The organism is Leisingera sp. (assembly GCF_982940295.1).
Window position 1 is genome coordinate 1 of sequence record NZ_CEYXRG010000013.1, and the last position, 55,470, is coordinate 55,470.

Below are 55,470 nucleotides of genomic sequence, written 5' to 3' on the forward strand. Positions count from 1 at the left end.
CCCCCGTCCTCCCTCCGCCCATGGCCCCCTTGGGGTTTTCCGGCGGCGCCGCCTCCTTCAATACCCCGGCATCACCGCCGGAACAGACGACCCGCCCCCCCCCGGCCCCCAGCGCCCTCAGCGGCGGTAATCCTCGGGCCGGATGCCATAGCGGGCCAGCTTGTCATAAAACGTCTTGCGCGGCAGCTTCAGGGCTTCCGCAGCCGCAGCCGCGCGCCCGTTGGCCCGCCCCAGCGCCGCGATCAGCAGGGAGCGCTCCACCTGCGCCATCTGCTCCGCCAGCCCCAGCCCCGCCGCCGCGGCGGCCTCCTCCGGCATCCCCAGCACAAACCGCATCGCCGCCGACATCAGGGAGCGCGCATTGCCCGGCCAGTCCTGCGCCATCAGCGCCGCCAGATGCTCCTGGCCGATCTCCGGCGGCTCGATCCCCGCCTGCTCCGCCGCCTGCGCCACGTAATGGCGGAACAGCACCGGAATATCGCCGGGGCGTTCGGCCAGCGACGGGATCCGCACCCGCATCACATCCAGACGGTAGAACAGATCCGGGCTGAAACCGCCCGTTGCCACCTTGCCCGCCAGATCGGCGCTGGAGCCTGCGATGATCCGCACCCCGCTGCCCTGCTCCAACTGCGCCAGCAGCGCATATTGCGCCGCCTCCGGCAGCGCCTGCACCTCGTCCAGAAACAAGGATCCGCCCGCCGCCTCCTGGCACAGCTCCGCCACCGTCTCTGCCGCCAGCCCGGCGGCGGGGCGCTTCACAAACGGTCCCTGGCCCGCGGGCGACATCAGGTGAATGACCTCCGCCACTTTGGAGATACCGCTGCCCGGCGCGCCGGTGACCAGCACCTCTGCCCCGGTCGGCGCCACCGCCCGCACCCGCTGCCGCATCTCCCCGGCCTGTGGCGACGTGCCGAACAGCAGCCGCGAAGCCGGATCGCCGGTCTCCAGCTGCCGCTTCAGCCGCCGGTTCTCCAGCACCAGCGCCCGGGTCTTCAGCGCGCGCTCCAGCACCGGCAGGAAATCCGCCGCGGCACAGGGCTTCTCCAGGAAATCAAACGCGCCCTGCGACATCGCCTTCACCGCCATCGGAATGTCGCCCTCGCCGGTCAGCAGCACCACCGGCAGCTCCTCATCCATGCTGCGGGCATAGTCCAGCAGATGAAACCCGTCCCGCCCCGGCATCCGCAGGTCGGAGACGATAACCCCCTCGAATTCGCGGGTGATAAGGTCCTTGGCCGCCACAAAGGAGCCCGCGGTGACCGCCTCCAGATCGTTCAAGTCCAGCGTCTGCGCCAGCGCCTCCCGCACCGCGGCATCGTCATCCACCAAGAGCACCTTGCGGATCATGCGGCATCATCCCGCTGCCCGGCATCGCTCCACGGCTCCAGCTCGACGGTGAACACCGCGCCGCCGCCAGTATTGGTGCCGCGGATATTGCCGCCAAAGCTTTGCACCAGACCATAAGAGATCGACAGCCCCAGCCCCATCCCTTCGGAGCTGCCAACCACCTTGGTGGAATAGAACGGTTCGAACATCTTCTCCGGCTCCTTGATGCCGGGGCCGCTGTCCTGCACCCGCACCTGCAGCCGCGGGCCGTCGTCGACCGAAATCGAGATCACCTTCTCCACCTGCCCCTGCATCGCATCCGCCGCGTTGTTGATCAGGTTCACGAAAACCTGCGTCAGCCGCACCTCGCCGCCCCAGGCATAGACCGGCGCGGGGTAGTCGGCAGGCTGCCAGCGCAGATCCACCTGCTCCGCCTTCAGCCGCGGCGCCGTCAGCTCCGCCGCGGCGCTGATCACCTGCACCAGATCGACCTGCCCCATAGGCTCGCTTTCGTTGCGGGCAAAGGCGCGCAGGTTCTTGATGATTCGCGCCATCCGCACCGCCATGTCCGAAATCCGCCCCAGATTCTCCGCCGTGCGCTCTGCCTTGCCGCGCTCCAGAAAGGCGGCGCCGTTCTCTGAATACTGCTGGATCGCCATCAGGGGCTGGTTCAGCTCGTGGCTGATCCCCGCCGACATCTGCCCCAGCGCCGTGAGCTTGCCCGCCTGCACCAGCTCCTCCTGCGCGCGTTTCAGGGCCGCCTCGGCCTCCTCGCGCTCGCGCACCTCGCGGCGCAGCTGGTCATTGGCGAGGGACAAGGCCTTGGTCCGCTTTGCCACCCGGCTTTCCAGCACCGCGTTGGCTTCCGCCAGCGTGCGGCGGCGTTCCATCACGATGAACAGCATGGCACCAAAGGCCAGGCAAACCGCCGCCAGCGCCGCCGCCTGCAGCATGGCAATCCGCCGCGCCGGGGCCACGTCCACCAGAATTTCACCGGTCATGCCGATCACCGGCAGCGCAACCGAAAGGTGCAGAGCGCGGGCGGGCAGATACGGGCTGCCCTCCAGGCTCCAGACCTCGTGCCCCGCATGAAACTCGGTGGCCGTCACCCGGGGGGTATCCCCGTCCGCGCTGCGCCGCCAGAACAGCAGTTCCGAGCGGTTTGCAATGAACACCTCGCCGCTCTTATCAGTAAAGAACACCGCCGGCAGCGAGCCGCGCCATGTCTGCTCCACATCCGCCACATCGGCCACCACCACCAGTGCCCCGCGCACCCCGCCATCAACGGCAAAGGCAGGAGCGGCATAGAAATAGGCCCGCTGGCCGTCCGGCTGCAGAACCCCGTGGCCGGTGCCCAGGGCCCCCTGCATGGCGCGGGTAAAATAGTCCTGCTGCGCCACGCTGGCCCCCGTGACCCCTTCAGCCGCGGCCAGCACCTGCCCGTCCGGGGCGGCAAAGAACACATCCAGCGCCGCGGTCTTGTCCGCCACCGAGCGCAGCAGTTCCGCGGCCTCCAGCCGCTGGGCCCCGGTGGCAAGATCCGCCAGCACCGGGTGTCCGGCGGTCAGCACCGCCAGCTCCTGATAAACCTGCAATTGCGTGCTCACCCGGTCAGAGGCCAGGGCCAGGTCGGCGGCGCTGCGTTCGGCCAGGCTGTCCAGCGCCTGCCGGTAGCCGTACGACCAGACCGCCAGCGCCAGCGCCACGACAGCCAACAGGAACCCGGCAGGCAGGCTCCAGCGAAGAAAGTTCTGTGTTTTCATAGCGGCACGTTAGCAGCGCGCCCCTTGCATTGACCAGATGCAGCGGCAAAAACCGGTGTATGAAGACTTTACTCCAATCCCCGACCGACCCCGCCTTTGTGCAGGACCCCTATCCTTTCTACGCCGCCGCCCGGACGGAGGGCCAGCTGCACTTCTGGCAGGACTACGGCATGATGGCGGCCTTCGGCCATTCCGCCGTGCACATGCTGCTGCGCGACCGCCGCTTCGGCCGCGAAGTACCGGAAGAGCTGCGCCAGGAAGGCCCTGCCCATCTGGCCCCCTTCCTGGCGGTGGAGGCGCATTCGATGCTGGACGCCGAGCCGCCCCGCCACACCCGCCTGCGCCGGCTGGTGCTGCGCGCCTTCACCTCGCGCGAGATCGCGGCGCTGGAACCGGGCATCAAGGACCTGTGCCACCAGCTGATTGATACCTTCCCGGACCAGCCCTTCGACCTGCTGGACGCCTATTGCACCCAAGTGCCGGTGATCACCATCTGCCGCCTTTTGGGCGTGCCCGAGGAAATGGCGCCGCAACTGCTGGACTGGTCGCACAAGATGGTGGCGATGTATCAGGCCGCGCGCACGGAAGAGACCGAACACGCTGCGGCCCAGTCCTCGCAAGAGTTCACGGAGTTTCTGCGCGGCTACATTGATGAGCGCCGCAACGATCCCCGCGACGACCTGATCACCCGGCTGATCGCGGCGGAGGAGGAAGGCGACAAGCTCTCCACCGATGAGCTGATCGGCACCTGCATCCTGCTTCTGAACGCGGGGCACGAGGCCACCGTGCACTCGCTGGGCAACGGCGTGAAGACGATGCTGCAGCAGGGCTGGCAGCCGGAGTGGCTGGCGCCGGACGGCATCGAGGGGCTGGTGGAGGAAATCCTGCGCTTTGACCCGCCGCTGCACATGTTCACCCGATACGCCTATGAGGAGGCAGAGGTTTTCGGCCACACCTTCCAGCGCGGCGACCAGGTGGCGCTGCTCTTGGGCGCTGCCAACCGCGACCCGGCGGCGCTGGACGATCCGGAGCGTTTTGACCCACCCCGCCCGCCGAAGGTGAACAAGAGCTTTGGCGGCGGGCTGCACTTCTGCGTCGGCGCGCCGCTGGCGCGGCTGGAAATGCAGATCGCCCTGCCGATCCTGTTCGAGCACTGCCCGGACCTGAAGTTGGCGGCGGAACCGGAATATTCAAACACCTACCACTTCCACGGCCTGACCCGGCTGATGGTGACCCGCAGCTGAGGACCGGGGGCGCTCCCGCCCGCGCTGCAGGGATCACAGATCCCCTTGCCCGGTTGGGCCAAGCGCCGCTGACGCGGCGCGGCGCCCCCATTTCACCTTTGGCAAAATACTCCGGGGGTGAGGCGCATCCGCGCCGAGGGGGCAGCGCCCCCTTTCCGCCCACCTTGCCGGGATATCATTCCGGCGAGGCAGAGACCGCCGCCATGCAAGGACCGCTCAGCAGCCAGTCCCGGAAGGCGGCGACCTTGGGGTCGTTCCATTTGTGCCGCTCGCCGATCAGCGCGTAGGCACCGTCCGGGGTGCCGCAGGTCATCTCCGGGAACGGCAGCACCAGATCTCCTCTTGCCAGTTCCTCATGGCACAGGACCAGATCCGCCATCACCACGCCGGCCCCTATCACTGCGGCGCGGGTAGCCATGTCGAGGTTCGGAAACGCCTCGCCGCTGGCAGGGTCCACCTGCTCCACCCCGAAATGCTGCACCCAGGTCGCCCAGTCAAAGCGGCGCGGGCTTTCGTGCAGCAGCCGCTGGCCCGCCAGCGCTGCCGGGCCATCCGCCAGCGCCGGCAGCAGCGACGGGGCGCAGGCCGGTGATAGAACCATTTCGAACAGCGGCAGCACCTCGATGTCCGGCGGCCGCCCGACGCGGTTCTCGACGGAAATGCCAAGATCGTATTCCGCCCCCCTGAACCCCTTGCTGCTGTAGAAATCCGTGGTCAGCTGCAGCTTGATCTCCGGATGCGCGGCGCGGAACTGCTCCAGCTGCGGCAGCAGCCAGCGGATCGACAGAGTCGGCGGGCAGATCACCCGCAGCTCCGCCGCATCCGCCGCGACCTGCTCCACCTCGCGCTGCATCATCGCAAAGGCCTCTGTCAGCACCGGATAGAGCCGCCGCCCCGCCGCCGTCAGCTCCACCCCGCGGGCATTGCGGTGGAACAGCTGCACGCCGATGTGGTCCTCTAGGATCTTCACCTGGCGGCTGATCGCGCCCCGGGTCACGAACAGCTCGTCTGCGGCAGCGATGAAGCCCTCGTGGCGGGCGGCGGCCTCGAAGGCGCGCAGGGCATTGAGGGGCGGCAGGCGCATGCATTCACCATGGGTCAGTTTTCCTGACCCATGGTGGAGTTTAACTGGTTTGCGCGCAAGCCCCTGCGGCCCTAACTCTCGAAGGCCAGAACGGAGGATTAGCTATGACCGCATGTTGCGATAACGCAGGCGCCCGGTCCCACGGGTCTTTTACCCGCAGCGTACTTGGCTGGATTGCAGGTCTGACGGGTCTCAGAAAAGCTGAGCCTCATGCTGCGGTGTCCCAGGACGCGGTCCGGGTGCCTTGCCGCGAACTTGAGCGGCTGGCCGGGACATCGCCGCATCTGCTGGCCGACATCGGCGTTATGCCGGAGGCTGCCACTGGTGAGACATCGCCGTGGCGGCTTCAGGACGGGCGGCATCTGCTGCTGCGCCCGCCCCTGTGACCCCCGCGCCTGTAACCCCTCGCCTGTGACAACCGGAACAGTCGGCAGGACATCGGTCCTGCCTGCCGTTGCAGAACCGCAGCCGCCGGTCAGGCGCCCAGCGGCAGCATGGTGGTCGATTTGATCTCTTCCATCGACAGCAGCGCGGTCACGTTGTGCACCTTCACCTCGGAGATCAGCGCCTGATAGAATACGTCATAGGCGCGCGCGTTCTGCACCCGCACCTTCAGGATATAGTCGATGTCACCCGCCAGCCGGTGCGCCTCCTGCACCTCGGGGCGGTCGCGCAGGGCCTGCAGGAACTTGGCCTGCCATTCCGCCTCGTGCTCCGAGGTGCGGATGAGGACAAAGAAACACGCCTCAAACCCCAGCGCCTCAGGATCCAGGAGCACTGTCTGCTGGCCGATCACCCCGGCCTCGCGCAGCTTGCGGATCCGATTCCAAACCGGGGTCTTGGATGACCCCACCCGGCGGGCTATTTCGTCCAGCGACTGGCTGGCGTCCCGCTGCAGTTCAGCCAGAATTTTCCGGTCCGTGCCGTCGATCCGCACCGTCATCCCTGTTTTCTCCTATTGTGAGGACCAATCGGCCCGGCATCCCGCCTCAGCAAAACCAACGTTCTTATTTCAGCGCCCATATGGCGCAATACCGGGAATATTTCCTATATCTACCCTCAAGTCAAACACACCGCACAGAGGGTACAGGGATGTCCGCACACATGACACATGCTGCCAATGCCACCGCTCACGTCCGCGGCGGCATGTGTTGCCTGGTGCCGGGGCAGGTTGCCTTTGCAGGCTCCGGCCCCGGCGACCCGGACCTGCTGACCCTGAAAGCCCTGCGCGCGCTGCAAGAAGCCGACGTGATCCTCTATGACCGTCTCGTCAGCGCAGAGATCATGGCGCTGGCCGGTGCGCAAGCGGTTCTGGAAAACGTCGGCAAAGAGGGCTTTGGCCCGCAGGTCAGCCAGGAGGAGATCTGCGCGCGGCTGGTGGCCCATGCCAAGGCCGGCAAGAAGGTGCTGCGGCTGAAGGCCGGCGATCCCACCGTCTTTGCCCGCCTGGATGAAGAGCTGACCGCGCTGGAAGCCGCCGGCGTTGCCAGCCAGATCATCCCCGGCATCACCGCCGCGTCTGCCGCCGTGGCGGGCATCGGACAGAGCCTGACCCAGCGCGGCCGCAACTCTTCGGTGCGGTTCCTGACCGGGCACGACATGAAGGGTTTTGCCGATCACGACTGGGCCGCGCTGGCACGCCCGGGCGAGGTTGCCGCGGTTTACATGGGCAAGAAATCCGCCCGTTTCGTGCAGGGCCGCCTGATCATGCACGGAGCGGACCGCGCCATGCCGGTGACCATTGTCGAAAACGCCTCCCGCCCCGAACAGCGGGTGCTGGAAACCACGCTGGACCGCCTGCCTGCCGATCTCGACGCGGCCGGGTTCGACGGCCCCGCCCTCACCTTCCTGGGACTTGCGCCGCGCAAAGCGGCGGCCGCCCTGAACGACCTCAAGACGGAGCTTGCATAATGCCTCGCCCCTTTACACCCAAAGTCATCACCGCCAACGACCTCCTGGAAGGCGACGTGATCTATTTCACCGCCCAGGACACCTGGACCCGCGAGCTGTCGGAGGCCGAGCTGATCACCGATGAGGCCGAAGCCCAGCTGCGCCTGATCGAGGCGGAGAAGCAGAACATCAAGATCGTCGGCGCCTATCTGGCCGACGCCAAGGCAGGCCCGAACGGCCCCGAGCCGACCCACTTCCGCGAGGAATTCCGCCGCACCGGCCCCTCGAACTACTTCCATGGCAAGCAGGAGGCTGACGCCAATGTATAAGTACAATGAGTTCGACGAAGCCTTCCTGGCAGAACGCAACGCCCAGTTCCGCGCCCAGGTCGAGCGCCGCATCGACGGCTCCCTCACCGAGGACGAGTTCAAGCCGCTGCGCCTGATGAACGGCGTCTACCTGCAGCTGCACGCCTACATGCTGCGGGTCGCGGTGCCCTATGGCACCCTGAACCCCAACCAGATGCGCGCCTTGGCGCTGCTGGCGGAGAAGTGGGACAAGGGTTACGGCCATTTCACCACCCGCCAGAACATCCAGTACAACTGGCCCAAGCTGCGCGACATCCCGGACATGCTGGATGCGCTGGGTGAGGTCGGGCTGCACGCCATCCAGACCTCGGGCAACACCATCCGCAACACCACTGCCGACCATTTCGCCGGTGCCGCTGCGGATGAGCTGACCGACCCGCGCCCCTATGCCGAGCTGATCCGCCAGTGGTCCACCGACCACCCGGAATTCCAGTTCCTGGGCCGCAAGTTCAAGATCGCCATCACCGGCAGCAGCGCCGACCGCGCTGTGATCAAGGCGCATGACGTGGGCCTGCAGGTGGTGGAACAGGACGGCAAGACCGGCTTCAAGGTCATCGTCGGCGGCGGCCTGGGCCGTACCCCGATGATCGGCCAGGTGCTGCGCGAGTTCCTGCCGCAGGCGGATCTGCTGCCCTATCTGGAAGCGGTTCTGACCGTCTACAACGTGCTGGGCCGCCGCGACAACAAGTACAAGGCGCGCATCAAGATCACCGTTTCCGAGAACGGCATCGACACCTACCGCGCGATGACCGAGGAAGCTTTCCTTGCAATCCGCGGCCAGTACGACGGCACCGACCAGGAACTGCTGGAAGAGATCAAGACCCATTTCCAGGCGCCGGAGTTCCGCTCCGCCCCGGCCGATGTGTTCGATGCGGCCTATGCCAACGACCCGGTGTTCCGCGCCTGGGCCGACACCAACCTGCACGTGCACCGCGCCGAGGGCCACGCCATCGCCACCATCTCGATCAAGGCGCACGGGGCAACCCCGGGCGACGCGACCGCCGAACAGATGCGGGTGATGGCCGATCTGGCGGAGCAGTACGGCTACAACGAGCTGCGCATCAGCCACCAGCAGAACGTGATCCTGCCGCATGTCCACAAGAACGACCTGCCCGCGATCCACGCCAAGCTGAAAGAGCACGGCCTGGCGACCGCCAACGTCGGCCTGATCTCGGACATCATCGCCTGCCCGGGCATGGACTACTGCGCGCTGGCAACCGCCCGCTCGATCCCGGTCGCGCAGGAGATCGCAACCCGCTTTGACGAGCTGAAGATGGAGCACGACATCGGCCATCTGCAGATCAAGATCTCGGGCTGCATCAACGCCTGCGGCCACCACCACGTGGGCCACATCGGCATCCTGGGCCTCGACCGCGCAGGCGTCGAGAACTACCAGATCACCCTGGGCGGCGACGCCACCGAGACGGCTGCCATCGGCACCCGCACCGGCCCGGGCTTTGCCTATGACGAGATTGTTCCAGCCGTGGAGCGGATCGTCGAAGTCTACATGGCGCAGCGTGAAAGCGCAGAGGAAACCTTCCTCGAAACCTACCGCCGGATCGGTATGGAGCCGTTCAAGGCCGCGCTCTATCCCGAGGCTCAGAAAAAGGTCGCCTGATCTGATGTTCCATTCAGCCGGAAACAAGCCCGCCGGGGAGCCCATCGGCCCCCGGGACCGGGAGCTGGCCGCCAAGGCGGAAGCGCTCAATGCGCGCTACCGCCACCACTCGGCCACCTCGGTGATGGAGGGCGCTTTGCGGGATGCAGGGCATATCGCCCTGGTCTCCTCTTTCGGCGCGGAATCCGTGGTGCTTTTGCACATGGCCGCGATCATCGACCCGATGACGCCGGTTGTGTTTGTGGACACCGAACTGCTGTTCACCGAAACCCTGCTCTATCAGCAAGAGGTGAGCGAGCGGCTGGGCCTGCGCAATGTGCGCATCATCCGCGCCGACGACATCGCCGAGAAGGACCCCTACGGGGCCTTGCGGTTCAGCGACAAGGACGCCTGCTGCACCCTGCGCAAGACGATCCCGCTGCAAAAGGCGCTGGACGGCTACGAAGGCTGGATCACCGGCCGCAAGCGGTTCCAGTCGGGCTCCCGCGCTGCCCTGGACTTCTTTGAGGTCGAGGACGGGACCGGACGGCTCAAGATCAACCCGCTGGCCCATTGGGCGCCCGAGGACGTGCGCGCCTATATGGACGAAAACCGCCTGCCCCGCCATCCGCTGGTGGCCAAGGGCTATCCCTCGATCGGCTGCGCGCCCTGCACCAGCCCGGTCAAGGAAGGCGAAGACCCCCGTGCCGGGCGCTGGCGCGGCGAAAACAAAGAAGAATGCGGCATCCATGTGGTGGATGGCAAATTCGTGCGAACAGGAGCTTGAACGATGACTGTTATCGTGACGGACACGGGCTTTGCCCAGGATGACTGGACCGGCGGTTTTGACGGCGCCAACGTGCTGGAACTGGCCTCTGATGCCAGCCTGAATGACGTGCCGCTGGACGGCATCGAACTGGTGCGGGTTGAATTCCCCAGCTTTGCCGACGGCCGCGGCTTTACCCTCGCCCGCCAGCTGCGGCTGAAGGGCTATGAGGGCCGCCTGCGCGCCTTTGGCCATGTGCTGGCCGACCAGTACGCGATGGCCCGCCGCTCCGGCTTTGACGAGGTGGAGATCAGCGATGAGCTGGCCGCCCGCCAGCCCGAGGATCAATGGCTTGCCCGCGCCGACTGGAAGGCGCATAGCTACCAGGCCCGCCTGCGCGGCAGCACCGCTGCCCGCTGAGCCAGCCCTCTGCGAACCCGGGAAATGCCCCTGAAACCGGTTCCGTTGCGTCACGCGCGGGGCCGGTTTTCCAAAACCGGGGCTTTTCCTGACCTGTATCAAAGATTAATCAGAGGTGCCGGTTATTCCTCCGGCAGTGCAACCGATGAATGAGATGACAACCGTGACCGACACTGCAACCGACCCGAAACCGGCCAAAGCGGTGCCGGCCCTGCCCGACGCCCAGACCGTCACCGAGGTGAAACACTGGACCGACCGGCTGTTTTCCTTCCGCTGCACCCGGCCTGCGTCGCTGCGCTTCCGCTCCGGCGAGTTCGTGATGATCGGCCTGATGAATGATCCGGACCCCAAGACCGGCAAGCAGAAGCCGCTCTTGCGCGCCTATTCCATCGCCTCCCCCAGCTGGGACGAGGAAATGGAGTTCTACTCGATCAAGGTGCAGGACGGCCCGCTGACCTCCAAGCTGCAGCACATCAAGCCGGGCGACGAGATCATCCTGCGGCCCAAGCCCGTCGGCACCCTGGTGCATGACGCGCTGCTGCCGGGCAAGCGGATCTGGTTCTTTGCCACCGGCACCGGCTTTGCGCCCTTTGCCTCGCTGCTGCGCGAGCCGCAGACCTATGAGGACTACGACGAGGTCATCATCACCCACACCTGCCGCGAGGTCGGCGAGCTGGAGTACGGCAAGCGCCTGATCGACAGCCTGAAGGACGATGAGCTGCTGAACGAGGTGATCGGCGAAGGCTTCTGGAAGAAGATCAAATACTACCCGACCACCACCCGCGAGGAGAGCCCCAAGATGGGCCGCATCACCGACCTGATGCGTTCCGGCGAGGCGTTTGCGGAACTCGGCGTGCCGCCGCTGAACCCGGAAAGCGACCGCGCGATGATCTGCGGCAACCTGGCGTTCAACCTGGAGCTCAAGGACCTGTTTGAGAACACCTATGGTCTTGAGGAGGGCGCCAACTCCAAGCCCGCGCACTTCGTGGTGGAAAAGGCGTTCCTGGACTGATCCCGGGCCGGGCTGCCCCCGCGGGCTGCCCGATTTTTGACACTGTTTTGACGGGAGGCCGCCGCCTCCCGTTTATCATTTGTTGGGGATGATTCTGTATTCCTGAGCCAAGTATCCAGAATGGAGAAGCTCGAAATGCAGAATGAACTGGCCTCAGGGCAGGCGCCCGTCTTCACGTCCGTGCGCACAGAGGCAGGCAAGGCGCGCGTCAAGTCCGCGGTGGCAGGGTTTCAGGCCCGTCCGGACCAGGTGCAGCCCTCGATCCCCGAAAGAATCGCCAGCGTCAAGGAACGCTATGACCCGCGCGCCATCAGCCCGCAGGACATCGACCAGATGTTCGACGCGCTGGTGCAGGCCGGCCACCCGGTGACCGCGCAGATGCTGCTGCTGAACTCGATGGGCGAGAAATTCCGCAGCCGCCTGGCCGGCATCACCGGCAGCGCCTACGACGGCTCCAAACCGCTGGACCTGGTCGGCGTGGCACAGCTGCAGATCCAGCGGGCCCGCAAACAAGGCAGCAGCGCCGGCGGCTGGGAGACGTTTCTGGCCTTCCTGGCGCCTCAGGCCCCGACCCAGGCTCAGCCTCAAGCCCAGGCTCAGGCGGGCGGCCAGACCCCGCTGGACCAGATGGCCAGGATCGCGCAGCAGGCGCAGGCCCGGCCCCACTGATCCCCGCCGGCATCCGGCGGCCGGGAGGAGCCGGCCGCGCGGGGTCATGCAGGGGGGGGTGCAGCAGCGCTTAGTTGCTGCCGGCAGTGCCTTCGGTTTCCACGGCCGCGCCGCCTTCAACCGCTCCGGCCGCGCTGTTCAGCTCCTCGGTGGCGGCATCGGCCGCCGAGTCCTGTGCCGCATCTGCCGCGCCTGCGGCTGTATCGGCAGCGGCATCCGCGGCCTGACCCGCTTGATCCGCAGCCTCATCGGCCGCATCCGCGGCTTCACCCGCCAGGTCTGCGACGCCGCCAGCGGTCTCACCGGCGGACTCCTGTACCGCGTCGACAGCATCGCCTGCCGCCTCGGCCGCAGCGCCCGCCGCTTCGTTCAGCGTGTCCTGCACAGCCTCGACAGCCGACCCGGCAGCTTCGGCGCCGGATTCGATGGCCCCTTCCACCGCTTCTGCCGCGTCTTGCACAGCCTGCTCAGCCGGGGCAGCGCTCTCTTCAGCCGTTTCCGGTACCGTGCTGCTCTGCTCCTCTTCGGCCTGCGGAACGGTCTCCAGCGGCGCTGTCTCTTGCGGCTCTGGGCCTGTCAGCATCATGTAGCCGGCCACCGCGGCAACACCGAGGGCAATCACGATCAACAACTGTTTCATAATGGACTCCTTCCATGACCCGGCCCCGCTGGCCGGTCTCTCGCCATCTGCTCTGCCAAATGGGGCGGCACCTGGCCCCGCTCAAGGGGAAAGTTCCCTGCAGCCCGCGCACGGGCGGCCGCGCGCCGCTGCGCCGGTCCAACCGGCGGAACCCCGCCGCAATTGAGCCTTTTCAGGACGTTGCGCGGCGCAGCTTCCGGCCGGCCGCAGCCGGTGAAGACGCCTGTTTTACGGGCCATTTGCAATATGCGGCCTTGAAAAGCGGCTTTCCTGCCGCCATACCGCGCATAAGCCTTGAATCACATGCGCGGGGGCAGTAGCGTTCCCGCACTTTTTGCAATGACAGAAGGATCGCAGTCATAGCCCGCAGACCTCATAACGCGCCGCCTCAACGTGATACCGGCCCGCGCGTCAACGAAAAAATCCGCGCCCCCGAAATCCGCCTGATCGGCGCCGATGGCGAAAACGTCGGTGTTGTGCATCCGGCCAAGGCCATGGACATGGCCGCCGAAGCCGGACTTGATCTGGTTGAAATCTCGCCCAACGCCAACCCGCCCGTGTGCAAGATCATGGACTTTGGCAAGTTCAAGTACGAACAGCAAAAGCGCGAGAGCGAAGCCCGCAAGAAGCAGAAGATCATCGAGGTCAAAGAGGTCAAGTTCCGTCCCAACACGGACACTCATGACTATGACGTGAAGATGCGCAACGTCGTCAAGTTCCTGGAGAACGGCGACAAGGTGAAGGTCACCCTGCGCTTCCGCGGCCGCGAAATGGCGCACCAGAACCTTGGCCGCGAACTGCTGGAGCGGGTCGCCGAGGACACCAAGGAAATCGGCAAGGTCGAGAACATGCCGAAGATGGAAGGCCGCCAGATGATCATGATGATCGGTCCGCTGGCCAAGAAATAAGCCGCGCGCCGCAGGTGCATGGCACAGCCCCGCAGGTTCCGCCTGCGGGGCTTTTTGTTTGCTACGGTTAGCGGTGCCTTAATGCCTGCCCGGTTATACCTGTGCCATCCTCAGTGAAAGCAGACGCATGACCAGTTTGACCGATGTTCAGAACACCGCCTTCATGGCCATCGGCCCCAGCCGCATCGCCGCCCTGTCGCTGCTGGCACTGGCGCAGGCGCCGGCCGGGGCGGACAGCAGCGGCGCGGAGGATGTCCTGGCCTTGTCGGTGCAGCGCATCCGCGCGGCGCACGATATGCTGGGCAGCGGGCTGCAAGGGCTGCTGGACGCCTGCGGCTACACACTGCCTGCTGAGCTTGAGGCCAGGCGCGGGACCTGCCTTGAGCTGCTGACGCCGCTCCACCGCGCAGCTGTCCAGGCGGATGGCGGCGCAGCGCTGGATCATGTGCGCGCGGTGCCGGAACTGGGCGCCCTCTGCCTCTACCGGCTGGAACCTGCGGTGTCGGCCTTCCTCAAAGACCTGGTGCATTGCCTGAGCGAGGCGCAGCAGCTCCGCGAGGCGGAGCGTGATGAGCAGATGCGCGCGACCATCGCCACCGCCGAAGGGGTCGGGAAGAACATCAAGTTCATTTCCTTCAACGCCTCGATCGAGGCCGCGCGGATCGGCGATATGGGCAAGGGCTTTGCCGTCATTGCCACCGAGATCCGGGAGCTTTCCGGCAAGACGCAGAGCCTGCTGGAAGAAATGTCGGGCTATCTGAAGCACTGACACGGGAACAGGCACCGGAGACCGGTGCCTGCGCATTTACCTGGCCATGACCGATCAGCCCGCCGCGGCCACCGCCCGCTTGGCCATCACTCCAACCAGATGGGCGCGGTATTCCTTGGTGCCATGCAAGTCCCCGATCATGCCGCCGGCATCCACGCTCAGCCCGTCCAGCGCGTCCGGTGCGAAATCGGCATCCAGCGCCGCCTCGGCCTCGTTCCAGCGGAACACGCCCTCTTCTGACGCGCCGGTGACCGCAACCCGCACGCCCGCGGCGTATTTGGCAACAAACACGCCCACCAGCGCAAAGCGCGAGGCGGGTTGCAGGAATTTCTGGTAATTGGCCTTTTCCGGCACCGGGAACCGCACCGCGGTGATGATCTCGCCCTCCTCCAGCGCCGTCTCGAACAGGCCGCGGAAATAGTCGTCAGAGGTGATCTCGCGGGTGTTGGTCACGATGGTGGCGCCGCTGCCCAGCGCCGCCGCCGGATAGCAGGCGGCCGGGTCGTTGTTGGCCAGCGAGCCGCCGATGGTGCCGCGGTTGCGGACCGCCGGGTCGCCGATGTGGCTCGCCAGATCCGCCAGCGCCGGATAGCTGCCCGCCGCGGCCTCTGCCACTTCGCCATGGGTGACGGCGCCGCCGATGGTCAGCATACCGCCGTTGTCGCTCAGCTCCTTCAGCTGCGGAATGCCGCTGAGGCTCACCAGTTTCGACGGCATCGCCAGCCGCTGCTTCAGCGTCGGGATCAGCGTCTGCCCGCCGCCGAGCGCCTGCGCGTCCTCATCCGCCAGCGCGGCCACGGCCTCAGCGACGGTCGAGGGTTTCTCGAATTCGAATTCATACATCGCGTATCCTTTCCGAAAACCGGCTGACCGGCTTTCATCTTTCCGAAAATACTCCGGGGGTATGGGGGCAGAGCCCCCATGAACCCTTACCCATTCATCGCCGCCCAAACACGCGCGGGCGATAGCGGCATGTCGATATGGGTGACGTTCTTGCCGCCCGACTGCAGCGCGTCGATCACCGCGTTGACCACCGCCGGCGGCGAGCCGATCGCCCCGGCCTCGCCGCAGCCCTTTACGCCCAGAGGATTGTGGGTGCAGGGGGTCTGGCAGGAGTGGTCCACCTGATAGAACGGCACGTCGTCGGCCCGTGGCATTGCGTAGTCCATGTAGGAGGCCGACAGCAGCTGGCCGTCCTCGTCATAGGCCGCATTCTCCAGCAGCGCCTGCCCGATGCCCTGCCCCAGCCCGCCATGGACCTGGCCGTCAACAATCATCGGGTTGATGATATTGCCGAAGTCATCGGCGGCTGCGAAGCGTTCGATGGTGACCTTGCCGGTGTCGGGATCAACCTCCACCTCGCAGGCATAGGCGCCGGCCGGATAGGTGAAGTTGGCCGGGTCATAGAACGCGGTTTCCTCCAGCCCCGGCTCCAGCTCCTCCAGCGGGTAGTTGTGGGGGACATAGGCCGTCAGGCAGACATCGCCCCAGGCCACCGATTTGTCGGTGCCCGCGACGGTGAACTGGCCGTCCTTCAGCTCGATATCGGCGTCGGAGGCCTCCATCAGGTGGGCGGCGATCTTCTTGGCCTTGTTGATGATCTTCTCGGTCGCGCGCACCATGGCAGAGCCGCAGACCGCGATGGAGCGCGATCCGTAAGTGCCCATGCCGAACGGCACCCGCCCGGTGTCGCCATGCACGATGTCGACCATGCTCTCATCAATGCCGATCATGTCGGCGACGACCTGCGGGAAGGTGGTCTCATGCCCCTGCCCGTGCGCATGCGCACCAACCATCACACTGATAGAGCCGGTGGCATTGACCCGCACCGTGGCGGCGTCATACAGCCCCGCACGGGCGCCCAGCATGCCGACGATGTTGGAGGGCGCGATGCCGCAGGCCTCGATATAGCAGTTGACGCCAAAGCCGCGCAGCTTGCCGTTCTTCTCGCTTTCCGCACGCCGGGCGGCGAAGCCTGCCACGTCGGCGACCTCCTCCAGCTTGTCCATTGTCGCCACGTAGTCGCCGGTGTCATAGGTGAGCGCCACCGGGGTTTCATAGGGAAACTCGGTGATGAAGTTCTGGCGGCGGAGCGCAATCGGGTCGGCGCCCAGCTCGCGCGCGGCCTTGTCGATGACGCGCTCCAGCTGATAGGTCGCCTCCGGCCGGCCGGCGCCGCGGTAGGCATCGACCGGCACCGTGTTGGTGAACACGGTCTTGACGTTCACTTGCACGATCGGCGTCTTGTAGTTCCCGGCCATCAGGGTGCCATGCAGGTAGCTGGGCACCGAGGTCGAAAACGTCGACAGATACGCGCCCATATTGGCCATCGTATTGGTGCGCAGCGCGGTGAAGTTGTTGTCCGCATCCAGCGCCAGTTCGATCTTAGTTACATGGTCGCGGCCATGGGCATCGGAGATGAACGCCTCCGCCCGGGTGGAGGTCCATTTGACCGCCCGCCCGCAGGCCTTGGCGGCGAAGGTGCAGAAGGCTTCCTCGGCATAATGGAAGATCTTGGAGCCGAAGCCGCCGCCCACGTCCGGCGCGATCACCCGCACCTTGTGCTCCGGCAGGCCCAGCACGAAGGCACACATCAGGAGGCGGATCACATGCGGGTTCTGGCTGGTGGTGTGGAGCGTGTATTCGTCTGTCGCGCGACTGTAGTCGCCGATTGCCACGCGCGGCTCCATCGGGTTGGCGACCAGGCGGTTGTTGACCAGCTCCAGCGTGGTCACATGGGCGGCGCTGTCAAAGGCCGCCTGCACCGCGTCGTCGTCATCGTTCCCGAACACCCAGTCATAACAGAGGTTTGAGGTCAGATCCTCATGCACCTTGGTGGCATCCTCGGCCAGCGCAGCGGCCATGTTGACCACGGCGGGCTTGTCGCTCAGATCCAGCTCGATGGCCTCGGCCGCATCGCGGGCCTGCTCTAGCGTGTCGGCGACCACGGCGGCGACGATCTCGCCCACGTGGCGGATGGTGCCGTGCGCAATGATCGGGTGGCGCGGCTCCTGCTGCGGGTTGCCGTGGCGGTCGGTGACGCCCCAGCCGCAGGGGATGCCGCCCACTTCGGCGAAATCGGCGCCGGTGAAGATTTTCACCACACCGGGCATCTCAGCCGCTGCTGATGTGTCGATGGAATTGATGGTGGCATGGGCCACATCCGCGCGCAGGAAATGCACGTAGGCCTGGCCGTTCACGTTGATGTCGTCGGTGTAATTCCCGGCTCCTGTCAGGAACCGCACGTCCTCGCGCCGCTTGGGGCTGGCGCCGATGCCGTTATCCTTGGGCATGTCTGGTCTTTCCTCCCTGGAGGGTGCTGCCTGTCCGGCGCACCTCTTGGTAACTCACTCCTTGTTCAGCTCAGGCCGGGTGCCGGCCTGGGGTCTTCCTGTCACTCCGCCGCGATGGAGGACACGTCCTGCCCCGAGGCCGCCATGATCGCCTTGACGATGTTGTGGTAGCCGGTGCAGCGGCACAGGTTGCCCTCGAGATAGTCGCGGATTTCCTGTTCGCTGGGCTTGGGGTTGTCCTTCAGCAGCGCTGCCGCCGACATCACCATGCCCGGCGTGCAGAAACCGCATTGCAGACCGTGATGGTCCTGGAACGCCTGCTGGATCGTGTTCAGCGAGCCGTCGGCGTTGGCCTGCCCTTCGATGGTGGCAACCTCTGCGCCTTCGGCCTCAAGCGCCAGCATGGTGCAGGCTTTCACCGCCTTGCCGTCCACATGCACAACGCAGGCTCCGCACTGGCTGGTGTCGCAGCCCACATGGGTGCCGGTCAGCCCGAGCTCTTCCCGAAGGAATGAGGACAGCAGCGTGCGCCCTTCAACCTCGCCGCTGGCAGCCTTGCCATTCACGGTCATGGAGACCTTGGCCATAGTACCCTCCCTTTAGCTTGTTTTTGTCTGGCTGGGGGGAGTTAAGCACGGGCCGCGCCATCCGCGAAGTGTTTTAACAGGGGGGCAGAGGGTAAATTTCGCGTCAGAAGCGCTTACCCAAGGTTGTGACCCTGCGTCACAAATCCCGCGCTGCGCTGCGGCGTCAGCCTTCTGCGTCGCGGCGCGGCATCGGGCGGGTGGGGATTTCCTTTAGCAGCCCGCCAACACCCATCGCGGCGATATCGGCAGAGGTGACAGGAATGCCGCAGATCACCCGCTCCAGCACCCAGTCGGCGCCGTTGAGTGCGGGAGAGCGGGCGCAGCCCGGCAGGCCGATCACCGGTTTTTCGTGAAATTCGCCCAGGAACAGCAGGTTGCCGGGGTCGACCGGCATCCCGAAACGGGTGACGGTGCCGCCTGCATTGCGCAGGCCCTGCGGTGCCACGTCGTGCGGATCGGAGGTGGCGGAGCCTGTCAGCACCAGCACCAGCTGTCCCGGTGCGGCGGCGATGGCCTCTGCCAGCGCGTCCTCGCGGTGCGGCACCACCACCCGCGGCGACAGGCTGATGCCCATCCGGTGCAGCCGGCCCGCCATCGCGGCGCGGCCCTTGTCCGGCGGTGTCTCCTCGCTCACCCGGGTTTCGATCAGCGTGGCGGAGGACAGCACCGGCGGCAGCACCCGGATCGCGTCCCCTGCCCCTTCGCTGGCGCGGCGGATGGCGTCGGCGGGCACGCCATAGGAGATGATCTTGATGGTTGCCAGCATCCCGTCCGCATCGGCGCGGTGATAGTCCGGCACGGTGGCGACCGTTATCATCGGATCCACCGCGTTGACCGCCTCCAGCTTGTCCCGGTCCAGCCGCACCAGCCCGGCGCCGGTGGCATAGAGGTTCACCCTCCCCGTGCCGACCCCCGAGATGCGGATACCCTGTGCGGACGGGTCCGGCACCAGCGCCTGGGCGAGCGCTTCGGCGGCGGCGTCCTCATGCATGTCGGCGGGGTCGAGCCGGGCAACTGTCAGGGTCTCATGGCCTGCGGCGGCGAGGTCAGCGAGGTCGTCTGGGGTCAGCACCGTGCCCTTGGCGACCTTGCGAGTGGCGCCTTGCAGCGAGTGCGCGAGGATGGCGCCTTCGGCGTCTTTCAGGGGGACCGGACCGAACCTCATGGCTGCTTGCCGCGCAGGACGGCGGTCATTTCCGCGAGGATCGAGACGGCGATTTCCGCTGGACCGGCGGCGCCGATGTCGAGGCCGATGGGACCGTGGATGCGGCTGATCTGGTCTTCGGTGAAGCCGGCTTCCTGCATCCGGGCGACGCGTGCGGCGTGGGTTTTCTTGGAGCCCAGCGCGCCGATGTAAAACACGTCTGCCGCCAGCCCCGCGTGCAAGGCCGGGTCGTCCAGTTTGGGGTCGTGGGTCAGCAGCACCAGCGCGGTGCGGGTATCGAGGCCGAGCTTTTGCACCGCCTCGTCCGGCCAGTCGTCCATCAGCGTCTCGCCGGGGAAGCGTTCAGCCGAGGCGAAGGCTGCGCGCGGGTCGATGATCACCGGGTCATAGCCCGCGATCCGCGCCATCGGAACCAGGGCCTGCGCGATGTGGACAGCGCCGACGCAGACCAGCCGCAGCGGCGGGTTGTGAACGGCCACGAAGGTCTCGCTATCGTCCTCCAAGCCAGAGCGGTCCATGCGCATCCGGTCGGGGTATGCGCCGCGCAGAAGTTGCCGCGCGCCGGTGGTGAGGTTTACTTCATAGGCAACAGGCCTGCGGGCGGCGCGGGCCTGAACCAGCTCCTCAAGCATCTCCGCGGGCAGCGCGGAGCCGACCGGCTCCACCAGCACCTTGATGGTGCCGCCGCAGGCGAGGCCGACGGCAAAGGCATCCTCGTCGCTGACGCCGAATTCCAAGAGCCGGTGCTTGCCGTCCGCCAGCGCCTCCTGCGCCTCGACCACCACGGCGCCCTCGACGCAGCCGCCGGAGACGGACCCTTCGATCCTGCCATCGCCGGAGACCACCAGCTGCGAGCCGGTGCGGCGCGGGGCGGAGCCCCAGGTCTGCACCACGGTGGCCAATGCGGCGCCTGCGCCTGCCTTGTGCCAATCCAGCGCGGTTTCCGGCGCGTTCTCAAATTGGGCGGTGTGCTGCATCTTGCGTCTCTCCCCGGACCGCCAGGGCGGCGGCTGCCTTTAAACCTCGGCGCTGGCAGGGGAAGTTTCAAGCGCGAAGCGCCCGCAAAAGACGGGCGAAAGACCGGAAAGCGCCCGCCATCCCCGGCGGGCGCTCCCCTGTTGCCCTGCGCGCGGGTTATTCCGCGGGCTGCGCGGCCGCTTTCTGCGGCACCAGCCGTTCCGGCAGGGCAAAGGCCAATGCGATGAACCCTAGGCCCAGGATGATGCCCAGCAGATCACCGGGCAGCGCCATCAGGCCTTCGTATTTGGCACCCGGAACAAAGCCCAGGGTCACCTTGCCGCCCGCGAAGCTGTCCAGCAGGCCGCTGGCCTTCCACGCCGGGTAAGTGACCATATAGGCCGCCGCGCCCAGCAGGCCGCCCGCGATGAAGAACAGCGCGTCCTTGCGGCCCGAGGCGGCAGCGACCACGCCGGTGCCGGGGCAGTAGCCCGCCAGCGCCCAGCCTGCCCCCAGCATCAGCCCGCCGATGAAGACACCGGCATAGGCGGCCTTGACCGACATGTGGCCGACATCGACCAGCCCTGCCATCTGGCCGCCGAACATCAGGACCGAGCCGGTGCCGATTGCCAGCAGGATGGTTTTTGCCAGGTTCAGATTGGTGAGGTTCAGCATCTTGCCGATGTAGTTGGGGTTGGAGGCCCCGATCCGGTCCAGCACCGCGCCAAAGGCCGCGCCGATCACGATTGCCAGGATAATGGTGGTCATGACTCAGGCCTCCTTCTTGAACAGCATCAGCGAGACGGGGATCGCGGCGGCAAAGGCGCCGGCGGCAAAGATGTAGCCCGACAGTGCGGTCTGCATCATGCCGGACATCATGTGGCCGGAGGTGCAGCCGCCCGCCAGCCGGGCGCCGTAGAGAACGATGAAGCCGCCGAGGAAGGCCGCGGCATAGCGTTTCGCGGTGCTGTCCCCGAAGTTGGCGCGCCACAAGGCGTGCACGCTGCGCTCTGCCCCCGTGATGCCGCCGCGCAGCTTGGCCGACAGCAGCCCGCCCAGCGCCATCGCCAGCACGAAGACAAAGCTGTAGTTGAGCGGATTGGCGACGGATTTCGCGTATTTGCCATCCGATTTCGCCAGATAGGCGTTGGTGGAGGTGTACCCCTCGGCGGTTTCCGTCACCAGCTGCGGGTTCACGGCGTCGGCGATGATGCCGTCGAGGATAACAAACTGGGTCGACACCCCGATGGGTTTGACCAGCAGCACCGCCAGGAAGAACACCAGCCCCAGCAAGAGCCCCCCGGCTTTCCAGTTGAGTGGCATGTTAGCTCCTTTCGCACGTTACATTCTATTTTCAGAATATATTGGAGCGATAAGGTGCGGATTGATTCAGATCAAGTCATATTCTTATTTTGGAATTTATTTACGCCGGGTCACAGCAGCGCCATCAAACGGGCCTTTTCGCCGGCATCCGCAGGGCTGGAGATCACCTGGGCCAGTTCCTCCAGCGAGGCGATGGAGTGGCCGGCGCGGAAGCTGTCGGTATAAGGCAGCATGGCACGGATGCCTTGCGCCTTGGGGGCAAAGCCGTCCCAGCGCAGCAGCGGGTTCAGCCAGATCAGGCGGCGCGAGGACAGCTGCAGCCGTTGCATCTCGCGCGCCAGCGCCTCCGGCTCGCCACGGTCCAGCCCGTCGGAGATCAAGAGCACCACCGCCCCCTGCCCCATCACCCGCCGCGACCAGTCGCGGTTGAAGGCGTGCAGGCAGTCGCCGATCCGGGTGCCGCCCTCCCAGTCCTGCGCCTCAGCCCCCGCCGCGGCCAGCGCCGCGTCGACATCGCGCTGGTGCAGGTGGCGAGTGATATTGGTGAGCCTTGTGCCGAAGGTGAAGCCATGCACCCTGGCCCAGCCTGCGCCCTTGGCGTTGGCGGCGGCATGCAGGAAATGCAGGATGATGCGGCTGTACTGGCTCATCGAGCCGGAGATGTCGCAGAGCACCACCAGGTTGGGCCAGCGGATCCGGCGTTTGGCGCGGGCGATGGTTTGCAAGTCGCCGCCCTGGCGCGCGGCCTTGCGCAGGGTGCGGCGCCAGTCTGCCCGGCGCCCCTTGGGAGAGGCCATCAGGCGGCGCGACTGGATCGGCGTCACCGGCAGTTGAAGCTGCGCCAGGATGCGCTTGGCGGCGGCAATCTCGGCGGTGCTCATCTGTTCGAAATCGAGGGTTTTCAGGCGCTCCTCTGCCGTAGCAGTACGGGAGGCGTCAATGTCGATTTCGGTGCCTTCCGGCTCCTCCGCCGGGGTGCCGGGCGGCTCCAGCATCCCGTCCAGCAGCGCCTCGGCGGCGCGTTTTTCGGCTGGTTTCGCCGCGCGTTCCTCCTGCACGCCGCGGATCGCGGGCAGCATCGCGGCCATCATCTGCTCAAGGTATCTGGGGTCGCGCCAGAACAGGCGGAAGACCTGGGCGAAGACCAGCCGCTGCTCCGGCTTGGTGACGAAACAGGCATGCAGCGCCCAGTAGAAATCCTCGCGGCTGGTGAAGCCTGCGGCGGCCACTGCCTGCACCGCGTCCAGCACCCGGCCCGGCCCGATCGGCAGCCCCGCCTTGCGCAGGGCGCGGGCGAAATGGGTGATATTGCGGACCAGCTTGGGGTTGTCCGGTAAGGGGAGCGGCGGATAGTCGGGCACTACCGTGTTTCATGGGGGCTCTGCCCCCATACCCCCGGAGTATTTCGGGAAAGATGAAACATCAGGCCGCGTCCAGGCCGGCCCTTGCCTGATCCAGGATGCGCTTGGCCTCGGAGCCCTGCAGGCGGGCGATGTCGTCCTGGTATTTGAGGATGGCGCCCAGGGTGTCGGCGATGACCTCGGGGCTGAGGGCGATCACGTCGAGCGCCAGCAGGCAATTGGCCCAGTCGATGGTTTCGGCCACTCCCGGTTTCTTGAACAGATCCTCAGTGCGCAGGGCCTGCACAAAGGCGACGATTTCGCGGCTGAGCTGCTGGCTGGCCTCCGGGGCGCGGGCGTTCAGGATTTCCACCTCGCGGCTGAAATCCGGGTAGTCGACCCAGTGATAGAGGCAGCGGCGTTTCAGCGCGTCGTGCACCTCGCGCGTGCGGTTGGAGGTGAGCACCACGATGGGCGGCTCCGGGGCGTGGATGGTGCCGAGTTCCGGGATCGTCACCTGGAAGTCGGAGAGCGCTTCCAGCAGGAAGGCCTCAAACGGTTCGTCGGTGCGGTCGAGCTCGTCGATCAGCAGCACCGGCGCGCCGCGTTCATCAGGGCGCATCGCCTGCAAGAGCGGGCGTTCGATCAGGTAATCAGCGGAGAAGAGTTCGTTTTGCAGCGCCGCGCGGTCGGCGGCGCCCGCAGCTTCTGCCGTGCGGATGGCGACCATCTGGGCGGCGAAGTTCCACTCATAGACGGCGCTGGCGGCATCAAGGCCTTCGTAGCATTGCAGCCGGATCAGGCGGCGGCCGAGGCCTGCGGCCAGCGCCTTGGCGATCTCGGTCTTGCCGGTACCGGCCTCGCCCTCCAGGAACAGCGGGCGGCCCAGCTTCAGCGACAGGAACACCACCGTGGCCAGCGCCCGGCCGCAGACATAGCCCTGGCCTGAGAGTATCTGCTGAACCTGATCGATTGACTGCGCCTGCTGCATGCTCACCCCCTTTGCCCCGCCCGGTTTGACCAGCCCAACAGGCCACGCGGGGCGGCTCCGGTCAAGCCGCGCGGCCCGCAGACGCTGCGGCGGCGCCGTCTCTGGCGGGCTGAGAGTTGTAAATCCCGGCGGGGCGGGTAAAACTTCGCCTGAGAGATGCGCTGACCCGGGCGCGGGTTACGAGGACCAAGAAGCACGCCATGCCCAACGCCCCGCACACGCTGTCCTGCCAGCCTGCCCGAACTGCTGCCGCCGCCCGGGAGGCCTGAGGCTGATGCGGGTTCTGGCCATCCTCTGCGTGCGCAACGAGGCCGCCTTTCTGCTGGAATGGCTGGCCCATCACCGGGCCGCCGGGTTCACCGACTTTCTGGTCTTCTCCAACAACTGCCAGGACGGGACGGCCAAGATGCTGGACCGGCTGCAGGAGCTGGGGCAGCTCACCCACGTGCGCAACGAGGGCCCGTATGACAAGGGCGGCATCCAGTTCACTGCGCTGAAGCTGGCGGACCGGCATCCGCTGGTAAAGCAGGCCGATTGGGTCCTGGTTCTGGATATAGACGAGTTTGTCTGCATCAAGACCGGCGGAGGCACGGTGGCGGACCTGCTGGCGGCGCTGCCGGAGGCGGATGCGGTGACGCTGACGTGGCGGCTGTTCGGCAATGCCGGCATCGTGCGCTATGAGGATCTGCCGGTGACCGGGCAATTCACCCGCTGCGCGCCGGAGGTGATCCACTGGCCCTGGCGGGCGGTGATGTTCAAGACGCTGTACCGCAATGACGGCACCTACCGCAAATGCGGCGTCCACCGGCCGCGCGATGTCAAGGACACGGCGCGGCTGGAGGGCTACCGCTGGTTCGATTGCGAGGGGCGCGAGCTGGGCGAGGCGTTCAAGACCAAGCGGCTGTTTTCCGATTACGGCCAGCCCAACGGGCGGCTGGCGCAGCTGAATCATTATCCGCTGGGCGCGATGGAAAGCTATGTGCTGAAGGCCGACCGCGGCCGGGTCAACCGGCAGGCGGAGCTGGGCATGGATTACTGGGTCGAGCGCAATTATTGCACGGACACCGACACCTCCATCGCCCGTTGCGGCGCGGCGCGGGCGGAGCTGCAGTCCAGCCTGCTGAGCGACCCGGAGCTGGCGCGGCTGCATGCCAAAGCGGTGGAATGGCGTCATGCCCGGTTTGCAGCCCTGATGCAGCAGGAACCCAGCCGCGCGCTGTTTGCCCGGCTTCTGATGACGCCGCCCTCGCGCGCGGTGAGCCCGGCAGCGGCGCGGCTGCTGCGGGAGTTTGCCCTTCAGGGTCCGTCCGCGGGGCTGCCGCCCCAGGACGGCAGCTGAGCCGCCGGCAGCGTTGGTGAAGGCCGCCGAAAGGACGCCGCAACGCCTTAATGAGGCAGGAGTTTTTCCAATTTTAGCCTTATTTCCCTCCTAACTGTTACTGCGAACATCAGGCCCGGACTGTTTCTGGAAGGGCACAGAGGATAGCAGGCATGCAGGACGGACTTGAAAATCTGGATGAAGACCTTTCCGGGCTGAAGCCGGCCCAGTGGAAGGCCCGGATGGCGGAGCTGGCCGAAGAGCATGGCATGTATCAGCCGCTCGGCGACCGGCATTTCGCCACCTTCATCGATCAGGGCAACACGCTGCTGGTGACCTTCGAGACCATGCAGGGCATCCACAACCTGTCCGATCAGGCACAGCCGCTGGGTTTTGACCTGGTGAAGAATCTGGGCTGGTCGCATATGTGCGTGGTCTCCGACGGCGACACCTGGTTCCGCGACGACCTCATCTACGGGTTTTTCGATCAGCTGATCGATGACGGGTTTTTCGACGAGTTCGACAATGTGATCTTTTACGGCGCGGGCCCCTGCGGTTATGCGGCAGCGGCCTATTCGGTGGCTTCCCCCGGGGCTGTGGTGGTGGCGGTGCAGCCGCAGGCGACGCTGGATCCGCGGATGACCGAATGGGACGACCGGTTTGCCGAAATGCGGCGCCTGTCCTTTACCGACCGCTACGGCTATGCGCCGGATATGTTGGATGCGGCGGATCAGGCCTATGTGATCTATGATCCGCAGGAGCGGCTGGACGCCATGCACGCGGCACTGTTTGCCCGCAAGAACGTGACGCGGCTGCGCGCATCCCACATGGGCGATGCAGTGCAGACCCGGCTGATCGAGATGGAGATGCTCTATCACATCCTGTCGCTGGCCGGCAGCCGCAAGCTGACCGGGGCGGCTTTTTACAAACTGTTCCGCAGCCGCCGCAACAACTCCTTTTACCTGCGCAACCTGCTGGGACGGCTGGAGCGGGAGAACCGCCCGTGCCTGATGGCGCTGATGTGCCGCAACGTGACTGAGCGGATGCGCGCGCCGCGGTTCCGCCGCCGCCTGCAGGAGCTGGAAAAGCGCGCGGAGGCCGGCGGCTTCACCATTCCCCCAAAGCGCTGAAGCGGACCCGGCAGGCGCGCATTCAGCCGCTTTGTTTCCGTGCGGTCATGTGCTAACGCGGGCGCATGACCGACACGCTGACCATCCCCCGCCCCGACGACTGGCACCTGCATCTGCGCGACGGCGCAATGCTGCAGGCCGTGCTGCCCGAAACCGCCCGCCATTTCGGCCGCGCCATCATCATGCCGAACCTGGTGCCGCCGGTGGTGACCGGGGATCAGGCCGCAGCCTACCGCGGCCGCATCCTGGCGGCGCTGCCCGAAGGCATGGCGTTTGAGCCGCTGATGACGCTGTATCTGACCGAGGACACCGATCCTGAAGATGTGGCCGCAGCCCATGCCAGCGGGCTGGTCAAGGCGGTAAAGCTGTACCCGGCGGGGGCGACCACCAATTCGGCGTCCGGCGTGCGCGACTTCGACAAGGTGCGCCCGGTGCTGGAGAAAATGGCTGAGATCGGCCTGCCGCTGTGCACTCACGGCGAAGTGACCGACCACGACATCGACATCTTCGACCGCGAGGCGGTGTTCATCGACCGGGTGCTGGATCCGATCCGCCGGTCCACCCCCGGCCTGCGGGTGGTGATGGAGCATATCACCACCAGGAACGCCGCCGACTATGTGGCCAGCCAGGACAAGGATCTGGGCGCGACCATCACCACGCACCACCTGATCATCAACCGCAACCACATTCTGGTGGGCGGCATCAAGCCGCATTACTACTGCCTGCCGGTGGCCAAGCGCGAAGAGCACCGCCTGGCGCTGCGCGCCGCTGCCACCTCGGGCGACAAGCGCTATTTCCTGGGCACCGACTCGGCGCCGCACACCGACCCGAACAAGGAAAGCGCCTGCGGCTGTGCGGGCTGTTTCACCGCCACCAACACCATGTCCCTGCTGGCGCATGTGTTCGAGGAAGAAGGCGCGCTGGACAAGCTGGCGGGCTTTGCCTCGGAACACGGCCCCGCGTTTTACGGCCTGCCGGTGAGCGATCAGACGCTGACCCTGACCAAGTCGGACACCGCCGTGGCGTTTCCGGAGAAGATCGAAAGCGGCGACGGGCCTGTCACCGTGTTCGATCCGGGCTTTGACGTGTACTGGCGTGCCGAATAGCAACACTTGTTAACCAACAGTAAACTTTCTATCCCCTTCGCCTTGCCGGGAATCAGCAGTCCCCTTCAAGTTTCGGGCTATTGATTTCCGCCAGCGGCGGCCGCTGGCTTATACCGGTAAGGGGCAATGTTATGACAACTTTTACGTTCAGTGGCGCGCGGGTCGATTTTGTGGACGGCGAACCGTCGTCGGTCAGCAACATCGAAGTGCAGGTGACGGTTCCGGATGCCAGCTCGACCTTCACCTATTCCATTATCGGTCGTGACGACGACGGCGTTGCCTATATCGACATGAATGACGATGTCCTTCAGGCGATTGCCGGCGGCGTCAACCTGGACAACCTTGGTTTCGACGCCCTGTCCGACGAGACCCTGATGACGCGGGTTACCTGGTCCGGCGGCACAAGTGTGGTCCTGGGTGTCAGCCTGGAAACCGGCGAGAACACCGACACAGAATTTTATCTTGTGATTGACGGGGCCGCGCTGCCGCAAGTGAGCTCACCGGCGGATTGGAATGCCTTCGACGACACCATCTCCGGCATCGCCGACCCCACCGGGGCACTGGCGCCGGGCCAAGTCATCGCGTGGTCGTCGCTGGCCTTCACCGGGTCCACCGAAGACGACGAATTCTACGGCACACCGGGCCGTGACGCCTATAACGGCGGTGCCGGCGACGACTATTTCGTCAGCTCCGACGGGCGCGACACTTACAACGGCGGCAGCGGCGGCTTTGACCAGGTCGCGTTCACCTGGGACCCCAGCGGTGTTATTGCGCATCTGGGCAAGGGCACCGCGACGGACGGCTGGGGCAGGACCGACACGCTGAAAAGCATCGAGATGCTGCGCGGCTCGGCCCATGACGACAAGCTGACCGGCAACGGAAAAGCCAACTACTTCCGCGGGCTGGAAGGCAACGACACCATCAAGGGCGGCAAGGGCAAGGACGAGGTCCGCTATGACCGCGACGAACGCTATGGCGGCGAGGAAGGCGTTACCGTGAACCTGAGCAAAGGCTTTGCCATCGACGGTTTCGGTGACCGCGACACGCTGAGAAGCATCGAACGCGCGCGCGGTTCCGACAGCGGGGATAAGCTCACAGGCAATGGCGGCGGCAACCGCCTGATGGGCGAAGGCGGCAATGACACCCTGTCCGGCAAAGGCGGCGACGACCTTATCCTGGGCGGCGCCGGCCGTGACAAGATCAACGGCGACAGCGGCAACGACGAACTGTTTGGAGATGGCGGCGCCGACCGGTTCATTTTCAAGGGTGCCTTCGGCGACGATACCGTGTCCGATTTCCAGACAAAGGGCCGCAAGGAAAAGATTGATCTGGACGGTGTCAGCAGCATCAAGTCCTTCCGCGATCTGAAGAACAACCACCTGTCCGAAAACGGCGATGGCGATGCTGTGATCAGCGACAACAACGGCAACACGATCACGCTGGACGGGATCGGCATAGCTGACCTGTCGGGCAACGATTTCATTTTCTGACCCCTGCTGCGTGCGGCTCCCGCGATCTTGGGGGCCGCCCCTTTCCGGGGCTTCAAACCGGTGGCGTTCCGGTTTATGGACAGCAAAACCGCTGCCGCAAAGGATGCCTGCCGCCATGATCCCCTCTGCCTTCCCGTCGAAAGAAGAAATCGCCCGCCTGTCGGCCCGGATGCTGCTGGAAATCGGCGCGGTGAACTTTAATACCGAGACCCCCTATACCCTGGCCTCCGGCCTGCCCTCGCCCAGCTATATCGACTGCCGCAAGCTGATCTCCTTTCCGCGCATCCGCTCCACCCTGATGGACTTCATGGCGGTGACCGTGATGCGCAATGCGGGCTTTGAGGCGTTTGACAACATCGCCGGCGGTGAAACCGCGGGCATCCCCTTTGCCGCGCTGGTGGCAGAGCGGCTGGCGCTGCCGATGACCTATGTGCGCAAGAAACCCAAAGGATACGGCAAGAACGCCCGCATCGAGGGCGCGATGAGCGAAGGCGAGCGGGTGCTGCTGGTGGAGGACCTGACCACCGATGGCGGCTCCAAACTGTCGTTTGTGGATGCGATCCGCGAGACCGGCGCCACCTGCGGCCACACCGCGGTGATCTTCTATTACGACATCTTCCCGGAAACCACCAAGACGCTGGGCGATCACGGCGTGGAGCTGCACTACCTGTGCACCTGGTGGGACGTGCTGGCCGAAGCCCGCGCGCAGGGCGCCTTCAGCTCTGAAACGCTGGATGAGGTGGAGAATTTCCTGAAGGATCCGCGCGCCTGGCAGGAAGCGCACAAGGCAGATTGAGGCAACGGCGGGCAAATTGCCCACCAGCCCGCCGCCGGACCCGCTGCGTGCGAAGATCCGCTTAACGCAAGGTTAAGCGTTACACGACGGGCTGTGGAAAAGCCCGCTTCGAATCGTTTCCCGCAGGGGTTGATGAGCAGATATAGGGGTCTATCCAAGCCCCGCCGCATCATGTAGCATGCTTAGGACAGGCTTGCTGGCCCAATGCGGCAAACAGCCCACAGCCCCGGTGCGGATATCCACAGGGAATCCCCAAAGATTCCCAGATAGGCGAATGGCCCCGCGCACCGTATAAGGCGGCCCGAGAGACGAGAGCAGTGATGAACGAGATTACCCCTTTCGACGGCGACATGCCCCCGCCTGCCCCGATGCCCGAACCCGCCGCGGCACCGGACACGGCGATGCCGGACAATGAGCTGCCCCATTCGGTGGAGGCGGAACAGCAGCTTTTGGGTGCGATCCTGACCAACAACGAGGTCTACGACAAGATCGCGCTGATCATCGACTCGTCGCATTTCTATGACCCGGTCCATGCCCGCATCTACGAGGTGGCGGCGGCGCGGATCTCCAAGAACGCGCTGGCCTCGCCGGTGACGCTGAAGGCGTTCCTGGAGGACCACGAGGGGCTGAAGGAACTGGGCGGGCCGGCCTATCTGGCCAAGCTCGCGGGCGCGTCGATCTCTGCCTTTGCGGTGCGGGATTACGCGCAGATGATCTACGACCTGGCGATCCGGCGCGAGCTGATCGCCCTGGGCCAATCGATTGCAGAAAAGGCACGCCGCGTTGACGTGGCATCAGAACCTAAAGAGCAGATCGTTGAGGCAGAGCAGTCGCTTTACCAGCTGGCGGAGCAAGGCCAGACGGAAAGCGGTTTCAAGTCATTCCTGAAGGCCGTCACAGAAGCGGTCAATGTGACCAACGAGGCGTATCAGCGGGGTGGCGGCATGGCCGGCATCTCGACGGGCCTGATGGACCTCGACAAGCAACTTGGCGGCCTGCATCCCTCGGACCTCCTCATCCTTGCGGGCCGCCCCTCTATGGGTAAGACGTCCCTGGCGACCAACATCGCCTTCAACGTCGCCAAGGCATACAAACGCGGGGTGAAACCCGACGGATCGGAAGGCGCGCTGGATGGCGGCGTGGTCGGGTTCTTCTCGCTTGAGATGAGCGCCGAGCAGCTGGCCGGGCGTATTCTGGCGGAAGCGTCGGAAATCTCCTCGCACAAGATCCGTCAGGGCGACATGACCGAGTCCGAGTTCCGCCGCTTTGTGCAGGCGGCAAAGGACCTGGAAAGCTGCCCGCTGTTCATTGACGACACGCCCGCGATCCCGATCTCGCAGCTGGCCGCACGGGCGCGCCGCCTGAAGCGGACGCACGGGCTGGACCTTCTGGTGATCGACTATCTGCAGCTGTGCCGCGGCATGTCGGACAACCGGGTCAACGAGATCGCCGAAATCTCCATGGGGATGAAGGCGATTGCCAAGGAATTGAACATCCCGGTGATCGCGTTGTCGCAGCTGTCGCGTCAGGTGGAAAACCGCGAGGACAAGCGTCCGCAGCTGTCGGACCTGCGGGAATCGGGCTCCATCGAACAGGACGCCGACGTGGTAATGTTCGTGTTCCGCGAGGAATACTACAAGGAACGGGAAAAGCCCGGCGACCACGAGCTTGAGAAGATGGAAGAGTGGAAGCAGGCGATGGAACGGCTGCACGCCAAGGCCGAGGTGATCGTCGGCAAGCAGCGTCACGGCCCCATCGGCACGGTGGAGCTGTCCTTTGAGGCGCAGTTCACCCGCTTTGGCAACCTCGCCAAACCCTGGCAGCAGGGCCAGGAGGAATACTGAGCCCGGCCCGCCCGCGGCGCAGTCAGATTTTACCGTGCGGATGGTTCGGGGCCAAAACCCTGCATTCACATCCGCACCAGCCCGGTCCAGCCCCCCCGCAGGACCGGGCTTATTATTCCGGCAACGGCAAACCTCCGCCAGCATTCCGGTTTTTCCCCCTTGACCTGCGCCCTCCCCGTGTCAAGAACACCGCATGAGCACGGCAAGATTGACAATCAACCTGGATGCGCTGGTCACAAACTGGCGGAATCTGGATGCGCTGACTGGCTGCGAGACTGCCGCGGTGGTCAAGGCGAACGGGTATGGCCTGGATGCAGGCCGCGTGGGCAAGGCGCTGGCCAGGGCCGGCGCGCGCAATTTCTTTGTGGCGGCGGCCGAGGAAGGCGGCGCGCTGCGCCGCGCGCTGGGGCCTGGCCCCGGTATCTCGGTGTTTTCCGGCCATATGGAGGGCGACGCCAAGCTGCTGAAGGACTTCCAGCTGACGCCGATGCTGAACTCGCTGGACCAGATGCTGCGCCATTTCGAGACCCTGCCCGGCCACCCGTTCGGGGTGCAGCTCGACAGCGGCATGAACCGGCTGGGGATGGAGCACGGCGAATGGGCCGCGGTGGCTGAGATCGCCCTGGGCCAGAATCCGGTGCTGCTGATGTCGCACTTGGCCTGCGCCGATGAGCCGAGCCACGAAATGAACGCCCGCCAGCTGCAGACCTTCCGCGAAATGACGGACGGTCTGGATATTCCCCGCTCGCTGGCGGCGACCGGCGGGATGCTGCTGGGTTCCGAATACCATTTCGACCTCTGCCGCCCCGGCATCGGCCTCTATGGCGGGATGCCGTTCAAGGATGCGGTGCCGGTGGTGCATCTGGATCTGCCGGTCATTCAGGTGCGCGACCTGGAGCCGGGTGAGACCGCCGGTTACGGCAATGCCTGGGTGGCCGAACGCCCCAGCCGCATCGCCACCGTGGCCGCAGGCTACGCCGATGGCCTGCACCGGGCGATGGGCAATGGCGGCATCCAGGTCTTTGCCGGCGACACCCCCTGCCCCGTGGTGGGCCGGGTCTCAATGGATCTGATCACCGTCGATGTGACCGGTCTGGCAGAGGTGCCGGATACCCTGGCCATTCTAAACGAGCGTCAGACCGTCGACATGCTGGCCGGCGCGGCCGGCACCATCGGCTATGAGATCCTGACCTCCACCGGACACCGCTACGCACGGACCTATCAGGAATGAACCCCATCAGTCTCCTGGCCCGGCTGGGCCGCACCGCGCTGGCCGGAATGGCCGCAGTCGGCCGCGCGGCGCTGTTTGCGCTGGGTGCCTTCAGCCATATGCTGCGCCCGCCCTACTACCCGCGTGAACTGCTGCAGGCGCTGTTGAACATCGGCTGGCTGTCGCTGCCCGTCGTCGGCCTCACTGCGATTTTCACCGGCGGCGCGCTGGCGCTGCAGATCTATGCCGGCGGCGCCCGTTTCAACGCCGAGGCCGTGGTGCCGCAAATCGTCGCCATCGGCATGGTGCGCGAGCTGGGGCCGGTGCTGGTCGGGCTGATGATCGCGGCGCGCGTGACGTCTTCCATCGCCGCCGAGATCGCCACCATGAAGGTGACCGAGCAGATCGACGCGCTGGTCACGCTGTCGACCCATCCGATGAAATACCTGGTGGCGCCCCGCGTGCTTGCGGCGCTGATCACCGTGCCGGTGCTGGTCGGTGTCGGCGACATTATCGGCATTATGGGCGGCTATACGGTGGCGGTTCAGAACCTCGGCTTCAACGCCGCAGCCTACCTCAAGAACACGGTCGACTTCCTGGAGCCGCTCGACATCATCTCCTCGCTGGTCAAGGGCGCGGCCTTTGGCACCATCGCGGCGATGATGGGCTGTTACTACGGCATGCAGTCGGGCCGCGGCGCCCAGGGCGTGGGCCGCGCCACCAAAGGCTCCGTCGAGGCCGCCGCGGTGCTGATCCTGGCCGCCAACTTTGTCCTCACAGGGGTGTTCTTCTCGCTATGATCCGCATGGAAAACGTCCACAAAGCCTTTGGCGACAACCAGGTGCTGAACGGCATGACCCTGGAGATCCCCAAAGGCACGTCGATGGTGATCATCGGCGGTTCCGGCACCGGCAAATCGGTGGCTCTGAAAAGCATCCTGGGCCTGATCCAGCCCGACTCCGGCGAAATCTATGTCGATGGCAAGCCCGCAGGCTCCGGTGACCGCGACAAGTTCCTGGCACGGTTCGGGATGCTGTTTCAGGGCGGCGCACTGTTTGACTCGCTCCCGGTCTGGCAGAACGTCGCCTTCCGCCTCTTGCGCGGCGCGCTGAAGCGCCCCACGGAGGAAGCCCGCGCCATTGCCATCGAAAAACTGCGCCGCGTCGGGCTCAAGGCCAAAGTGGCGGACCTCTTCCCGTCTGAGCTGTCCGGCGGGATGCAGAAACGCGTCGGCCTCGCCCGTGCGATTGCGGCGGAACCGGAGATCATCTTTTTCGATGAGCCGACCACCGGCCTGGACCCGATCATGTCCGGTGTGATCAACGACCTGATCCGAGAGATCGTGGTGGAGATGGGCGCAACCGCAATGACCATCACCCACGACATGACCTCGGTCCGCGCGATTGCCGACAATGTGGCGATGCTGCACGGCGGGGTGATCCAGTGGACCGGGCCGGTCAGCGAGATGGACCACTCGGGCGATCCTTACATGGAGCAGTTCATCCACGGCCGTGCGGAGGGGCCGATCGAGGCAGTGCGCTAAGGCGCGCTTTCATCTTTCCCCAAATACTCCCGCCGGAGGCAGCCGGCACAAGGCCTGCGCCCGGCTCTGCCTGAGCCGGGCGCAGGCCGGGCCGCACGCGCCGCGGCTGATTGGTCCGCCAGCGATTTCCCCCTTTCAAATCGCGCACTGAACCCGCAAGTCTTGGCGGACCTGCTAAAGAGCCGCCATGACCCTCCGCCTCCTCACCCTGTCGCTGCTGATCCTATACCCCGTCGCCTGGTTTGCCCCCTTGATGCGGGCGGGGCTGCTGCCGATTTTCGGCCTCAGCGAGATTTCGGTGGTCACAGGACTGCAGTCCCTGTGGGGCAGCGACGCGGTGCTGGCGCTGATCGTCACCTTCTTTGCGATCTTCGCGCCCTATCTCAAAACCATCGGCCTGGCACTGGTGCAGTGGAACCTGCTGGATGCGCGGCTGCTGCCGGTGCTGCATGTGCTGGGCAAGCTGGCGATGGCCGATGTGTTCCTGATCGCGCTCTATATCACGCTGGCCAAAGGCATCGGTCTCGCCACCATCGAAACCGCCTGGGGGCTCTATCTCTTTACCGGCTCCATCCTGGCCTCGCTGGTGCTGGGCATGGCAAATACGCCTCAGGCATTGAAGAAATAAATCAGCGGATAGTTGCCTAAATTTTGATTCTTGTGCAACATTTTGCCGACGAACCGCGTTGTTGTGTTCCGTGGGTGCCGCCGTGGACGGCCTGACAAGGCCACCCCCCCCTGCCACCGGCCCCCGGGTGGTTTCGGTATTATGGAGGGGTTTTCATGTCCGCCGTTCACACTGTCCTGTTCAAATCCCAGGCGCTGTTCCTGCGCCTCACGTTTGCGCTGATCTGCATTGCCGCCCTCGGCGCGGTCATAGCGACAGCGCTGTCCGCTGCCGGTGTCTGGCCTTGGCTGTCGCTGCAGGCGGGGCTGGACGGGACCTATTACCCGCAGGCGGGCATGGTTGCGCAGATCACGCTGACTGCGCTGATCCTGATGCTGGCGTTTTTTCTGCCCGCCAACGGCCGCATGCTGGCGCTGGAGAACTCGCACCGCAAATTCACCGTGCAGATGGAGGATGTGGCCCGCGCCTATCACACCGCCCATGCCGGCGACCGCGAGGGGCTGTTCAACGCCCGGTCCGAATTCGACGCGGTGAAGGAACGGCTGGCCTTCATGCGCAATCACCCGGACCTGGGCGAGCTGGAGCCGGAAGTGCTGGAGCTGGCGGCGCAGATGAGCCAGGTGAGCCAGGACCTCGCCAGCACCTATTCGGACGCCAACGTCGAGCGCGCCCGCACCTTCCTGAAGCAGCGCCAGGAGGAACTGGATGGCTTTCAGGCCCGGCTGGAGGACGCCAAGATGGTGATGCACGAGCTGCGCCAATGGACCCGGGACGTGGAAATCGAGGAATCACTGGCGAAGTCGCACCTCGGCCGCCTGCGCGAGGAGCTGTTCGAGCTGCTGCCGGAACTGTCGGCCCAGCTGCAAGGCCCGCCGGACGGCACCGATCCCGAAACCAGCAGCGTGGTGGCGATGAAACCGCCGCGGCGGGCAGACTAACTGGGATCGGGGGCGCTGCCCCCGGCCCTCCCGGGCCTCCCCCGGGAAACTTGAGGCCAGATGAATGAAGGATCCGGTCTTCATCTGGCCGCAAATATCCCGGAGCGCGAGGCAGCGCCTCGCATCCTGCGCCGCAGCGCCCGCAGCCCTCTTGAACAAAAGGGAAACATCTGCCACTGATCCGGCATGGCAAAAACATCTTTCTCCTGCTCGGCCTGCGGGGCCAGCTTCTCTAAATGGTCGGGCCGCTGCGAAGGCTGCGGCGAGTGGAACACCATCAGCGAGGATCAGGGGCTGTCGTCCGGCCCCGCCAAGAAGTCCTTGGGCGTCAAGCGCGGGCGCACCATCCAGCTGACGGATCTGTCGGCGCGGGAAACGCCGCCGCCGCGCACCTGTTGCGGCGTCGGAGAACTGGACCGGGTGCTGGGCGGCGGGCTGGTGCCGGCCTCGGCCATTCTTGTGGGCGGCGATCCGGGGATCGGCAAATCCACCCTCTTGCTGCAGGCGGCGGCGCGCTTTGCCCATGCGGGGCTCAAGACGGTTTACGTCAGCGGCGAGGAAGCCTCGGCCCAGGTCCGGATGCGGGCGCAGCGGCTGGGGCTGGCGGATGCGCCGGTGCAGCTGGCGGCCGAGACAAACCTGCGCGATATCCTCACTACGCTGGAGGCGGAGAAACCGCAGCTGGCGATCATCGACTCGATCCAGACCATGTGGGCAGATCATGTAGACAGCGCGCCGGGGTCCGTCAGCCAGGTGCGGGCGGCGGCGCATGAGCTGACCACCTTTGCCAAGCGGCATGGGATTTCCGTCATCATGGTCGGCCATGTCACCAAGGAGGGCCAGATCGCAGGACCCCGGGTGGTCGAGCATATGGTCGATACCGTCCTCTATTTCGAAGGCGAGCGCGGCCATCAGTTCCGCATTCTGCGCGCGGTCAAGAACCGCTTTGGCCCGGCGGATGAGATCGGCGTTTTTGAGATGACCGGCGGCGGCCTCAGCGAGGTTGTGAACCCCTCTGCCCTGTTCCTGTCCGAACGCGGCGAGCCGTCGCCCGGCTCGGTGGTGTTTGCGGGCATCGAAGGCACCCGGCCCGTCCTGGTCGAAATGCAGGCGCTGATCGCCCCTTCGCCGCATTCGCAGCCGCGCCGGGCTGTGGTCGGCTGGGACAGCTCGCGGCTGGCGATGATCCTGGCGGTGCTGGAGGCGCGCTGCGGCATTCCGTTTGCCGGGCTGGATGTCTATCTGAACGTCGCGGGCGGCATGAAGATTTCCGAACCGGCCGCCGACCTGGCAGTGGCGGCGGCGCTGCTGAGTGCGCGGGAAGACGTCGCTTTGCCCGCCGATACCGCGGTTTTCGGAGAAATTTCGCTATCTGGCGCCCTGCGCCCGGCGCCGCAGACCGAAAACCGGTTGAAAGAGGCGCAAAAACTTGGTTTCACGGCGGCGATTGCCCCTGGCGGCAGCAAAACCGTGTCCGTGAACGGCCTGAACTTGCGAAAGTCCAGCGACCTGGCCGGTTTTGTTGGCGAATTCTTCGGGGCCGGCTAAAGTCGCAAAAAATTTGATATCGCAGGCAAACGGGCGAGGGACATGGAAGGTTTCACAATCATCGACGGGGTCGTGGCCCTGGTCATCGTCGTATCAGCGCTGCTGGCCTATTCGCGCGGGTTCGTGCGCGAAGCCATGGCCATTGCCGGCTGGATCGCCGCGGGTGTGCTCGCCTTCATCTTCGCGCCGCAGGTGGAGCCGCTGATGGCGGAGATCCCGGTTGTTGGCGAATTCATCGCGGACAGCTGCGAATTGTCGATCATCGCCGCCTTTGCGGCAGTGTTCGCACTGGCGCTGATCGTCGTCTCCTTCTTCACACCGCTGTTCTCCACCCTGGTGCAGCGCTCGGCGCTTGGCGGGGTTGATCAGGGCGCGGGCTTCTTCTTTGGGGTGCTGCGGGGCATCCTGCTGGTGGCGATTGCCTTCTTCCTCTATGCCGTGGTGATGACCGGGCAGAGTTTTACCGTTGTCGACGAAAGCCGCTCTGCCGTGGTGTTTGAGCGCATGATCGGCAAGATCGAGGAGCGCAATCCGGAGCAGGCCCTGGGCTGGGTCACCGAGCAGTATGAGGCGCTGATCGGCAGCTGCGGCCAGTAACCGCCCACCAGACATCGCCGGAACAGAACCGCACGGGCGCCTCAAGGGCGCCCGTTTTGCTTTGGCCGCAATGTATTCACACATTTATCCACAGCCCGGGCGCTGCAAAGGTTAACAGCGCAATCGAGCGTTAACACCCTGTTAACGAACGGGAATCGCGAGTCGCGGCACAACCTTTCCGAGCACAATCCGGCGGTTAAATCTTAACAAATCCTCATGCTGCACCTTCAAAAGGTTAACAATACCGCGCAAATTCGCGGTTTTGTCCCCAGAAAACTGCGCCATCCCGGAAGGAGCCGCACGCTCGCCCCAATTTGGTCCCAATTCGGGGGCCACATGGCATCAACGGCAAAACGCCGGGCCATAGACGCTCAGAAGGGACGATACGATGCAGCTGGATCACACCACACACTTTGCCGACTTCCTGCCGGTTGATGTGCTGCTGCGGACCGATCTGCTGCCGGAAACTGCCAAGCCGGCGCCGAAACGTGCCCGCATCCGCAGCGGCGGCTTCCTGGCTGATACCCTGGTCGAGACTGAAGAGGGCTTTAAACAGGCCCGCGACGTCAAGCCCGGCGACATGGTGTTCACCTTCGACGGCGGCGCCCAGGAAGTGAAATCGGTCCGCCACGCGGTTCCGCGCCTGACCACCCTGATGCATGTGCCTGCCGGCGCCCTGGGCAATGACACCGACCTGATGCTGCCCTCCGACCAGAAAGTGGCGCTGGAGATGGACACCGCCGAGCGCCTGTTCGGGCTGCCGGTTGTGGTCACCAAGCTGATCGCCCTGGCCGGTTACAAGGGCATCGCTGCCGCAGCGCCTGAGCGCCTGGGCCGCATCCATTTCGAATTCGAGGAAGAAGAGCTGGTCTGGGCGGAAAGCGGCATGCTGATGCCTGCCGGTGATGACGCCCAGGACTCCGCCTTCCACCAGCTGTCGCTGACCGAGACCCGCCAGGTACTGGCCAGCGACGCGGGCCGCGCCCTTGCGGAAACCGGCATGGGCGACGAAGACGCCCGCCTGCCCGCACCGCTGGGCAACCTGCTGGACCGCATTCTGGCGGCCTGACCCCGAAACGTTTTTCCCTCCCCCACCTCCGGCCCGCCTTCCTGCGGGCCTTTTCTTTTGCGCCTTCTTTTGCGCCGCCAGTTCGCCGCACAAACAAACGTTCTCCCTTGCCCGTCACCACCGGCCCATCACCACGCATCGCGGCCGGTCCAGCAGAACGATCGTTCTGCCCGGCAGCATGTTTTCAAAAAAATTTGCCCGAAATCCGGATGTGTGACAGCATCACCCCGGGCGCACCTAGAAGACCAAAGTTTCAGGCGCCTGTTTTCCAGGGAGGATTTGACGATGAACTTGAGGCCTGACCCCACTTTTCATGCCACCCCCAGGCTTGCCATGGAGGCCCCGGCGGAAACGCTGGCCTTTACCCTGATGCTCAGTCCGGACGGCTCCCAGCCCGACGGTCTGGCGGTGGTCGATGTCGACCCGAAATCCGACAGCTACGGCGAGATCGTGCATCAGCTGATCATGCCCAACAAGGGCGACGAGTTTCACCACTTCGGCTGGAACGCCTGCTCCTCGTCGCTGTCGCCGCTTTCCGGCCACGCGTTTCTGGAGCGGCGCTATCTTATTATTCCCGGCATCCGCTCCAGCCGGATTTATGTGATCGACGTGAAAGAGCCGCGCGAGGCCAAGATCCACAAGATCATCGAACCTGAGGAAGTCTTTGCCAAGACCGGCTATTCGCGCCCGCACACCATCCATTGCGGCCCCGAGGGCATTTATGTCTCGACCCTGGGCGGCGGCGGCGAGGACGGCACCGACGGCCCGCCCGGCATCTTCATCATGGATTGCGAAACCTTCGAGATCCTGGGCCGCTATGAAATGGACCGCGGCAAGCAGGACAAGCATTATGACTTCTGGTGGAACCTCCCGCGTGACTACATGGTGAGTTCGGAATGGGGCCTGCCGCCGCAGTTCGAGAACGGCATCGTGGCGGAGGACCTGCTCAGCAACAAATACGGCCATTCGATTCATTTCTGGAACCTGCGCGAACGCAAGAACGTGCAGACGATCGACCTGGGCGAAAACCACCAGATGGCTCTGGAGATCCGCCCCGCGCATGATCCCTCCAAGGATTACGGCTTTTGCGGCGTGGTGGTTGATACCACCAACCTGCAGGGCGCGATCTTCACCTGGTGGCAGAAGGACGACGGCACCTTTGAGGCCAAGAAGACGATCACCATCGACCCGCGGCCCGAGAAGCCGGAAAACCTGCCGCCGCTCTTGCAGGGGTTCGAGGCGGTGCCGCCCCTGGTCACCGATATCGACCTGAGCCTCGATGACAGGTTCCTCTATGTGGCCTGCTGGGGGCTGGGCGAGATGCATCAGTATGATGTCTCCGACCCGATGAACCCCAAGCTGGCCGGCAAGGTCGAGCTTGGCGGCATTGCGCGCGGTGCCAAGCACCCCAACGGCAAGGATTTCGCCTATGGCCCGCAGATGGTGGAGATCAGCCGCGACGGCAAGCGCGTCTACTGGACCAACTCGCTTTATTCCACCTGGGATGACCAGTTCTATCCGGACTCCGGGGGTGGTCAGATGGTGATGGCCAACGCAGGCGAAAACGGCGGGCTGGAGCTGGACAAGGATTTCTATGTGGAGTTCCCCAAGGGCTACCGCAGCCACCAGATCCGGCTGGAAGGGGGCGACTGCTCCACCGACAGCTTCTGCTACCCCTCCGTCTAAAGCGTGGCAGACATCAGCACGGCGGCGGCCCTGTGGGGGGCCGTTGCCGCCTCTGGCGTGTATCACGGTGTGAACCCCGGCATGGGCTGGCCCCTGGCGGTGTCGGCCGCGCTGATGGACCGGAAGCAGGGCAGCCTGTGGCGGGCGCTGGCCGCGCTGGCGGCCGGGCACCTGCTGGCGATGGCGGCGATCCTGTTTCCGTTCTCGGCGCTGATGGTGCTGGCAGAGTGGCAGCGCGAGATCCAGATCGGCGCCGCCTGCCTGGTGATCGCCCTGGGCCTTTATCTGCTGGTCAACCGGCGCCACCCGCGGTTTCTGGCCCGCGTCCCGCCATCGCGGCTGGCGCTGTGGTCGTTCCTCGCGGCAATGGCGCATGGCGCGGGGCTGATGCTGGTGCCGATCTACCTCGGCATCTGCCGCACCATCGAAACGGACGCGGGCCACGCCGCTGCGGGCACGCTGATCACCGGAAATGCCGGCATAGCCGCGCTGGTGGCGGTGCTCCACACCCTTGCGATGACCGCCGCGGGCGGCGTGCTGGCCTACGGGATCTACCGCTGGGTGGGGCTCAAGTTCCTGTCAAAAGGCTGGTTCAACCTGGACATGGTCTGGGCGCTGAGCCTGGTGGTGGTCGGGTCCATTTCGCTGCTGACGCTTCACTGAGGCACAGCGTGGAAAGATCTGAAAACCGCCCTGCCCGCTACCTGCCGCCGCAGCGCAGCAGGGATTTGTGATCCTTTGATGACAGAAGGAAAGAAAGCCACTATGTGAGGGCGCGAACAGGAAACGGATTCGGAGCCTCACCGCCTTGCCGCTGCTGCCCGCCTGCCTTTGTGGAGATGACCTGACGCGCCCGGCGCCGGGGTCCGTTGCCGCAACCGGCGCTCTGGCAACCGGCCTAAAGGCGGCCAAGGCAGCCGGATTGGCGCCCCGGCGCACAAATGCGCTAGACTGCCGGCACCACCGCTTCCAACAGCCATCGAACAGCAAAGCCTAAGTGGGATTGGAGCCAGCCAATGTGCGGGATTTTGGGGATCGCAAGCCGGGACACAGAAGTCTTTGCGGAAATTTATGACGGGCTCTTGATGCTGCAGCACCGCGGCCAGGACGCCTCCGGCATCGTGACCTACACCGGCGAGTTCTTCCGCGAGCGCAAGGAAAACGGCCTGGTCAAGGATGTGTTCGGCCCCGCAGACGCCGAGACCCTGACCGGCCGCGTCGGCATGGGCCACGTGCGCTACCCCACCGCGGGTTCGCTCAGCGCCACCGAGGCGCAGCCGTTCTTCGTGAACGCGCCCTACGGCATTTACCTGGTCCACAACGGCAACATCACCAACACCGCCGAGCAGCGCGAGAAGGTGACCGGCAAATACAGCCGCCATCTGCGCACCACCTCGGATTCGGAAATCCTGCTGAACGTGCTGGCCGACAAGGTCGCCGATGCCATCAAGGTGAACGGCAACGCCGAGCCGATCCGCAACATCTTTGCCGGCGTCAAGATGACCATGGAGCGGGTGCAGGGCGCCTATTCCGTGCTGTGCATGATTGCCGGTGTCGGCATGCTGGCCTTCCGCGACCCCCACGGCATCCGGCCGCTGTCGCTGGGCAAGCGCCCGGCGCAGGGTGCGGGCGATGATTACTGCATTGCCTCCGAGGACGTGGCCTTTGGCATCAACGGCTTTGAGAAGGTCCGCGACGTTAAGGCCGGCGAGGCGGTTCTGATCGACCTCGACGGCAAACTGCATACCTTCCAGGCGGTCGAGGGCAAGCTGACCCCCTGCATCTTTGAGTACGTCTACCTGGCACGTCCCGACTCGATGATGGACGGCGTCTCCGTCTACAAGACCCAGCTGCGCATGGGTCAGGCGCTGGCCAAGCAGATTCAGGAGTCCGGCCTGGAAATCGACAGCATCATCCCGGTGCCCGATTCGGCCCGCCCCGTGGCGCTGGAAGTCGCCAACTCCACCGGCATCCGCTACCGCGAGGGGCTGGTCAAGAACCGCTATGTCGGCCGCACCTTCATCATGCCGGGCCAGGCGGAGCGGCAGAAATCGGTGCGCCGCAAGCTCAATGCGATCCCGCTGGAGTTCAAGGACCGTAACGTGCTGCTGATCGACGATTCCATCGTGCGCGGCAACACCATCAAGAAGATCGTGCAGATGTGCCGCGAAGCCGGCGCCAAGAAGGTCTATATCGCCTCTGCCTCGCCGCCGGTGAAATACCCGAACGTCTATGGCATCGACATGCCGACCAAGCATGAGCTGATCGCAAATGGCCTCAGCATCGAGGAAATCCGCGACGAGCTGGGCGCCGACGCGCTGTTCTATCAGAAGCTCGAAGACCTGATCTGGGCGGCGCAGGAAGGCAACCCGGACATCCAGGGATTTGACTGCTCCTGCTTTGACGGCAACTACATCACCGGTGTCACCGAGGAGTATCTGGCGGCGCTGGAAGGCAGCAGCCGCGTGAGTGCCAAGATCAAGGACATGCCGGTGCCCGGCGCCTCCTGGAACGCCTCCAACCTGGCTTCCGGCTGACCCCTCCCTGCCCCGTTCCTGTATCGGGGGTTTGAACTTCCGGCCGCATCCGCGTATGAGGGCCGCGAACACTGCATAGACAAGGCGCTGGCCGTGACGGCCCGCGCCTTTTTATGCTTCCAGACGAAAGGCCGCCCCTTGGACGCGCATCTTGCCCGCATGCTGACCTCTCCGCGCCAGTGCCGCTGCTGCGGCGCCACCTTTGCGCAATTGCTGAGCCTCAGCTGCGACCGGCCCGACATCTGCTCTGAGGACATGGAGGTGGAGGACAACTCCGCCGTTCTCGCCACCAGAGGCGATATCCTGACCGAGGATTTCTGCCGCCTGGGCGATCTGCGCTTTGTCCGTGCGGTGCTGGCGATCCCGCTGTCCGGCAGCCGCGGCGAGGAGTTTCTCCTGGGCACCTGGGCCAGCCTCAGCCGCGATGATTTCGACGCCTATCTCGACCTCTTTGAGATGCGCGAGACGGAAAAGCTGGGCGACCGCCCGGCCTGGCTGGCCAATGCGATCCCGCCGGACATGCCGATGCCCGCGGGCTGCGTGCTGGAGATGCGCCCCGAAGGCCAGTACCCGGAACTGAAGGTCACCGAGCAGAACCACCCGCTCTACCCGCTGCAAAAGGACGGCGCCGCGCTGGAGGAGCTTTTGGAGCTGCTCTATGCCTACGGCCACGATCTGCCCTCGCTGGTGTTTGACGCCTGATTTTCAAGCACCTGTGCCGGTACCACTGCGGGCGCGGCGGCGGGCTTCCACTCATCGTGCCCGGGCCGCTCCGCGGCTTCCCGCCGAGTTCTGCAGAGGCTGGTTGAAGAGAACCGGCAGATTGTCCAGATACGCCCGGACAGATTGGGGATGGACGACATGGCAAACGCAGAAAAGGCGGGCGGCACCTCCGCCAAGGTGGCCGGGCTGGCCACTCAGGACAACGCAGTGAACCGCAACCGGCTTAACCTCCTGGGTGTCTACGGCCCCGAGGACAGCCTGACCGCGCTGGTGCGCCTGCCCAGCGGCCGCACCAAAACCGTGTCGCGCGGCGCCCGCCTGTCCTCCCTGGGCCGGGTGGTGGCAATCGACGCCCACGGCCTGGTCCTGAGCGCCAACGGCGAAACCAAGCGCCTGCCGATGCCCGGCAGCTGACTGCGGGAGCTGCGCAAATTTCTTCGAAGAAATTTGCCAGGAATTTTCGAAAATTCCTGCCCCGGGCCGCTGCCTCTTGACCTGCCTTCGCCCGCGGCCCAAGAAGGCGCCCATGACAGAAAAGCTCGCTCTCATCACCGGCGCATCCCGCGGCCTCGGCAACGCCCTGGCCGAGGCGCTTGCGCCCACTCATCACATCGTCGCCGTTGCCCGCACCACCGGTGCGCTGGAAGAGCTCGACGACCGTATCAAGGCAGCGGGCGGCAGCGCCACCCTGGCGCCGATGGACATCACCGTGCCGGAGGCAATGGCAACACTGTGCCGCGGTATCCACGACCGCTGGGGCAAGCTGGACCTGTGGCTGCACACCGCGATCCACGCTACCGCCCTGTGCCCGGTGCCGTCGGTGGCCGCCAAGGACTGGACCAAGGCCATGGCCATCAACGCCACCGCGACCTCGGTGCTGATCCCCTACGTCGCGCCCTTGCTGGGCCAGACAGGGCGTGCGGTGTTCTTTGACGACCCCAAGGCGGGCGAAAAGTTCTACGGCACCTATGGCGCCACCAAGGCTGCCCAGATGGCGCTGGCCCGCAGCTGGCAGGCGGAGACCGAACGCACCGGCCCGCAGGTGCGCATCCTGGAGCCGCAGCCGATGGCCACCGCCCTGCGCGCCCGCTTCCACCCGGGCGAAGACCGCGATGCGCTGACCCCGATCCAGGACGAGGCCGCGCGCCTGCTGCCGCAGATCCTGGCAGACTGACACCTGCAGCCTGCCCGCGCCGCGCATCGCGGGGCGCCCGGGCCAACGCCTGAACCGGCATCTTTGGTGCGGGTCCAGGCGGCGGGAGCGCGCCCGGCCGCGCCGCCTGTTGCCTCCCTGCCCCGCTTTTCGGCGGATGCCGCTTCCCCCCGCGAAAACCTTGCCCCGTTCCGGCACAGGTCCTATTCAATCGAAAACCCGGTTGAAGACGGCAGGCAGACACCCCATGCGCATTCTGATCACCAATGACGACGGCATCAGCGCCGAAGGGCTCACCATCCTCGAATCCATCGCCCATGAGGTCGCAGGCCCCGATGGCGAGGTCTGGACCGTGGCACCGGCCTTTGAGCAGTCCGGCGTCGCCCATTGCATCAGCTACACCCGCCCCACCATGCTCAGCCAGCTGAGCGAACGCCGCTTTGCCGCCGAAGGCTCGCCTGCCGACTGCGTGCTGGCGGGCCTGCATGTGGTCATGCACGGCCAAAGGCCCGACCTGGTGCTGTCCGGCGTGAACCGCGGCAACAACTCGGCGGAGAACGCGCTTTACTCCGGCACCCTGGGCGGCGCGATGGAGGCCGCTTTGCAGGGCATCCCGGCCATGGCGCTCTCGCAGTATTACGGGCCGGCCAACCGGGAAACGGACAATCCGTTTGAGGCCTCCGCGGTGCACGGCGCCGCCCTGATCAAAAGGATCCTGGCCGCCCAGCCGCAGGATGCGCAGGACTACCGCCTGTTTTACAACATCAACTTCCCGCCGGTCCCGGCGGCGGACGTCAAGGGCTCGTGCGTCGTGCCGCAGGGCTACCGCCACGGCTGCCATTTTTCGGCAGAGGAGCAGCTGTCGCCCACCGGACGCCGCTACCTGTGGATCCGCGGCGGCAACCAGCACGTCGAGGCCACCCCCGGCTCCGACGCTGCGGTCAACCTGGACGGTTACATCTCCGTCACCCCGATGCGCGCCGACCTGACCGCGCACGACGCCCTGCAAGCGCTGAAGGCGGTCGAATGGACGGACGAGTGAGCGAAGCAATGAGCGGACCCGATCCGGAAACCAAGATGCAGTTCCTGTACTCCGTGCGCTCGCGCGGGGTGACCGACCAGCAGGTGCTGGAGGCGATCGAGGAGATCGACCGCGGATTGTTCGTGCGCGGCATCTTCTCAGATCGCGCTTATGAGGACGTGCCGCTGCCGATTGCCTGCGGCCAGACCATCTCGCAGCCTTCTGTCGTCGGCATGATGACCCAGGCGCTGCAGATCTCGCCGCGAGATACCGTGCTGGAGGTGGGCACAGGCTCCGGCTACCAGGCCGCGATCCTGTCCAAGCTGGCGCGCCGGGTCTACACCATCGACCGCCACGCCCGGCTGGTGGGCGAGGCGCGGTCCGTGTTCGATAAGCTGCGCCTCTCCAACGTGACCTCGCTGGTGGGGGATGGCAGCCACGGGCTGCCGGACCAGGCGCCGTTCGACCGCATCATCGTGACTGCCGCCGCCGAGGACCCGCCCGGCCCGCTGCTGGCGCAGCTCAAGACCGGCGGCATCATGGTGCTTCCGGTGGGCCAGTCGGACCACGTTCAGACCCTGATCCGGGTGCGCAAAACCGAGGACGGGCTGGAGTACGATGAGCTGCGCCCGGTGCGTTTCGTGCCGCTGCTCGAAGGGCTGGGCAAGGACAGCTAGGGCTGCTGCCGCATTTCCGCAAGCTGCGTTTGATATTCCTGCGCCGCCCCCGTAAACTGGCGGCGGAATTCGGCCGCCGGCTGGATCGCATCGGCTATAGTGATTGACGCGAGAGAACCCCCGCGAAAAAGGGGAAGCGTGTTTTGAGGAGAGCAAGATGACCCGGACCACCTCCACCCGGACCGCATCCCGCGGGCTGCCCCGTTTCGTGCGGCCCCGCGCACGGCTGCTGGCCCTGCTGCCGCTGGCCGGGGTGCTGGCGGCCTGCCAAAGCCCGCTGGATTATGACCTGCGCGGCCAGCTTGGCGCCTTTAACACCGCAACTGCCGCCCAGTCGGCCACCTCCAGCCGCCCCTCGCCTGATGCCCGCGGGCTGATCACCTACCCCTCCTACCAGGTGGCGGTGGCGCAGCGCGGCGACACCGTCTCGGACGTGGCCGCGCGCATCGGACTGCCGCCGGAGGAAGTTGCCCGCTACAACGGCATGGAGACCGGCGACAAGATGCGCCAGGGCGAAGTGCTGGCCCTGCCGCGCCGGGCCCCCGCCAGCCTGCCCTCAGGCGGCAGCGCCACCCCGGGATCGGTGGATATCGCCACCCTGGCCGGCCAGGCAATCGAGACCGCGCCGCTCACCTCCCCCAACCCGGGTTCGGTGACCACCACCACGATCCAGCCCACCCCCAAGCCGCAGCCCGCCAAGGTGCAGCGCGGCCCGGAGCCGGTGCGCCACAAGGTGAAACGCGGCGAGACCGCCTATACCATCTCGCGGCTTTACCAGGTACCGGTGAAATCTCTGGCGGAATGGAACGGCCTGGGCAGCGACTTTGCCGTGCGTGAGGGCCAGTTCCTGCTGATCCCGCTGAAAGAGCAGCCGGCAGCTGAGCTGACCCCTGCCGCAGCCCCCGTTGCAGTGACCGAACCCGGCGCAGGCACCCAAACGCCGGTGCCGCCCAGCGCCACTCAGCCGCTGCCGGAGGAAAAGGTCGAGCCCGCCGCAGTCAAACCCGCGGCAGAGACCCTTCCCAAGCCGGAGCTGCCGAAACCCACCCGCGCCAGCAGCGCGGCGATGGCCTATCCGGTGCAGGGCAAGATCATCAAGACCTACTCCAAGGGCCGCAATGATGGCATCGACATCGCCGCTGCGCCCGGCGCGCCCGTGAATGCCGCCGAAGCGGGCACCGTGGCCGCGATCACCAAGGATTCCAACAACGTGCCGATCGTGGTGATCCGCCACAGCCAGAAGCTGCTGACGGTCTACCAGAACGTCGGCAACATCACCGTCAAAAAGGGCGAGTCGGTCGCCCGCGGCCAGCGCATCGCCTCGCTGCGCGGCGGCGATGACGCCTATGTGCATTTCGAGGTCCGAGACGGGTTCGAGAGCATCGACCCGCTGAACTACCTGAACTGACGGCGGCAAAGCCCTGTTAACACACAAAAGCCCGGCCGCTTGGCCGGGCTTTTTCATTTCGGAGACTTTCACGGCCGCATGTGCCCTAGCGCAAAGCCACCCCGTGCCGCCCGGCCAGATCGGTAAAGAACTGCCACGCCACCCGGCCCGAGCGCGCGCCGCGGGTGGCCTGCCATTCGACCGCCTCCGCCCTCAGGGTGTCCGCGTCCGCCTCGACACCGTATGCCGCGCAATAGCCCTCGATCATCGCCAGGTACTCGTCCTGATCGCAGGGATGGAATCCCAGCCACAGACCAAACCGGTCACTGAGTGACACCTTCTCCTCGACCGCTTCCGACGGGTTGATGGCCGTGGAACGCTCATTCTCGATCATGTCCCGCGGCATCAGGTGGCGGCGGTTGGAGGTGGCATAAAATACCACGTTCTCGGGCCGCCCTTCGATGCCGCCGTCCAGCACCGCCTTGAGGCTCTTGTAGTGCTGGTCGTCATGGCTGAACGACAGGTCATCGCAGAACAGGATGAACCGGTGTTCCGAGCCGCGCAGGTGGTTCAGCAGCCGCGCCACCGAGGGCAGATCCTCGCGCTGCAGCTCCACCAGCTTCAGATCGGGATGATCCGCAAGCAGCGCCCCATGCACCGCCTTCACCAGGCTCGACTTGCCCATGCCGCGCGCGCCCCACAGCAGCGCGTTGTTGGCGGCATAGCCTTGCGCAAAGCGGCGGGTGTTCTCCAACAGCGTATCACGCGAGCGGTTGATGCCCACCAGCAAGTCCAGATCCACCCGGTTGATCTCAGCCACAGGTTCCAGCCGTTCCGGCCCCACATGCCAGACAAAGGCGCTGGCCGCGTTGAAATCAGGTGTTTCCAAAGGCGCGGGCGACATCCGCTCCAGCGCCTCGGCAATGCGGGTCAGTGCAATCTGGTCCATGGGGTGCCTCCCTCCGTCAGTTGCCGGATTTCAAAGCATGTTCCGGCAGGGCCGGCAAGAGGGGCTGGACACAACCCGGGCCGGTATCTCAATCCGCTGCAAAGCAGTAGAAATACCCGTTACCGCCGGTGGAGCGCAGATTTTCGGCGCTGCAGCCGCGGGAGTTGTGCGCTGCATTCCAGGACGTATTGCCGCCCCCGTGGCGGTCATGATGGCCAACCGTGGCCGAGCCCTCGCCGTTGGAGGTCCAGTTCGAACAAGTCATATCGCCTTCCTGCCAGGGGAAATAGGCGGTGCCGTCTGCCTGGGTGCCGGTCAGGATGTCATGCTCATTGGGATCCTCGCCGCGGCCCTTGATGCGGTTGCCGTTTTCATCGACGGCTGTGCGCAAGTACAGGTTGGGCATGATATGCAGCTGGTCCAGATCCACCGCGATCAGCTCGCCATTGGCATTGTACCAGGGACCGGTGCCGATGCGCGAGCGGGCCGAGATGCCGCGCTGGCCCTCCTCCTGAGTGCTTAGATACGCGCGCCAGGTGCGGCCGGTGGAACCCGCCGCCTCTGCCAGGCTGGCGCAATGGGCGTCCGCGCCGTCCAGCCCGCCAAGGTTACCGCCGTCACCAAGGCCAACGGAGGTGACGAAAAACCCCATCGGCGGATCTTCGGCAAAAGCCACGGATGCAAACGCACAGGCAGCTGCGCAGGACAATGCAGTCAGAAACTTACTCATGGAAACCTCCCAACGCTCAAACACTGCCCAAACATGGTGCATGGCCTAGGGTAAAGATACCTGGATGCGGGAGGTTCACGAAAGCGTGTTGGCTGACCGGGACTGGCCCGGCAAAGGAAAAAGGTGCACCGCCCCGTGTGCGCTTGTCCATCTCAATTCATCTCCTGGCCGTTTGCCCTTGCCGTGCCCGCACCCCGCGCTGGCAAACTCAGTTGGTGAGGATCTCGGTTTCCCCGATGTTCTTCGCCTGCACCAGAAACCGGTTCCGGAAGACCCGCTGCTTTGCGCCGCTCAGCTCGCTCCAAAACTCCCGGCTCATCCGGACTGCGCCCAAGCGCCCCTCGCCTTCGATAATGTCCGCGGCCTGGACCTGTTCCAGCCGGGCGGCCTTGTTGACCTCCGGCCCGATCAGGGTGAACTGGTGCCGGGTGGCCGATCCGAAATCGCCGCTCACCACCAGCCCGATGTGGAGCCCGACGCGCAGCGACAAGGGCTCGGCACCGATCTTGATGCCGGCAACGTTGGCGGTGGACTGCTCGGCGGCCTGCACGGCGTCCATGCAGGCCTGGCCCGCGTCCTGATCACTGCGCGGCAGGACCCAGAACGCCATCAGCCCGTCGCCGATGAATTTGTCGATATGGCCGCCGTGTTCCAGGATCGGCTCCGTCTGCGCATTGAAGAACCGCTGCACGATATCTGCCACCCGCTCCGGTGCGGTCTTGAGCGTGTAGCGGCTGAAATTCACCACGTCGGAAAACCAGATTACAGCGCGCTCCACCAGGTATTCCGCCTGATGCTCCCCGCCGGACTGCAGCCGCCGGGTCAGGGCATAGGGGTTCGTATAGGCGTGCAGAATGCGCGTATCATCGGCCAACTGGCGGCCAAGCGATGCGGTCTTGCGGCTGGCGTCCCGCAGTTTGATAGAGATGATCTTTGCGATATTGCGCCAGATTGTCCCGGCCTCCGGATGCGCGGCGATCTTGTCCTTTTCGATGATGAGCACTTCCACGGTGCTTTCATTCGCAACAAGACCATAGACGCGCTGATAGCCGTTGCCGGCCAGATGCTGTTCGCCAATCACCTCGTTGCGCCGCCGGACAAACAGGGTTTGCTCGCCAAGTTTTACGGCGACAGACCCGTTGACGATGACCCAAAGGCAATGGGCCGGATCGCCCGGGCGGCAGATGAATTCGCCTTCCGCAAACCGGTACGGGCGGGCCTCCAGCAGATGCGGCGCCTGCACATCATCCACGAGGCCGCACAGCGACAGGGCTTCTTCGTACTCGGAACGTAGAGAATTGCCGCTCGATATCGGAGATTTGCCCGCCACCCGGCCCCCTGATGAACTTATTAAACAAAACCAGCACGCCCACTGTAGCAGATTACGGCCCGCGCCGGGTTGATCCGGGGAAACCCTGTTTTCGGAGGCAACGGGTGCTGCGTGAACCGGTCCCTTTTTCGGCCGGCAAACAAGAAAAAGGCGCGCCATCCCTGGCGCGCCTTTCTGTCTTGAACCGTCAGCGGCTTACTTGTCCTTGCCGTCCTCGGCCTCGAACTCAGCCATCAGAGGATCGTCGGGATGCGCATCCATCTCGTCCTCGTCGTCATAGTAGCCGTCGGCGCGCAGCTGCGCTTCGCGCTTGGTTTCAACCCTGCGGACCAGGAAAATCGAGATCTCATAGAGTCCGTAAACCACCACAAACAGGATGATCTGGGTGATCACATCCGGCGGCGTCACCAGTGCGGCCAGCACCAGGATCGCCACCACCGCATACTTGCGGACCGATCCCAGACCCTCTGCGCTCACCAGCCCGGCCTTGCCCATCAGCGTCAACAGAACCGGCAGCTGGAAGCACAGGCCAAACGCCACGATGAACTTGATCGTCAGGTTCAGATACTCCTGCGCGGAGCCCTGGAACACCACACTGAGGCCCTGATTGACCTCCTCGCCGGTGATCGCTTCGCCAGAGGCGCCGAACTGCTGGAAGCCCAGGAAGAAGTCATAGGCCAGCGGGGTAACGACGTAGAACGCAAAGCTCGCGCCCAGCAGGAACATGAAGGGCGAGGCCACCAGGAACGGCAGAAACGCCCCCTTCTCGGATTTGTAAAGCCCCGGCGCCACAAACCGCCACAGCTGGAACCCGATAAAGGGAAACGCCAGCATAAAGCCGCCCAGGAAGGAGATCTTGATCGCGACAAAGAAACCCTCCTGCGGGCTGATAAAGATCAGCGCGCAGTCCTGGCCGCTTTCGGCCAGCACCTCGCACAGGGGCGCGGTGAGGAAGTTGAACACCGGCGTTGCCACGGTGAAGCAGATCACCATGCCAACGATAAAGGCCAGCACCGAATGGATAAGCCGCGTGCGCAGCTCGGCCAGATGCTCGATCAGCGGTGCGGTTGAGTCGTCGATCTCATCCGTCTTGCTCATGATTTGGCCTCTTCATCCGTCTTAAGCGCTGCCTCAGCGGCTTCAGCCTTGGCCAGCGCCTCTTCTGCTTCGCGCGCCTTGCGCTCCGCTGCGGCGCGTGCAGTGGAGGCCTGGATTTTCTTGGCATCCTCAGCCCGCTGCGCTGCCAGTTTTCCGGTCTCGCTGCCGGGGTCGAATTTGGTCGGGTCGATCGACGAGGCCATCTCCTGCGCCGCCTGCTTGACCCCGTCCATGGCTGTGCCCACGGGGTTCGAAGCGGCTTTCAGGCCCTTGGCGACCTCATTGACGCCTGCCTCATCCGCCGCGTCATGCATCGCCCGGCTGAACTCGCGCGCCATCCCCTTGGCCTTGCCGATAAACCGCCCCACGTTGCGGAACAGCACCGGCAGGTCCTTGGGGCCGACGACGATCAGCGCGACAACGCCGATGACCAGCAGTTCAGTCCACCCAAGATCGAACATGGCCGCTTAGGCCTTGTCTTTTTCGGTCTCGGGGGTGACGTCCTTGGCCACGTCCGCGGCGTCCTGCTCCAGCTCCTTGGAGCCTTCGTTGATACCCTTCTTGAACGAGGTGATGCCCTTGCCGACTTCGCCCATCAGCGAGGAAATCTTGCCGCGGCCGAACAGGACCAGAACCACAACGGCGATGAGCAGCAGGCCAGGCAGGCCGATGTTGTTGAGCATGAGAGTCTCTCCTTACGTGATCCGGCGCGGATTTGCGGCGCCGGTGGAATTGTTCGCTACGGGTTTAGCGCGCGGGCCGCTTTGAGCGAAAGCAACAAGCCGGGCAGAAGAGCCCGGCAAAAGCCGGATTTCGCAGTTTTTGCCGCCCGCCCGCATCCAACTGACAGGTTTATGTCAGTTGCGAGGCGGTAAATCCACCCCATCACAGCATTCAAGGAGAAACGTGATGAGCAAACATGTCGCCGAAATCGTGACCTTCAAACTGGCCGATGGCGTGAGTGCGGCGGATTTCATCGCCCTGATGCAGCGCACCGAAGGGTTCGTGCGGGCCCAGGACGGCTTTGTCACCCGTCAGCTGAGCAAGGGCGAGGACGGCAAATGGACCGACTACGTGGTCTGGAAGGACATGGCGACGGCGAAAAAGGTGGCGCAGACCTTCATGCAGCAGGATTTCGCACCCGAGGTGGTGGCGGCGCTTGCACCGGACAGCGCAGCCATGCGCCATGAAGAGGTGCTGTGGCAGATGGCGCCTTAACACCCCGGGGCTGCGCCCGCAGGTCTCCGGGCCGGGCGCAGCCCTTGACCTCCTCCCTCCCCCGCGCAAAGGCTAGGCCCATGCGCCGCACCGACCGCCTTTTCGAAATCATCCAGATCCTGCGCGACGGGAAACTGCACCGTGCCCAGGACATTGCCGACCGGCTGGAAGTCTCCACCCGCACCATCTACCGGGACATGGACACGCTCGTCGCCTCCGGTGTGCCGGTGGAGGGAGAGCGCGGCGTCGGCTACATGGTGCGCGAACAGATCAGCCTGCCGCCCCTCACCCTGACGCCGGAAGAGCTGGAGGCGCTGAACCTCGGCATGGCGATTGTGGCAGAGGCCGCCGACCCGGACCTCAAGGCCGCCGCCCTGTCGCTGGCGGCCAAGGTGGATGCGGTGCTGCCCGAACAGACCATCGCCGAGGCCGACGCCTGGAAATTCGCAGTCTACCCCTTTGCCGATGCCGCCCGCGGCTTTGCCCATATGCCCAGCTTACGGGCCGCGATCAAAGCCCGCCAGAAGCTGCAACTGACATACCGCCGGATCGACGGCACCCTGACCGAACGCAAGATCCGCCCTTTGCACATGGAATACTGGGGCCGGGTCTGGACACTGACCGCCTGGTGCGAAACGCGCGAGGATTTCCGGGTGTTCCGGGTCGACCTGATCGAGGACGCGCAGGCTCTGCCAGAGCTGTTCGTGGACGAGCCTGGCAAGCGCCTGCAGGACTACGCCCCTTACGGCGCCTGAGATCCTTTATTCATCTGGCTGAAAATATCCCGGGGGAGCCGCCACCGGCGGCGGGGGGGCAGCGCCCCCAACCTGCATTTCCGCGGGCGCTGGCTCGACCGTATTCCAGAGAGCCCCCAATGCCGCCTCCGCAGGTTGCCCCGCAGGCGCGGAACACTTGGCCTCCCCGCCGCGTTGAGATGCTGACAGCAACAGGATCCAGCGCCGATGTCCCACACACCGCTCCCTCCCTCCCCGTACATCGCCCCCACCCTGATCACTCTGCTCGCCTGTTACGCCGTCCTCGGCTGCGTCCTGCTGGCGGCTTCGGTGATTGCCGCCGATGTCGTCGTCCCGGGCCACGACTGGGTGGCGGACACGATCAGCGATCTTGGCGCCGGCCGCTATGAATTCATCGTCGATTCGGGGCTTTACGCCTTTTCCGCCGCGCTGGTGGCCATCGCCGTGGCCGCCGCACATGTGCATCTGGGCGGACGCGGCTGGAGTTTCGGAATCGTCGCCTTTGCCCTGATGGGGCTGATCGTCTTCCTGGTCGGGGCGCGCAATGAATACGGCGACAGCGACAACGAGGGCGTGGTGATCCACGTCTACCTGGTCTACGCGCTCGGAGTGCTGATGGCGGTCGCGCCCTGGGCAATGGCGCGCGCCGCAGGCCAGATGGGCCAGGGCTACACGCGGCTGCTCAGGGCCATTGCGGTGCTGTGGGTCCTGACGGCGCCGGTGTTCTTCTTCCTGCCCACCGGCATCGACGGCGTTTACGAACGCGGCCTCGGCCTTCTGGCAATTCTTGCCGTCTGCACGCTGGCGCACTTGCTGCTGCGGTACGCACGCGCGCTGCGCTGACCGCTGCCGGCACCCTGTCCGCGGTTCCAGCCTT

57 protein-coding genes are annotated in these 55,470 nt (G+C 65.3%); 37 read left to right on the plus strand and 20 right to left on the minus strand.

Going from position 1 to position 55,470, the window contains the following annotated elements; all coding sequences use genetic code 11:
• Positions 1-117 precede the first annotated feature (117 nt).
• Positions 118-1,347: a sigma-54-dependent transcriptional regulator gene (locus AC4HIX_RS12835; RefSeq protein WP_490399207.1), complete on the minus strand. Its 1,230-nt coding sequence runs from the start codon at positions 1,345-1,347 to the stop codon at positions 118-120.
• Complete coding sequence (locus tag AC4HIX_RS12840) at positions 1,344-3,089, minus strand: ATP-binding protein (RefSeq protein ID WP_490399208.1); 1,746 nt, start codon at positions 3,087-3,089, stop codon at positions 1,344-1,346. Before AC4HIX_RS12840 ends, AC4HIX_RS12835 begins: the two co-directional genes overlap by 4 nt.
• Before the next feature lie 59 nt (positions 3,090-3,148).
• Between AC4HIX_RS12840 and AC4HIX_RS12845 the strand changes: the two genes are divergently transcribed.
• Positions 3,149-4,333, plus strand: a complete 1,185-nt coding sequence (locus AC4HIX_RS12845) for a cytochrome P450 (RefSeq protein ID WP_490399209.1) — start codon at positions 3,149-3,151, stop codon at positions 4,331-4,333.
• A gap of 175 nt (positions 4,334-4,508) precedes the next feature.
• Here the strand turns inward: AC4HIX_RS12845 and AC4HIX_RS12850 are convergent, their stop codons facing one another.
• Positions 4,509-5,417 carry a LysR substrate-binding domain-containing protein gene (locus AC4HIX_RS12850; protein ID WP_490399210.1) on the minus strand — a complete coding sequence of 303 codons (909 nt, stop codon included), beginning with the start codon at positions 5,415-5,417 and terminating at the stop codon, positions 4,509-4,511.
• A 104-nt stretch (positions 5,418-5,521) separates the two neighbouring features.
• Between AC4HIX_RS12850 and AC4HIX_RS12855 the strand changes: the two genes are divergently transcribed.
• A complete protein-coding gene (locus AC4HIX_RS12855) occupies positions 5,522-5,803 on the plus strand; it encodes a hypothetical protein (RefSeq protein WP_490399211.1) in 282 nt (93 codons plus the stop codon).
• Positions 5,804-5,892: 89 nt separating this feature from the next.
• Here AC4HIX_RS12855 and AC4HIX_RS12860 read toward each other — a convergent pair whose 3' ends face one another.
• Entirely contained in the window at positions 5,893-6,360 is a 468-nt protein-coding gene (locus AC4HIX_RS12860; RefSeq protein WP_421053554.1) for an Lrp/AsnC family transcriptional regulator, read from the minus strand.
• A 161-nt stretch (positions 6,361-6,521) separates the two neighbouring features.
• On the opposite strand from AC4HIX_RS12860, the gene cobA reads away from it, so the two are divergent.
• The 7 genes from cobA to AC4HIX_RS12895 all read left to right on the plus strand — a co-directional run bounded on the left by cobA (position 6,522) and on the right by AC4HIX_RS12895 (position 12,139).
• Positions 6,522-7,328 carry a uroporphyrinogen-III C-methyltransferase gene (gene cobA, locus AC4HIX_RS12865; RefSeq protein WP_490399212.1) on the plus strand — a complete coding sequence of 269 codons (807 nt, stop codon included), beginning with the start codon at positions 6,522-6,524 and terminating at the stop codon, positions 7,326-7,328.
• A complete protein-coding gene (locus AC4HIX_RS12870; protein WP_475052812.1) occupies positions 7,328-7,636 on the plus strand; it encodes a DUF2849 domain-containing protein in 309 nt (102 codons plus the stop codon). Before cobA ends, AC4HIX_RS12870 begins: the two co-directional genes overlap by 1 nt.
• Positions 7,629-9,293, plus strand: coding sequence for a nitrite/sulfite reductase (locus tag AC4HIX_RS12875; RefSeq protein WP_490399213.1), 1,665 nt, complete (start codon positions 7,629-7,631; stop codon positions 9,291-9,293). The genes AC4HIX_RS12870 and AC4HIX_RS12875 overlap by 8 nt, the downstream gene beginning before the upstream one ends.
• A 4-nt stretch (positions 9,294-9,297) precedes the next feature.
• Positions 9,298-10,059 (plus strand): phosphoadenylyl-sulfate reductase, encoded by a 762-nt coding sequence (locus tag AC4HIX_RS12880; protein WP_490399214.1) that lies wholly within the window; start codon positions 9,298-9,300, stop codon positions 10,057-10,059.
• A gap of 3 nt (positions 10,060-10,062) precedes the next feature.
• The gene (locus AC4HIX_RS12885; protein WP_490399215.1) at positions 10,063-10,458 is read left to right on the plus strand and encodes a DUF934 domain-containing protein; all 396 of its coding nucleotides are present in this window, start codon (positions 10,063-10,065) and stop codon (positions 10,456-10,458) included.
• A 145-nt stretch (positions 10,459-10,603) separates the two neighbouring features.
• Complete coding sequence (locus AC4HIX_RS12890) at positions 10,604-11,470, plus strand: ferredoxin--NADP reductase (protein WP_475052818.1); 867 nt, start codon at positions 10,604-10,606, stop codon at positions 11,468-11,470.
• Positions 11,471-11,590: 120 nt separating this feature from the next.
• Positions 11,591-12,139: a hypothetical protein gene (locus AC4HIX_RS12895; RefSeq protein WP_490399216.1), complete on the plus strand. Its 549-nt coding sequence runs from the start codon at positions 11,591-11,593 to the stop codon at positions 12,137-12,139.
• A 70-nt stretch (positions 12,140-12,209) separates the two neighbouring features.
• On the opposite strand, the gene AC4HIX_RS12900 is transcribed toward AC4HIX_RS12895, so the two are convergent.
• Positions 12,210-12,779: a hypothetical protein gene (locus AC4HIX_RS12900; RefSeq protein WP_475052823.1), complete on the minus strand. Its 570-nt coding sequence runs from the start codon at positions 12,777-12,779 to the stop codon at positions 12,210-12,212.
• A 446-nt stretch (positions 12,780-13,225) separates the two neighbouring features.
• Here AC4HIX_RS12900 and infC point away from each other — a divergent pair, with 446 nt between their 5' ends.
• Positions 13,226-13,687 carry a translation initiation factor IF-3 gene (infC, locus tag AC4HIX_RS12905; protein ID WP_475053166.1) on the plus strand — a complete coding sequence of 154 codons (462 nt, stop codon included), beginning with the start codon at positions 13,226-13,228 and terminating at the stop codon, positions 13,685-13,687.
• Between the two features lie 127 nt (positions 13,688-13,814).
• Positions 13,815-14,456, plus strand: coding sequence for a methyl-accepting chemotaxis protein (locus AC4HIX_RS12910; RefSeq protein ID WP_490399217.1), 642 nt, complete (start codon positions 13,815-13,817; stop codon positions 14,454-14,456).
• Between the two features lie 54 nt (positions 14,457-14,510).
• Here AC4HIX_RS12910 and AC4HIX_RS12915 read toward each other — a convergent pair whose 3' ends face one another.
• The 9 genes from AC4HIX_RS12915 to AC4HIX_RS12955 form a co-directional block, all read right to left on the minus strand.
• Positions 14,511-15,299, minus strand: a complete 789-nt coding sequence (locus tag AC4HIX_RS12915; RefSeq protein WP_475052827.1) for an FAD binding domain-containing protein — start codon at positions 15,297-15,299, stop codon at positions 14,511-14,513.
• An 86-nt stretch (positions 15,300-15,385) separates the two neighbouring features.
• Positions 15,386-17,749, minus strand: a complete 2,364-nt coding sequence (locus AC4HIX_RS12920; RefSeq protein WP_490399218.1) for a xanthine dehydrogenase family protein molybdopterin-binding subunit — start codon at positions 17,747-17,749, stop codon at positions 15,386-15,388.
• A gap of 101 nt (positions 17,750-17,850) precedes the next feature.
• Entirely contained in the window at positions 17,851-18,336 is a 486-nt protein-coding gene (locus AC4HIX_RS12925; protein WP_421053542.1) for a (2Fe-2S)-binding protein, read from the minus strand.
• Between the two features lie 163 nt (positions 18,337-18,499).
• Positions 18,500-19,501, minus strand: coding sequence for a molybdopterin-binding protein (locus AC4HIX_RS12930; RefSeq protein ID WP_490399219.1), 1,002 nt, complete (start codon positions 19,499-19,501; stop codon positions 18,500-18,502).
• Positions 19,498-20,478: an XdhC family protein gene (locus AC4HIX_RS12935; RefSeq protein WP_490399220.1), complete on the minus strand. Its 981-nt coding sequence runs from the start codon at positions 20,476-20,478 to the stop codon at positions 19,498-19,500. The genes AC4HIX_RS12930 and AC4HIX_RS12935 overlap by 4 nt, the downstream gene beginning before the upstream one ends.
• A 157-nt stretch (positions 20,479-20,635) precedes the next feature.
• Entirely contained in the window at positions 20,636-21,226 is a 591-nt protein-coding gene (locus AC4HIX_RS12940) for a DUF6691 family protein (RefSeq protein WP_490399221.1), read from the minus strand.
• A 3-nt stretch (positions 21,227-21,229) separates the two neighbouring features.
• Positions 21,230-21,781, minus strand: coding sequence for a YeeE/YedE thiosulfate transporter family protein (locus AC4HIX_RS12945; protein ID WP_475052837.1), 552 nt, complete (start codon positions 21,779-21,781; stop codon positions 21,230-21,232).
• Between the two features lie 110 nt (positions 21,782-21,891).
• A complete protein-coding gene (locus AC4HIX_RS12950; protein ID WP_490399222.1) occupies positions 21,892-23,142 on the minus strand; it encodes a vWA domain-containing protein in 1,251 nt (416 codons plus the stop codon).
• Between the two features lie 61 nt (positions 23,143-23,203).
• Positions 23,204-24,112, minus strand: a complete 909-nt coding sequence (locus tag AC4HIX_RS12955) for an AAA family ATPase (RefSeq protein WP_475052841.1) — start codon at positions 24,110-24,112, stop codon at positions 23,204-23,206.
• A 274-nt stretch (positions 24,113-24,386) separates the two neighbouring features.
• On the opposite strand from AC4HIX_RS12955, the gene AC4HIX_RS12960 reads away from it, so the two are divergent.
• The 23 genes from AC4HIX_RS12960 to AC4HIX_RS13070 all read left to right on the plus strand — a co-directional run bounded on the left by AC4HIX_RS12960 (position 24,387) and on the right by AC4HIX_RS13070 (position 48,534).
• The gene (locus AC4HIX_RS12960; protein WP_490399223.1) at positions 24,387-25,451 is read left to right on the plus strand and encodes a glycosyltransferase family 2 protein; all 1,065 of its coding nucleotides are present in this window, start codon (positions 24,387-24,389) and stop codon (positions 25,449-25,451) included.
• A gap of 152 nt (positions 25,452-25,603) precedes the next feature.
• Positions 25,604-26,560, plus strand: a complete 957-nt coding sequence (locus AC4HIX_RS12965; RefSeq protein ID WP_475052843.1) for a phosphoadenosine phosphosulfate reductase — start codon at positions 25,604-25,606, stop codon at positions 26,558-26,560.
• 65 nt (positions 26,561-26,625) lie between these two features.
• Positions 26,626-27,666 (plus strand): dihydroorotase, encoded by a 1,041-nt coding sequence (pyrC, locus tag AC4HIX_RS12970; RefSeq protein WP_490399224.1) that lies wholly within the window; start codon positions 26,626-26,628, stop codon positions 27,664-27,666.
• Positions 27,667-27,797: 131 nt separating this feature from the next.
• Positions 27,798-29,156: a calcium-binding protein gene (locus AC4HIX_RS12975; RefSeq protein WP_490399225.1), complete on the plus strand. Its 1,359-nt coding sequence runs from the start codon at positions 27,798-27,800 to the stop codon at positions 29,154-29,156.
• 115 nt (positions 29,157-29,271) lie between these two features.
• On the plus strand, positions 29,272-29,952 hold the full coding sequence (locus AC4HIX_RS12980) for an orotate phosphoribosyltransferase (RefSeq protein ID WP_475052849.1): 681 nt from the start codon (positions 29,272-29,274) through the stop codon (positions 29,950-29,952).
• A gap of 320 nt (positions 29,953-30,272) precedes the next feature.
• A complete protein-coding gene (locus AC4HIX_RS12985; RefSeq protein ID WP_490399226.1) occupies positions 30,273-31,796 on the plus strand; it encodes a replicative DNA helicase in 1,524 nt (507 codons plus the stop codon).
• 193 nt (positions 31,797-31,989) lie between these two features.
• A complete protein-coding gene (gene alr / locus AC4HIX_RS12990) occupies positions 31,990-33,027 on the plus strand; it encodes an alanine racemase (RefSeq protein ID WP_490399227.1) in 1,038 nt (345 codons plus the stop codon).
• Positions 33,024-33,806 (plus strand): MlaE family ABC transporter permease, encoded by a 783-nt coding sequence (locus AC4HIX_RS12995; protein ID WP_475052852.1) that lies wholly within the window; start codon positions 33,024-33,026, stop codon positions 33,804-33,806. The genes alr and AC4HIX_RS12995 overlap by 4 nt, the downstream gene beginning before the upstream one ends.
• Positions 33,803-34,549 carry an ABC transporter ATP-binding protein gene (locus tag AC4HIX_RS13000; protein ID WP_490399228.1) on the plus strand — a complete coding sequence of 249 codons (747 nt, stop codon included), beginning with the start codon at positions 33,803-33,805 and terminating at the stop codon, positions 34,547-34,549. The genes AC4HIX_RS12995 and AC4HIX_RS13000 overlap by 4 nt, the downstream gene beginning before the upstream one ends.
• A gap of 187 nt (positions 34,550-34,736) precedes the next feature.
• Positions 34,737-35,177, plus strand: a complete 441-nt coding sequence (locus AC4HIX_RS13005) for a paraquat-inducible protein A (protein WP_490399229.1) — start codon at positions 34,737-34,739, stop codon at positions 35,175-35,177.
• A 155-nt stretch (positions 35,178-35,332) separates the two neighbouring features.
• Positions 35,333-36,115, plus strand: coding sequence for a DNA repair protein (locus AC4HIX_RS13010; protein WP_490399230.1), 783 nt, complete (start codon positions 35,333-35,335; stop codon positions 36,113-36,115).
• Positions 36,116-36,301: 186 nt separating this feature from the next.
• Entirely contained in the window at positions 36,302-37,663 is a 1,362-nt protein-coding gene (radA, locus tag AC4HIX_RS13015) for a DNA repair protein RadA (RefSeq protein ID WP_490399231.1), read from the plus strand.
• Positions 37,664-37,705: 42 nt separating this feature from the next.
• Entirely contained in the window at positions 37,706-38,260 is a 555-nt protein-coding gene (locus AC4HIX_RS13020) for a CvpA family protein (protein WP_490399232.1), read from the plus strand.
• Positions 38,261-38,648: 388 nt separating this feature from the next.
• The gene (locus tag AC4HIX_RS13025; protein ID WP_490399233.1) at positions 38,649-39,329 is read left to right on the plus strand and encodes a Hint domain-containing protein; all 681 of its coding nucleotides are present in this window, start codon (positions 38,649-38,651) and stop codon (positions 39,327-39,329) included.
• Between the two features lie 285 nt (positions 39,330-39,614).
• A complete protein-coding gene (locus tag AC4HIX_RS13030) occupies positions 39,615-41,015 on the plus strand; it encodes a selenium-binding protein SBP56-related protein (RefSeq protein ID WP_490399234.1) in 1,401 nt (466 codons plus the stop codon).
• A gap of 3 nt (positions 41,016-41,018) precedes the next feature.
• On the plus strand, positions 41,019-41,678 hold the full coding sequence (locus tag AC4HIX_RS13035) for a hypothetical protein (protein WP_490399235.1): 660 nt from the start codon (positions 41,019-41,021) through the stop codon (positions 41,676-41,678).
• A 353-nt stretch (positions 41,679-42,031) separates the two neighbouring features.
• Entirely contained in the window at positions 42,032-43,552 is a 1,521-nt protein-coding gene (gene purF / locus AC4HIX_RS13040) for an amidophosphoribosyltransferase (RefSeq protein WP_475052871.1), read from the plus strand.
• Between the two features lie 159 nt (positions 43,553-43,711).
• On the plus strand, positions 43,712-44,254 hold the full coding sequence (locus AC4HIX_RS13045) for a DUF2199 domain-containing protein (RefSeq protein ID WP_490399236.1): 543 nt from the start codon (positions 43,712-43,714) through the stop codon (positions 44,252-44,254).
• 159 nt (positions 44,255-44,413) lie between these two features.
• The gene (locus tag AC4HIX_RS13050) at positions 44,414-44,689 is read left to right on the plus strand and encodes a hypothetical protein (RefSeq protein ID WP_490399237.1); all 276 of its coding nucleotides are present in this window, start codon (positions 44,414-44,416) and stop codon (positions 44,687-44,689) included.
• 112 nt (positions 44,690-44,801) lie between these two features.
• Positions 44,802-45,449: an SDR family NAD(P)-dependent oxidoreductase gene (locus AC4HIX_RS13055; RefSeq protein WP_490399238.1), complete on the plus strand. Its 648-nt coding sequence runs from the start codon at positions 44,802-44,804 to the stop codon at positions 45,447-45,449.
• Between the two features lie 226 nt (positions 45,450-45,675).
• Positions 45,676-46,470 (plus strand): 5'/3'-nucleotidase SurE, encoded by a 795-nt coding sequence (gene surE, locus AC4HIX_RS13060; protein ID WP_490399239.1) that lies wholly within the window; start codon positions 45,676-45,678, stop codon positions 46,468-46,470.
• An 8-nt stretch (positions 46,471-46,478) separates the two neighbouring features.
• On the plus strand, positions 46,479-47,126 hold the full coding sequence (locus AC4HIX_RS13065; RefSeq protein ID WP_490399240.1) for a protein-L-isoaspartate(D-aspartate) O-methyltransferase: 648 nt from the start codon (positions 46,479-46,481) through the stop codon (positions 47,124-47,126).
• A gap of 157 nt (positions 47,127-47,283) precedes the next feature.
• Complete coding sequence (locus AC4HIX_RS13070; RefSeq protein WP_490399241.1) at positions 47,284-48,534, plus strand: peptidoglycan DD-metalloendopeptidase family protein; 1,251 nt, start codon at positions 47,284-47,286, stop codon at positions 48,532-48,534.
• Between the two features lie 85 nt (positions 48,535-48,619).
• Here the strand turns inward: AC4HIX_RS13070 and AC4HIX_RS13075 are convergent, their stop codons facing one another.
• The 6 genes from AC4HIX_RS13075 to AC4HIX_RS13100 form a co-directional block, all read right to left on the minus strand.
• Positions 48,620-49,462, minus strand: a complete 843-nt coding sequence (locus AC4HIX_RS13075) for an ATP-binding protein (protein ID WP_490399242.1) — start codon at positions 49,460-49,462, stop codon at positions 48,620-48,622.
• Positions 49,463-49,550: 88 nt separating this feature from the next.
• The gene (locus AC4HIX_RS13080) at positions 49,551-50,192 is read right to left on the minus strand and encodes a hypothetical protein (protein WP_490399243.1); all 642 of its coding nucleotides are present in this window, start codon (positions 50,190-50,192) and stop codon (positions 49,551-49,553) included.
• A gap of 208 nt (positions 50,193-50,400) precedes the next feature.
• Positions 50,401-51,522: an adenylate/guanylate cyclase domain-containing protein gene (locus tag AC4HIX_RS13085; protein ID WP_490399244.1), complete on the minus strand. Its 1,122-nt coding sequence runs from the start codon at positions 51,520-51,522 to the stop codon at positions 50,401-50,403.
• Positions 51,523-51,717: 195 nt separating this feature from the next.
• Positions 51,718-52,620 (minus strand): twin-arginine translocase subunit TatC, encoded by a 903-nt coding sequence (gene tatC / locus AC4HIX_RS13090; RefSeq protein WP_490399245.1) that lies wholly within the window; start codon positions 52,618-52,620, stop codon positions 51,718-51,720.
• Positions 52,617-53,081 carry a Sec-independent protein translocase protein TatB gene (gene tatB / locus AC4HIX_RS13095; protein ID WP_475052889.1) on the minus strand — a complete coding sequence of 155 codons (465 nt, stop codon included), beginning with the start codon at positions 53,079-53,081 and terminating at the stop codon, positions 52,617-52,619. The genes tatC and tatB overlap by 4 nt, the downstream gene beginning before the upstream one ends.
• Positions 53,082-53,087: 6 nt before the next feature.
• Entirely contained in the window at positions 53,088-53,303 is a 216-nt protein-coding gene (locus AC4HIX_RS13100; RefSeq protein WP_174144998.1) for a twin-arginine translocase TatA/TatE family subunit, read from the minus strand.
• Positions 53,304-53,529: 226 nt separating this feature from the next.
• Here AC4HIX_RS13100 and AC4HIX_RS13105 point away from each other — a divergent pair, with 226 nt between their 5' ends.
• The 3 genes from AC4HIX_RS13105 to AC4HIX_RS13115 all read left to right on the plus strand — a co-directional run bounded on the left by AC4HIX_RS13105 (position 53,530) and on the right by AC4HIX_RS13115 (position 55,436).
• Positions 53,530-53,838, plus strand: coding sequence for an antibiotic biosynthesis monooxygenase family protein (locus tag AC4HIX_RS13105; RefSeq protein WP_490399246.1), 309 nt, complete (start codon positions 53,530-53,532; stop codon positions 53,836-53,838).
• Between the two features lie 80 nt (positions 53,839-53,918).
• The gene (locus AC4HIX_RS13110) at positions 53,919-54,593 is read left to right on the plus strand and encodes a helix-turn-helix transcriptional regulator (protein WP_490399247.1); all 675 of its coding nucleotides are present in this window, start codon (positions 53,919-53,921) and stop codon (positions 54,591-54,593) included.
• A 207-nt stretch (positions 54,594-54,800) separates the two neighbouring features.
• Complete coding sequence (locus AC4HIX_RS13115) at positions 54,801-55,436, plus strand: DUF998 domain-containing protein (protein WP_490399248.1); 636 nt, start codon at positions 54,801-54,803, stop codon at positions 55,434-55,436.
• Positions 55,437-55,470: the final 34 nt, after the last annotated feature.

Excerpts from the sequence above, each read along its gene's own strand:
- AC4HIX_RS12835 (WP_490399207.1), bottom strand. The coding sequence starts at position 1,347 with ATGATCCGCAAGGTGCTCTTGGTGGATGACGATGCCGCGGTGCGGGAG.
- AC4HIX_RS12840 (WP_490399208.1), bottom strand. The coding sequence starts at position 3,089 with ATGAAAACACAGAACTTTCTTCGCTGGAGCCTGCCTGCCGGGTTCCTG.
- AC4HIX_RS12845 (WP_490399209.1), top strand. The coding sequence starts at position 3,149 with ATGAAGACTTTACTCCAATCCCCGACCGACCCCGCCTTTGTGCAGGAC.
- AC4HIX_RS12850 (WP_490399210.1), bottom strand. The coding sequence starts at position 5,417 with ATGCGCCTGCCGCCCCTCAATGCCCTGCGCGCCTTCGAGGCCGCCGCC.
- AC4HIX_RS12855 (WP_490399211.1), top strand. The coding sequence starts at position 5,522 with ATGACCGCATGTTGCGATAACGCAGGCGCCCGGTCCCACGGGTCTTTT.
- AC4HIX_RS12860 (WP_421053554.1), bottom strand. The coding sequence starts at position 6,360 with ATGACGGTGCGGATCGACGGCACGGACCGGAAAATTCTGGCTGAACTG.
- cobA (WP_490399212.1), top strand. The coding sequence starts at position 6,522 with ATGACACATGCTGCCAATGCCACCGCTCACGTCCGCGGCGGCATGTGT.
- AC4HIX_RS12870 (WP_475052812.1), top strand. The coding sequence starts at position 7,328 with ATGCCTCGCCCCTTTACACCCAAAGTCATCACCGCCAACGACCTCCTG.
- AC4HIX_RS12875 (WP_490399213.1), top strand. The coding sequence starts at position 7,629 with ATGTATAAGTACAATGAGTTCGACGAAGCCTTCCTGGCAGAACGCAAC.
- AC4HIX_RS12880 (WP_490399214.1), top strand. The coding sequence starts at position 9,298 with ATGTTCCATTCAGCCGGAAACAAGCCCGCCGGGGAGCCCATCGGCCCC.
- AC4HIX_RS12885 (WP_490399215.1), top strand. The coding sequence starts at position 10,063 with ATGACTGTTATCGTGACGGACACGGGCTTTGCCCAGGATGACTGGACC.
- AC4HIX_RS12890 (WP_475052818.1), top strand. The coding sequence starts at position 10,604 with ATGAATGAGATGACAACCGTGACCGACACTGCAACCGACCCGAAACCG.
- AC4HIX_RS12895 (WP_490399216.1), top strand. The coding sequence starts at position 11,591 with ATGGAGAAGCTCGAAATGCAGAATGAACTGGCCTCAGGGCAGGCGCCC.
- AC4HIX_RS12900 (WP_475052823.1), bottom strand. The coding sequence starts at position 12,779 with ATGAAACAGTTGTTGATCGTGATTGCCCTCGGTGTTGCCGCGGTGGCC.
- AC4HIX_RS12910 (WP_490399217.1), top strand. The coding sequence starts at position 13,815 with ATGACCAGTTTGACCGATGTTCAGAACACCGCCTTCATGGCCATCGGC.
- AC4HIX_RS12915 (WP_475052827.1), bottom strand. The coding sequence starts at position 15,299 with ATGTATGAATTCGAATTCGAGAAACCCTCGACCGTCGCTGAGGCCGTG.
- AC4HIX_RS12920 (WP_490399218.1), bottom strand. The coding sequence starts at position 17,749 with ATGCCCAAGGATAACGGCATCGGCGCCAGCCCCAAGCGGCGCGAGGAC.
- AC4HIX_RS12925 (WP_421053542.1), bottom strand. The coding sequence starts at position 18,336 with ATGGCCAAGGTCTCCATGACCGTGAATGGCAAGGCTGCCAGCGGCGAG.
- AC4HIX_RS12930 (WP_490399219.1), bottom strand. The coding sequence starts at position 19,501 with ATGAGGTTCGGTCCGGTCCCCCTGAAAGACGCCGAAGGCGCCATCCTC.
- AC4HIX_RS12935 (WP_490399220.1), bottom strand. The coding sequence starts at position 20,478 with ATGCAGCACACCGCCCAATTTGAGAACGCGCCGGAAACCGCGCTGGAT.
- AC4HIX_RS12940 (WP_490399221.1), bottom strand. The coding sequence starts at position 21,226 with ATGACCACCATTATCCTGGCAATCGTGATCGGCGCGGCCTTTGGCGCG.
- AC4HIX_RS12945 (WP_475052837.1), bottom strand. The coding sequence starts at position 21,781 with ATGCCACTCAACTGGAAAGCCGGGGGGCTCTTGCTGGGGCTGGTGTTC.
- AC4HIX_RS12955 (WP_475052841.1), bottom strand. The coding sequence starts at position 24,112 with ATGCAGCAGGCGCAGTCAATCGATCAGGTTCAGCAGATACTCTCAGGC.
- AC4HIX_RS12960 (WP_490399223.1), top strand. The coding sequence starts at position 24,387 with ATGCGGGTTCTGGCCATCCTCTGCGTGCGCAACGAGGCCGCCTTTCTG.
- AC4HIX_RS12965 (WP_475052843.1), top strand. The coding sequence starts at position 25,604 with ATGCAGGACGGACTTGAAAATCTGGATGAAGACCTTTCCGGGCTGAAG.
- pyrC (WP_490399224.1), top strand. The coding sequence starts at position 26,626 with ATGACCGACACGCTGACCATCCCCCGCCCCGACGACTGGCACCTGCAT.
- AC4HIX_RS12975 (WP_490399225.1), top strand. The coding sequence starts at position 27,798 with ATGACAACTTTTACGTTCAGTGGCGCGCGGGTCGATTTTGTGGACGGC.
- AC4HIX_RS12980 (WP_475052849.1), top strand. The coding sequence starts at position 29,272 with ATGATCCCCTCTGCCTTCCCGTCGAAAGAAGAAATCGCCCGCCTGTCG.
- AC4HIX_RS12985 (WP_490399226.1), top strand. The coding sequence starts at position 30,273 with ATGAACGAGATTACCCCTTTCGACGGCGACATGCCCCCGCCTGCCCCG.
- alr (WP_490399227.1), top strand. The coding sequence starts at position 31,990 with ATGAGCACGGCAAGATTGACAATCAACCTGGATGCGCTGGTCACAAAC.
- AC4HIX_RS12995 (WP_475052852.1), top strand. The coding sequence starts at position 33,024 with ATGAACCCCATCAGTCTCCTGGCCCGGCTGGGCCGCACCGCGCTGGCC.
- AC4HIX_RS13000 (WP_490399228.1), top strand. The coding sequence starts at position 33,803 with ATGATCCGCATGGAAAACGTCCACAAAGCCTTTGGCGACAACCAGGTG.
- AC4HIX_RS13005 (WP_490399229.1), top strand. The coding sequence starts at position 34,737 with ATGACCCTCCGCCTCCTCACCCTGTCGCTGCTGATCCTATACCCCGTC.
- AC4HIX_RS13010 (WP_490399230.1), top strand. The coding sequence starts at position 35,333 with ATGTCCGCCGTTCACACTGTCCTGTTCAAATCCCAGGCGCTGTTCCTG.
- radA (WP_490399231.1), top strand. The coding sequence starts at position 36,302 with ATGGCAAAAACATCTTTCTCCTGCTCGGCCTGCGGGGCCAGCTTCTCT.
- AC4HIX_RS13020 (WP_490399232.1), top strand. The coding sequence starts at position 37,706 with ATGGAAGGTTTCACAATCATCGACGGGGTCGTGGCCCTGGTCATCGTC.
- AC4HIX_RS13025 (WP_490399233.1), top strand. The coding sequence starts at position 38,649 with ATGCAGCTGGATCACACCACACACTTTGCCGACTTCCTGCCGGTTGAT.
- AC4HIX_RS13030 (WP_490399234.1), top strand. The coding sequence starts at position 39,615 with ATGAACTTGAGGCCTGACCCCACTTTTCATGCCACCCCCAGGCTTGCC.
- purF (WP_475052871.1), top strand. The coding sequence starts at position 42,032 with ATGTGCGGGATTTTGGGGATCGCAAGCCGGGACACAGAAGTCTTTGCG.
- AC4HIX_RS13045 (WP_490399236.1), top strand. The coding sequence starts at position 43,712 with ATGCTGACCTCTCCGCGCCAGTGCCGCTGCTGCGGCGCCACCTTTGCG.
- AC4HIX_RS13050 (WP_490399237.1), top strand. The coding sequence starts at position 44,414 with ATGGCAAACGCAGAAAAGGCGGGCGGCACCTCCGCCAAGGTGGCCGGG.
- AC4HIX_RS13055 (WP_490399238.1), top strand. The coding sequence starts at position 44,802 with ATGACAGAAAAGCTCGCTCTCATCACCGGCGCATCCCGCGGCCTCGGC.
- surE (WP_490399239.1), top strand. The coding sequence starts at position 45,676 with ATGCGCATTCTGATCACCAATGACGACGGCATCAGCGCCGAAGGGCTC.
- AC4HIX_RS13065 (WP_490399240.1), top strand. The coding sequence starts at position 46,479 with ATGAGCGGACCCGATCCGGAAACCAAGATGCAGTTCCTGTACTCCGTG.
- AC4HIX_RS13070 (WP_490399241.1), top strand. The coding sequence starts at position 47,284 with ATGACCCGGACCACCTCCACCCGGACCGCATCCCGCGGGCTGCCCCGT.
- AC4HIX_RS13075 (WP_490399242.1), bottom strand. The coding sequence starts at position 49,462 with ATGGACCAGATTGCACTGACCCGCATTGCCGAGGCGCTGGAGCGGATG.
- AC4HIX_RS13080 (WP_490399243.1), bottom strand. The coding sequence starts at position 50,192 with ATGAGTAAGTTTCTGACTGCATTGTCCTGCGCAGCTGCCTGTGCGTTT.
- tatC (WP_490399245.1), bottom strand. The coding sequence starts at position 52,620 with ATGAGCAAGACGGATGAGATCGACGACTCAACCGCACCGCTGATCGAG.
- tatB (WP_475052889.1), bottom strand. The coding sequence starts at position 53,081 with ATGTTCGATCTTGGGTGGACTGAACTGCTGGTCATCGGCGTTGTCGCG.
- AC4HIX_RS13100 (WP_174144998.1), bottom strand. The coding sequence starts at position 53,303 with ATGCTCAACAACATCGGCCTGCCTGGCCTGCTGCTCATCGCCGTTGTG.
- AC4HIX_RS13105 (WP_490399246.1), top strand. The coding sequence starts at position 53,530 with ATGAGCAAACATGTCGCCGAAATCGTGACCTTCAAACTGGCCGATGGC.
- AC4HIX_RS13110 (WP_490399247.1), top strand. The coding sequence starts at position 53,919 with ATGCGCCGCACCGACCGCCTTTTCGAAATCATCCAGATCCTGCGCGAC.
- AC4HIX_RS13115 (WP_490399248.1), top strand. The coding sequence starts at position 54,801 with ATGTCCCACACACCGCTCCCTCCCTCCCCGTACATCGCCCCCACCCTG.